At 69.9% G+C, this 57,091-nt stretch carries 41 protein-coding genes and 7 pseudogenes (2 of these 48 cut by a window edge); 24 read left to right on the forward strand and 24 right to left on the reverse strand.

Annotation, left to right across the window (positions count from 1 at the left end):
• The 3 genes and pseudogenes from ACHMXE_RS10675 to ACHMXE_RS10685 form a co-directional block, all read left to right on the forward strand.
• On the forward strand, positions 1–272 hold the 3' end of the coding sequence (locus tag ACHMXE_RS10675; protein ID WP_395345948.1) for a fumarylacetoacetate hydrolase family protein. 925 nt of this gene lie to the left of the window's left edge; the window shows 272 of its 1,197 coding nt (coding positions 926–1,197); the start codon falls outside the window, past its left edge; the stop codon is at positions 270–272.
• Positions 273–375: 103 nt separating this feature from the next.
• Positions 376–843 (forward strand): annotated as a pseudogene (locus tag ACHMXE_RS10680) (LacI family DNA-binding transcriptional regulator); the annotation flags it as partial.
• A gap of 130 nt (positions 844–973) precedes the next feature.
• Positions 974–1,366 (forward strand): substrate-binding domain-containing protein, encoded by a 393-nt coding sequence (locus ACHMXE_RS10685; protein ID WP_395347347.1) that lies wholly within the window; start codon positions 974–976, stop codon positions 1,364–1,366.
• Positions 1,367–1,397: 31 nt separating this feature from the next.
• Here ACHMXE_RS10685 and ACHMXE_RS10690 read toward each other — a convergent pair whose 3' ends face one another.
• From ACHMXE_RS10690 to fahA, 3 genes are read right to left on the reverse strand one after another with little or no spacing between them, the layout of a single operon-like run.
• Positions 1,398–1,946, reverse strand: a complete 549-nt coding sequence (locus tag ACHMXE_RS10690) for a cupin domain-containing protein (RefSeq protein ID WP_395345949.1) — start codon at positions 1,944–1,946, stop codon at positions 1,398–1,400.
• 6 nt (positions 1,947–1,952) lie between these two features.
• Positions 1,953–2,915 carry a tripartite tricarboxylate transporter substrate binding protein gene (locus tag ACHMXE_RS10695; RefSeq protein ID WP_395345950.1) on the reverse strand — a complete coding sequence of 321 codons (963 nt, stop codon included), beginning with the start codon at positions 2,913–2,915 and terminating at the stop codon, positions 1,953–1,955.
• Positions 2,916–2,960: 45 nt separating this feature from the next.
• On the reverse strand, positions 2,961–4,274 hold the full coding sequence (gene fahA / locus ACHMXE_RS10700) for a fumarylacetoacetase (protein WP_395345951.1): 1,314 nt from the start codon (positions 4,272–4,274) through the stop codon (positions 2,961–2,963).
• 138 nt (positions 4,275–4,412) lie between these two features.
• Between fahA and ACHMXE_RS10705 the strand changes: the two genes are divergently transcribed.
• The gene (locus tag ACHMXE_RS10705) at positions 4,413–5,066 is read left to right on the forward strand and encodes a TetR/AcrR family transcriptional regulator (RefSeq protein ID WP_203207520.1); all 654 of its coding nucleotides are present in this window, start codon (positions 4,413–4,415) and stop codon (positions 5,064–5,066) included.
• An 84-nt stretch (positions 5,067–5,150) separates the two neighbouring features.
• On the opposite strand, the gene ACHMXE_RS10710 is transcribed toward ACHMXE_RS10705, so the two are convergent.
• The 6 genes and pseudogenes from ACHMXE_RS10710 to ehuA all read right to left on the reverse strand — a co-directional run bounded on the left by ACHMXE_RS10710 (position 5,151) and on the right by ehuA (position 13,993).
• The gene (locus tag ACHMXE_RS10710; RefSeq protein WP_395345952.1) at positions 5,151–9,533 is read right to left on the reverse strand and encodes a hypothetical protein; all 4,383 of its coding nucleotides are present in this window, start codon (positions 9,531–9,533) and stop codon (positions 5,151–5,153) included.
• 412 nt (positions 9,534–9,945) lie between these two features.
• The gene (locus tag ACHMXE_RS10715; RefSeq protein ID WP_395345953.1) at positions 9,946–10,920 is read right to left on the reverse strand and encodes a DUF6282 family protein; all 975 of its coding nucleotides are present in this window, start codon (positions 10,918–10,920) and stop codon (positions 9,946–9,948) included.
• 239 nt (positions 10,921–11,159) lie between these two features.
• Positions 11,160–11,603, reverse strand: a pseudogene (locus tag ACHMXE_RS10720) (amino acid ABC transporter permease); the annotation flags it as partial.
• Entirely contained in the window at positions 11,600–12,265 is a 666-nt protein-coding gene (gene ehuC, locus ACHMXE_RS10725; RefSeq protein ID WP_395345954.1) for an ectoine/hydroxyectoine ABC transporter permease subunit EhuC, read from the reverse strand. The gene ehuC and the pseudogene ACHMXE_RS10720, both read right to left, overlap by 4 nt.
• Positions 12,266–12,277: 12 nt before the next feature.
• Positions 12,278–13,240 carry an ectoine/hydroxyectoine ABC transporter substrate-binding protein EhuB gene (ehuB, locus tag ACHMXE_RS10730; protein ID WP_395345955.1) on the reverse strand — a complete coding sequence of 321 codons (963 nt, stop codon included), beginning with the start codon at positions 13,238–13,240 and terminating at the stop codon, positions 12,278–12,280.
• Positions 13,125–13,993, reverse strand: a pseudogene (gene ehuA, locus ACHMXE_RS10735) (ectoine/hydroxyectoine ABC transporter ATP-binding protein EhuA). The gene ehuB and the pseudogene ehuA overlap by 116 nt, the downstream one beginning before the upstream one ends.
• Before the next feature lie 109 nt (positions 13,994–14,102).
• On the opposite strand from ehuA, the gene ACHMXE_RS10740 reads away from it, so the two are divergent.
• From ACHMXE_RS10740 to ACHMXE_RS10760, 5 genes are all read left to right on the forward strand, one after another.
• Positions 14,103–14,987 carry a LysR family transcriptional regulator gene (locus ACHMXE_RS10740; protein ID WP_395345956.1) on the forward strand — a complete coding sequence of 295 codons (885 nt, stop codon included), beginning with the start codon at positions 14,103–14,105 and terminating at the stop codon, positions 14,985–14,987.
• Positions 14,988–15,149: 162 nt separating this feature from the next.
• A complete protein-coding gene (locus ACHMXE_RS10745; protein WP_395345957.1) occupies positions 15,150–16,001 on the forward strand; it encodes a transporter substrate-binding domain-containing protein in 852 nt (283 codons plus the stop codon).
• Positions 16,002–16,013: 12 nt separating this feature from the next.
• On the forward strand, positions 16,014–16,694 hold the full coding sequence (locus tag ACHMXE_RS10750) for an amino acid ABC transporter permease (protein WP_395345958.1): 681 nt from the start codon (positions 16,014–16,016) through the stop codon (positions 16,692–16,694).
• On the forward strand, positions 16,684–17,346 hold the full coding sequence (locus ACHMXE_RS10755) for an amino acid ABC transporter permease (RefSeq protein WP_395345959.1): 663 nt from the start codon (positions 16,684–16,686) through the stop codon (positions 17,344–17,346). Before ACHMXE_RS10750 ends, ACHMXE_RS10755 begins: the two co-directional genes overlap by 11 nt.
• A gap of 48 nt (positions 17,347–17,394) precedes the next feature.
• Positions 17,395–18,354 (forward strand): agmatinase, encoded by a 960-nt coding sequence (locus ACHMXE_RS10760; protein ID WP_395345960.1) that lies wholly within the window; start codon positions 17,395–17,397, stop codon positions 18,352–18,354.
• A gap of 36 nt (positions 18,355–18,390) precedes the next feature.
• On the opposite strand, the pseudogene ACHMXE_RS10765 reads toward ACHMXE_RS10760, so the two are convergent.
• Positions 18,391–19,832: pseudogene (locus tag ACHMXE_RS10765) on the reverse strand (short-chain fatty acyl-CoA regulator family protein).
• 123 nt (positions 19,833–19,955) lie between these two features.
• On the opposite strand from ACHMXE_RS10765, the gene ACHMXE_RS10770 reads away from it, so the two are divergent.
• The 6 genes and pseudogenes from ACHMXE_RS10770 to ACHMXE_RS10795 all read left to right on the forward strand — a co-directional run bounded on the left by ACHMXE_RS10770 (position 19,956) and on the right by ACHMXE_RS10795 (position 27,387).
• Positions 19,956–20,351, forward strand: a complete 396-nt coding sequence (locus ACHMXE_RS10770) for an acyl-CoA thioesterase (RefSeq protein WP_395345961.1) — start codon at positions 19,956–19,958, stop codon at positions 20,349–20,351.
• Between the two features lie 14 nt (positions 20,352–20,365).
• Positions 20,366–21,523 carry a 2-methylcitrate synthase gene (gene prpC, locus ACHMXE_RS10775; RefSeq protein ID WP_203207517.1) on the forward strand — a complete coding sequence of 386 codons (1,158 nt, stop codon included), beginning with the start codon at positions 20,366–20,368 and terminating at the stop codon, positions 21,521–21,523.
• 120 nt (positions 21,524–21,643) lie between these two features.
• Positions 21,644–22,624, forward strand: a complete 981-nt coding sequence (locus ACHMXE_RS10780; protein WP_395345962.1) for a tripartite tricarboxylate transporter substrate binding protein — start codon at positions 21,644–21,646, stop codon at positions 22,622–22,624.
• Positions 22,625–22,679: 55 nt separating this feature from the next.
• A complete protein-coding gene (gene acnD / locus ACHMXE_RS10785; protein ID WP_395345963.1) occupies positions 22,680–25,304 on the forward strand; it encodes a Fe/S-dependent 2-methylisocitrate dehydratase AcnD in 2,625 nt (874 codons plus the stop codon).
• 13 nt (positions 25,305–25,317) lie between these two features.
• A pseudogene (gene prpF / locus ACHMXE_RS10790) lies at positions 25,318–26,512 on the forward strand (2-methylaconitate cis-trans isomerase PrpF).
• 14 nt (positions 26,513–26,526) lie between these two features.
• Entirely contained in the window at positions 26,527–27,387 is an 861-nt protein-coding gene (locus tag ACHMXE_RS10795; protein ID WP_209544257.1) for an isocitrate lyase/PEP mutase family protein, read from the forward strand.
• On the opposite strand, the gene ACHMXE_RS10800 is transcribed toward ACHMXE_RS10795, so the two are convergent.
• On the reverse strand, positions 27,378–28,832 hold the full coding sequence (locus ACHMXE_RS10800; protein ID WP_395345964.1) for a PLP-dependent aminotransferase family protein: 1,455 nt from the start codon (positions 28,830–28,832) through the stop codon (positions 27,378–27,380). The two genes, ACHMXE_RS10795 and ACHMXE_RS10800, sit on opposite strands and share 10 nt — an antisense overlap.
• A gap of 84 nt (positions 28,833–28,916) precedes the next feature.
• Here ACHMXE_RS10800 and ACHMXE_RS10805 point away from each other — a divergent pair, with 84 nt between their 5' ends.
• Positions 28,917–29,540 carry an FMN-binding negative transcriptional regulator gene (locus tag ACHMXE_RS10805; RefSeq protein WP_209544253.1) on the forward strand — a complete coding sequence of 208 codons (624 nt, stop codon included), beginning with the start codon at positions 28,917–28,919 and terminating at the stop codon, positions 29,538–29,540.
• Positions 29,541–29,558: 18 nt separating this feature from the next.
• Here ACHMXE_RS10805 and ACHMXE_RS10810 read toward each other — a convergent pair whose 3' ends face one another.
• Positions 29,559–30,914: an LLM class flavin-dependent oxidoreductase gene (locus ACHMXE_RS10810; RefSeq protein WP_395345965.1), complete on the reverse strand. Its 1,356-nt coding sequence runs from the start codon at positions 30,912–30,914 to the stop codon at positions 29,559–29,561.
• A 207-nt stretch (positions 30,915–31,121) separates the two neighbouring features.
• Between ACHMXE_RS10810 and ACHMXE_RS10815 the strand changes: the two genes are divergently transcribed.
• Genes ACHMXE_RS10815 through ACHMXE_RS10825 form a run of 3 tightly spaced genes read left to right on the forward strand, consistent with a single transcriptional unit; the run spans position 31,122 to position 33,456 of the window.
• Positions 31,122–32,219 (forward strand): putative FMN-dependent luciferase-like monooxygenase, encoded by a 1,098-nt coding sequence (locus ACHMXE_RS10815; RefSeq protein ID WP_395345966.1) that lies wholly within the window; start codon positions 31,122–31,124, stop codon positions 32,217–32,219.
• Positions 32,216–32,848: a CMD domain protein gene (locus tag ACHMXE_RS10820; protein WP_395345967.1), complete on the forward strand. Its 633-nt coding sequence runs from the start codon at positions 32,216–32,218 to the stop codon at positions 32,846–32,848. Before ACHMXE_RS10815 ends, ACHMXE_RS10820 begins: the two co-directional genes overlap by 4 nt.
• 5 nt (positions 32,849–32,853) lie before the next feature.
• Positions 32,854–33,456 (forward strand): alkylhydroperoxidase domain protein, encoded by a 603-nt coding sequence (locus tag ACHMXE_RS10825; RefSeq protein ID WP_395345968.1) that lies wholly within the window; start codon positions 32,854–32,856, stop codon positions 33,454–33,456.
• A gap of 3 nt (positions 33,457–33,459) precedes the next feature.
• Here the strand turns inward: ACHMXE_RS10825 and ACHMXE_RS10830 are convergent, their stop codons facing one another.
• A complete protein-coding gene (locus ACHMXE_RS10830; protein ID WP_203207506.1) occupies positions 33,460–34,401 on the reverse strand; it encodes a CysB family HTH-type transcriptional regulator in 942 nt (313 codons plus the stop codon).
• Positions 34,402–34,686: 285 nt separating this feature from the next.
• On the opposite strand from ACHMXE_RS10830, the pseudogene ACHMXE_RS10835 reads away from it, so the two are divergent.
• Positions 34,687–35,505, forward strand: a pseudogene (locus ACHMXE_RS10835) (SidA/IucD/PvdA family monooxygenase); the annotation flags it as partial.
• An 813-nt stretch (positions 35,506–36,318) separates the two neighbouring features.
• Here ACHMXE_RS10835 and ACHMXE_RS10840 read toward each other — a convergent pair.
• Positions 36,319–37,338, reverse strand: coding sequence for a tripartite tricarboxylate transporter substrate binding protein (locus tag ACHMXE_RS10840; RefSeq protein WP_395345969.1), 1,020 nt, complete (start codon positions 37,336–37,338; stop codon positions 36,319–36,321).
• A 189-nt stretch (positions 37,339–37,527) separates the two neighbouring features.
• Between ACHMXE_RS10840 and ACHMXE_RS10845 the strand changes: the two genes are divergently transcribed.
• From ACHMXE_RS10845 to ACHMXE_RS10860, 4 genes are all read left to right on the forward strand, one after another.
• Complete coding sequence (locus ACHMXE_RS10845; RefSeq protein ID WP_395345970.1) at positions 37,528–39,780, forward strand: rhodanese-like domain-containing protein; 2,253 nt, start codon at positions 37,528–37,530, stop codon at positions 39,778–39,780.
• Positions 39,777–40,760 carry an ABC transporter permease gene (locus ACHMXE_RS10850; RefSeq protein ID WP_395345971.1) on the forward strand — a complete coding sequence of 328 codons (984 nt, stop codon included), beginning with the start codon at positions 39,777–39,779 and terminating at the stop codon, positions 40,758–40,760. Before ACHMXE_RS10845 ends, ACHMXE_RS10850 begins: the two co-directional genes overlap by 4 nt.
• A 152-nt stretch (positions 40,761–40,912) precedes the next feature.
• Positions 40,913–41,782: an ABC transporter permease gene (locus tag ACHMXE_RS10855; RefSeq protein ID WP_395345972.1), complete on the forward strand. Its 870-nt coding sequence runs from the start codon at positions 40,913–40,915 to the stop codon at positions 41,780–41,782.
• A gap of 1 nt (position 41,783) precedes the next feature.
• On the forward strand, positions 41,784–43,496 hold the full coding sequence (locus ACHMXE_RS10860; RefSeq protein WP_395345973.1) for an ATP-binding cassette domain-containing protein: 1,713 nt from the start codon (positions 41,784–41,786) through the stop codon (positions 43,494–43,496).
• A 161-nt stretch (positions 43,497–43,657) separates the two neighbouring features.
• On the opposite strand, the pseudogene ACHMXE_RS10865 reads toward ACHMXE_RS10860, so the two are convergent.
• From ACHMXE_RS10865 to ACHMXE_RS10910, 10 genes and pseudogenes are all read right to left on the reverse strand, one after another.
• A pseudogene (locus tag ACHMXE_RS10865) lies at positions 43,658–44,790 on the reverse strand (IS481 family transposase).
• A 632-nt stretch (positions 44,791–45,422) separates the two neighbouring features.
• A complete protein-coding gene (locus tag ACHMXE_RS10870; protein WP_395345974.1) occupies positions 45,423–47,030 on the reverse strand; it encodes an ABC transporter substrate-binding protein in 1,608 nt (535 codons plus the stop codon).
• Positions 47,031–47,070: 40 nt separating this feature from the next.
• Entirely contained in the window at positions 47,071–48,789 is a 1,719-nt protein-coding gene (locus ACHMXE_RS10875) for a hydantoinase B/oxoprolinase family protein (protein WP_203207500.1), read from the reverse strand.
• A complete protein-coding gene (locus ACHMXE_RS10880; protein WP_395345975.1) occupies positions 48,786–50,525 on the reverse strand; it encodes a hydantoinase B/oxoprolinase family protein in 1,740 nt (579 codons plus the stop codon). Before ACHMXE_RS10880 ends, ACHMXE_RS10875 begins: the two co-directional genes overlap by 4 nt.
• A complete protein-coding gene (locus ACHMXE_RS10885) occupies positions 50,522–52,681 on the reverse strand; it encodes a hydantoinase/oxoprolinase family protein (protein ID WP_395345976.1) in 2,160 nt (719 codons plus the stop codon). The genes ACHMXE_RS10880 and ACHMXE_RS10885 overlap by 4 nt, the downstream gene beginning before the upstream one ends.
• 38 nt (positions 52,682–52,719) lie before the next feature.
• The gene (gene metC / locus ACHMXE_RS10890) at positions 52,720–53,988 is read right to left on the reverse strand and encodes a cystathionine beta-lyase (protein WP_395345977.1); all 1,269 of its coding nucleotides are present in this window, start codon (positions 53,986–53,988) and stop codon (positions 52,720–52,722) included.
• Positions 53,989–54,049: 61 nt separating this feature from the next.
• Positions 54,050–54,685: a cysteine dioxygenase gene (locus ACHMXE_RS10895; RefSeq protein ID WP_395345978.1), complete on the reverse strand. Its 636-nt coding sequence runs from the start codon at positions 54,683–54,685 to the stop codon at positions 54,050–54,052.
• Positions 54,686–54,701: 16 nt separating this feature from the next.
• Positions 54,702–55,571, reverse strand: a complete 870-nt coding sequence (locus tag ACHMXE_RS10900; RefSeq protein WP_395345979.1) for an amino acid ABC transporter ATP-binding protein — start codon at positions 55,569–55,571, stop codon at positions 54,702–54,704.
• Positions 55,558–56,394, reverse strand: coding sequence for an amino acid ABC transporter permease (locus tag ACHMXE_RS10905; RefSeq protein ID WP_395345980.1), 837 nt, complete (start codon positions 56,392–56,394; stop codon positions 55,558–55,560). The genes ACHMXE_RS10900 and ACHMXE_RS10905 overlap by 14 nt, the downstream gene beginning before the upstream one ends.
• On the reverse strand, positions 56,384–57,091 hold the 3' portion of the coding sequence (locus ACHMXE_RS10910; RefSeq protein ID WP_395345981.1) for an amino acid ABC transporter permease. 39 nt of this gene lie beyond the right edge of the window; the window shows 708 of its 747 coding nt (coding positions 40–747); the start codon falls outside the window, past its right edge; the stop codon is at positions 56,384–56,386. The genes ACHMXE_RS10905 and ACHMXE_RS10910 overlap by 11 nt, the downstream gene beginning before the upstream one ends.

A 57,091-nucleotide genomic window follows, 5' to 3' on the forward strand; every position in this document is an offset into this window, starting at 1 on the left:
GCGATCCGCTCGAGCTGGTGCGCCACGCCATGGGCGCGCACCACCAGTACCCCGACGGCATCCTGCTGTTCTGCGGCACCATGTTCGCGCCGATCCAGGACCGTGACGCGCCCGGCGCCGGCTTCACCCACCACGAGGGCGACCGCGTGGCGATCCGCGCCGAGCGGCTGGGCACGCTGTTCAACCGCGTCGGCCGCAGCGACCGCATTGCGCCATGGACCTTCGGCATCGGCGCGCTGATGCGCAACCTCGCCGCGCGCGGGCGGCTTTGAGCGCGGCGGTGGCCGGGCGCGCTTGGCGGCAGAATCCGGGCCACCCATGACAGAACCCGAAAAAAGACAGGGCCGCCGCCGCTTCGGCACCAACTCCGTCACCATGGCCGACGTGGCCCAGGTGGCGGGCGTGTCGGCACAGACCGTGTCGCGCGTGCTGCGCGACCCCGAGGGCTGCACGCCGCAGACGCGCGAGCGCGTGGAGGCGGCGATCCGCAGCACCCGCTACGTGCAGAACCTCGCGGCCAGCCACCTGGCCTCGAACCGCAGCATGACGGTGGCCGCCGTGATCCCGCAGATCGCGGCCTCGGTCTTCGCCGAGACGCTGCAGGGCCTGTCGAACGTGCTGCTGCAGGCCGGCTACCAGGTGATCATCGGCCACACCGACTACAGCCACGAGCGCGAGGAGGCCGTGGTGCGCAGCCTGCTGGGCCGCCGCCCCGACGCCTTCTTCCTCGTCGGTACGCGCCACACCGACGCGGTGCGCGAGATGCTCGCGCGCGCCGCCATTCCCGTGGTCGAGAGCTGGGCCTGGACGCGCAAGCCGATCGACCAGCTCGTCGGCTTCTCGAACCAGGAGGCGCTGGCCGCGGCCGTGGCCTATGCGCAGCGCCGCGGCTACCGCCATCCCACCTTCGTGGGCGCCCGCGCGCCCCGGCGACGACCGCGCGCGCGAGCGCCTGGACGGCTACACCACCGGCATGGCGCGCCACTATCCCGGCCAGGCGCCGCGCAGCCTGGTGGTGGAGAACCTGCCCTACACCATGGGCAGCGGCAGCACCCTGCTCGAGGCCGCGCGCGCGCGTTTCCCCGACAGCGACCTGCTGCTGTTCTCGAGCGACCTGCTGGCCTCGGGCGCGCTGCTGGCCTGCCAGCGGCTGGGCATCGCGGTGCCGAAGCAGCTCGCGATCATGGGCTTCGGCGACTACGAGATCGCGCGCGAGCTCAACCCCGGCCTCACGACCATCGCGGTGCCGACCGTGCGCATGGGCGAGGAGGCCGCGCGCATGCTGGTGCAGCGGCTGCGCAGCGAGACGCCGGCGGCGCGCAAGCGCGATCTGGGTTTCGAGCTGATCGAGCGCGGGAGCGCCTGAGCGCCTGAGCGCCTGAGCGCTGAAGCGGCGGCTAGCGCGGGCTCGGGGTCGCATCCACCAGCACGAAGGCCACCTTGGCCGGCTTGCCCGAACGGTTGGCCCAGGAATGCGCGGTGCCGCGCTGGATCAGCACGTCACCCTGCCGCATCACGGTTTCGCCCTGTTCCATGATGGCGACGACCTCGCCCTCGAGCACCAGGGCGTAGTCGACCGTGTCGGTCTGGTGCATGCCGGGATGCTGTCCTTGCTGCACGTCGCGGTGGGCATCGGGATACATCGAGCGGAAGGTGGCGTCCATGAGGCGGCGCAGCTCCTCGGGGTCCTGCGGCTCGGCCGGCCATTCGATGATCCGGAACACGGTGCCGCCGTGCGGCGGCAGCACGCCCTGGTGGCCGACGATCGAATCGGGAACGCCGAAATCGTCGCCCGGCTTCGTGCGCCAGAGGTTGGTGATCCGGTAGCCGGGGCGCTCCGGCACGGTCTTCTGCGCGGGCGACGCGCCATCGGCGGCGATGACGGAGCGTCCCTGCGGGTCGAAGCCCGTGACGATGCGGCGGATCGGTGGTGAAGCGTGCGACATGGTGGTTCAGTTCTTCTCGATCTTCAGTTCGGGAACCAGGGCGGCATTGGCCCGGTAGGTCTCTTCGATGCGCGCCTTGAAGGCCGGTGCGCCCAGGTAGCGGGGCACCTGGGACAGCATCCTCGCGCTGCCGACGAATCCGGCCGAGCCGGCGACCTGCTCGCACAGGCGCTCCAGCCGCGCGATCACCGGCGCGGGCGTGCCGCTCGGCACGAACAGGCCGTTGAGCCCCGGCGTGATGGCCGGCGGCCCGCCCAGCTCCGGGATCGCCGGAACCTCGGGATAGGCCGGATGCCGGCGGTCGGAGAGCACGGCCAGTACGCGCAGGTTCTTCCCGGCCAGCGAAGCGATCGCGGGCGCGCTGAAATCCACCGTGCCCGCGAGCGCATCGTTCAGCAGCGGAGCGTCGCCCCGGTAGGCCACGGCATTGAAGCGAAGGCCGAGCGAGCGCTCGACCGCGGCCATCGACAGGTGCGGCACGCTGCCCAGGCCCGCGTGGCCATAGGACAGGCCACCGGGCCTGGCGCGCGCTGCGTCGGCCAGTTCGGCGAAGGACCGGATCGGCGAGTTCTTCGGCACCGCGATGGCGAAGACGTTCTCGAACACCTGGCAGACCGGTTCGATCTGGCTGTTCCTGAAGGGCATCTTCGCGTTGAGGAAGGGCGAGTTGGTCATCGGCGAGGCGGGGGAGAAGGCGACGGTGTAGCCATCGGGGTTCGCCCGCGACAGGTAGGCGAAGCCGACGACGCCGCCCGCGCCCTCGCGCGTGCCCACGACCCAGGGCTGCGAGGTGTCCCGGGCCGCTTCGGCCGCGAAAGCCCTCGCCATGGCATCGACGGCGCCGCCGGCGGCATAGGGCACGACCACCTCGACCGCGCGCGAAGGGAAGTTCGGCGACTGGGCCCCGGCGGGGGCCCACGGCAGGGTGCAAAGGAGCGCCAGCAAGGCGGTGGAACGTCCGGATTTCATGCGTGATGACCTCGTGAAGTGAAGCGCGAAGAACGACACCGGCGTTCAGCCCGGCGTCACCACCCTGCCAGCGCAGTCGCCGAACCCGATCGGCACCGCGCCTTCGGCCACGCATCGCGCGCGCAGGACGACCTCGTCGCCGTCCTCGAGGTAGCGGCGGCTTTCGCCATTGGGCAGGGCCAGCGGTTGCGTTCCGCCCTGCGTGATCTCGAGCAGGCAGCCCAGCTCGCCGGGACGGGGGCCCGACACGGTGCCCGATCCGATCAGGTCGCCGGTCTCCGCCACGCAGCCATTGCTGGTCTGGTGGGTCAGCATCTGCGCGAGCGTCCAGTACTGGTCGCGAAAGCATGGCGAGGAGACGAGCACCGGCGCCTGACCGTCTTCGCGCATCCGCCGCGTCGAGAGCAGCACCTGCATGCGGATGTCGAGGCCGCCTTGCAGCTGGTCGCGCTCCGACAGCAGATAGGGCAGCACGGGACCCGCGTCGCAGGCGCGCGGCGCGGCCGGCGTGCGGAACGGCGCCAGCGCCTCGAGGCTCACGACCCAGGGCGACAGGGTGCTCAGCGTGCTCTTCGCGAGGAACGGCCCCAGCGGCCGTGACTCCCAGGCCTGCAGGTCGCGCGCGGACCAGTCGTTGAGCAGGCTCAGGCCGAAGAGGGCGTCCGCGGCCCGGTCGATCGAGAGCGGGCGGCCCAGTGCGTTGCCTTGGCCGACATAGGCGCCGATCTCGCACTCGAAGTCGACCTTGCCCGATGGCGCGTGGATGGGCAGCGCCTGTCCCGGCGGGACCTGCTGGCCCATCGGCCTGGGAAACGGGGTTCCGCTGATCGCCAGGCTCGATGCGCGGCCATGGTAGGCAACGGGCAGCGAATGGAAGTTGGACAGCAGCGGCTCGAGCGGCCGGCTCATGCGTCCGGTGTTCGTCGCGTGGTGGATCGAGGTGAAGAAGTCGGAGAAATTCCGCACCCGAACCGGCAGCCGCATCCGCGCGGACGATGCCGCCACCAGGCAGGCCGCGGTACGCGCGGTGTCCGCCGCGCCTTCGCGCAGCAGCCTGGACAGGGCAAGCCGGAGCGCCGACGCATCGGCCGCGGGCGCGGCCATCAGGGCAAGGAGCGAGTCCGCGCGGCAGGCCTCGGCCATCCTCGTGCCGAGTCCGTCGATCAGACCGGTGTTGGACAGTTGTCTTAGATCGAGCACCTGCTCCCCGATGGCCACGCCCAGGCGGGGACGCTCATTGTCGGCCGTCGAGAAGCAGCCGAACGGCAGGTTCTGCAAGGGGAAGTCGGTGTCTCCGGGCGCCGATCGCGCTACCCAGCTGCGCAGATCGGCGCGATGCGTTTCGTTGATGTCGTGCATGGTCCTTCCTGAATTGGTCAACTGTACTAATTCATAAAGAGCGGCACGCATGGGGCAAACCCTTGTGCGGACTGGGAGGGCCCGCCGCCGCGTCGGATAAAGTAGGACGGATGCCCGAAACACCCTGGAGACGAGCCGATGAGCCGCAGTGACGCGCCCGAGAAGATCCTCAATGCGGCGGAGGAACTGTTCGCCGCCAAGGGCTACCACGGCGTCTCCCTGCGGCAGATCGCCGATGCCGCGGGCATCGTGGTCTCGCTGGTGCAGTACCACTACAAGACGAAGGAAGACCTGTTCGGCGCCGTGCTCGGCCGGCGCATCTCGGTGATCAATCACGAGCGGCTCGCGCGGCTCGATCGGCTCGAGCATCCGGAGTCCGGCGCGGCGAAGCCCTCGCTCGAGGACGTGCTGCGTGCCTTCGTCGAACCGACGGTGCTGTTCTCGCGGGACACGGCGCGCGGCGGTCCCCAGTACGCGCAGCTGATCGGGCAGATCATCAACGACCCGCAGCCTCATGCGCGGCAGGCGTCGCGCGAGTATGCGGACCCGATCGCGCGGCAGACGATCCGGGTGCTCGCGACCGTGCTGCCCGAGATGGATCCCCACACGCTCGCGTGGTGCTACCTGTTCGCGGTCGGCTCGATGGTCGCCGCGATCTCGCCGACGGGGCGCATCCGGACCCTCGCGAAGGAGCGGCCCGACAGCCCCGACACGCACTACATCATCGAGCGGCTCGCGAAGTTCCTGCGGGGCGGGTTCGAGGCCGTGAGGGACGACCGGTCGCTGCGCTGAGCGGCGCCGGCACCATGAAAAAAAGCGGGCCGTCGCCGGCCCGCTCTTCTTCGTCGAGTCCGCGGCGCAAGCCGCGGTGTTCGATCAGCCCAGCAGGCCGTGCAGGATGTTGGCGACCGGGGTCACCACGTTGCCCACCGTGTGTTCGACCTGGCTGGTGATCGGGGTCACCACGTCGGTGACCACCGAGCCCACCGAGTGATCGACGTTCTCGACCACGTTGGACACGGTCTCGACCACCGGCGCCGCCGCCGCGGTCGCGCCGGCCAGGATGTCGGTCACCGGAGCCAGGGCACCGGAACCGGCGCTGGTCAGGGTGTCCACCACCGGAGCGAGGGTGTCGCTCAGGCCGCTGGCGATCTCGGTCACCGGCTGCAGGATGTTGGCCACCGGGCCGTCGCCACCCAGCGCGCCGAGCAGGCTGCCGACGAGGCCGTCGTTGCCGAGCAGGCCGCCCACCAGGCCGTCGTTGCCCAGGAGGTTGCCGACCAGGCCATCGTTGCCGAGCAGGCCACCGACGAGGCCGTCGCTGCCGAGCAGCCCACCGACCAGGCCGCCTTCGCCGCCGCCGAGCACGCCACCCAGCAGGCCGTCATCGCCCAGCACGCCGCCGAGCAGACCGCCGTCACCGCCGAGCACGCCGCCCAGCAGGCCGTCATCGCCCAGCACGCCGCCGAGCAGGCCGCCGTCACCGCCGAGCACGCCGCCCAGCAGGCCGTCGTCGCCCAGGATGCCGCCGAGCAGGCCACCTTCGCCGCCGAGCACGCCACCCAGCAGGCCATCGTCGCCCAGGATGCCGCCGAGCAGGCCGCCTTCGCCGCCGAGTACGCCGCCCACGAGGCCATCGTCGCCCAGGATGCCGCCGAGCAGACCGCCTTCGCCACCGAGCACGCCGCCCACGAGGCCGTCGTCACCCAGGATGCCGCCGAGCAGGCCGCCTTCGCCACCGAGCACGCCGCCCAGCAGGCCGTCGTCGCCCAGGATGCTGCCGAGCAGGCCGCCTTCGCCGCCGCCGAGCACGCCGCCCAGAAGGCCATCGTCACCCAGGAGGCCGCCGCTGCCGAACAGGAAGCCGCCGTTGCCGCCGAGCGCACCGCCGAGCAGGCCGTCGTCGCCGAGGAGGCCGCCGAGCAGACCGCCTTCGCCACCCAACAGACCGCCGAACAGGCCGCCGCCGGCAGGCGCATCGGCCGCGACCATCAGGCTGGCCGAGGCGCCGGCATCGGCACCACCACCGAGCAGGCCACCCAGCAGACCGCCGAGAAGGCCGTCGTCGCCGAGGACGCCGCCAAGCAGGCCGCCTTCGCCACCGAGGACGCCGCCCAGGAGGCCATCGTCACCGAGGATGCCGCCGAGCAGGCCGTCATCGCCGAGCACGCCACCCAGGAGGCCGCCGTCGCCGCCGAGCACACCGCCCAGCAGGCCGTCGTCTCCAAGGACACCGCCCAGAAGGCCACCGTCGCCGCCGAGCAGACCACCCAGCAGGCCGTCGTCACCAAGGACACCACCCAGGAGGCCGCCGTCGCCACCCAGCAGACCGCCGAGGAGGCCGTCATCGCCAAGGACGCCGCCGAGCAGGCCGCCGTCGCCGCCAAGCAAACCGCCCAGCAGGCCGTCGTCACCCAGCACGCCGCCCAGAAGACCACCGTCACCGCCGAGCAGACCGCCCAGCAGGCCGTCATCACCCAGCACGCCACCGAGGAGACCACCGTCGCCGCCGAGCAGACCGCCCAGCAGACCGTCGTCACCCAGCACGCCACCGAGGAGGCCGCCGTCGCCGCCAAGCAGACCGCCCAGCAGACCGTCGTCGCCCAAGACACCGCCGAGCAGACCACCGTCGCCGCCGAGCACGCCGCCCAGCAGGCCGTCGTCACCCAGCACGCCACCCAGCAGGCCATCGCCGCCGATCAGATTCGCCACGCCATCGGTCAGGAAGTCGACCTGCGTGCCCACCGCGCCCAGCAGCGCGTCGGTGGTTCCCGCCCCCAGCAGCTGGTCGGTCAGCGGGCTCAGCAGGCCGCCCACGCCGTCGGTGACCTGACCCACGAGGTCGTCCACCGGATCCAGCACGTTCGGGTCGTTCGGCGTGAAGCTGTCGCCGAGCACCGGGCCCAGCAGGCCGCTCACGGTGTCGGTCAGGCTGTCGGTCAGGCCGACCACCGGAGCGAGCACGTCGCCCAGGCCGAGCTCGCCGAGCAGGCCGTCGTTGAGGCCTTCGACCAGGCCACCGACGATGCTGTCGGTCGGGTCGAGCAGTTGCGCACCCGTGCCGCCGCCGCCGCCGCCGATGCCGTCGAGCAGGCCGCCCAGCAAGCCACCGACCAGTCCGTCTTCGCCGAGCAGGCCGCCCACGAGGCCGTCGCCACCCAGCAGGCCGCCGACCAGGCCGTCGTCGCCGAGCAGGCTCGGGACCAGACCGTCTTCGCCGAGCACGCCGCCGAGGATGCCGCCTTCGCCGAGCAGGCCACCCACCAGGCCATCGTCGCCCAGCAGGCCACCGACCAGGCCGTCGTCGCCGAGCAGACCGCCCACGAGGCCGTCGCCGCCGATCAGGCCACCGAGCAGTCCGTCGTCGGCCAGCACGCCGCCGAGCAGGCCGTCGTCACCGAGCAGGCCGCCGACCAAGCCCTCATCGCCCAGCAGGCCACCGAGCAGACCATCGTCGCTCAGCAGGCCGCCCAGGGGACCGCCGGCACCGAGGATGCCGTCTTCGCCGAGCACGCCACCCAGCAGTCCGTCCTCGCCGAGCAGACCGCCGACGAGGCCGTCGTCACCGAGCACGCCGCCGAGCAGGCCGTCTTCACCGCCGAGCAGGCCACCGAGCGGGCCGTCGGCCAGCAGGTTGCCGACCACGCCATCCGGGCCCAGCAGGCTGCCGACCAGACCATCGGGTCCGAGCAGGCCGCCGCTCAGGCCCTCGCTGCCGAGCAGGTTGCCCAGCAGGCCGTCGTCGCCGAGCAGGCCGCCCACGAGACCGTCTTCACCGAGCAGGCCGCCGATGGCGCCGTCGTCGCCCAGCAGGCCACCGAGCAGGCCGTCTTCGCCGAGCGCCGGGCCCAGCAGGCCGCCGAGCAGGCCGTCCTCGCCGCCCAGGCCGCCGAGCAGGCCACCGTCACCGAGCAGGGTGTCGAGCAGGCTGCCGACCGCGGTGCCTTCGCCGATCACGCCGCCGAGCAGGCCGTCGTCGCCCAGCAGGCCGCCGACCAGACCGTCCTCGCCGAGCAGGCCGCCCAGCAGGCTGTGTTCGCCGAGCAGGCCGTCGAGCACCTGGCCGACCACGCCGTCGTCGCCCAGCAGGCCATCGACCAGGCCATCGACGCCCAGGCCGGTGGTCACGCCGCCCAGCAGGCCGTCGCTGCCCAGCACGTTCTCGAGGATGTTGTTCAGTGCGTCGGTCAGGTAATCGACCTGGGCGTTGACCGTGTCGATGATCGCGCCGGTGGTGCCGCCGCCCAGCAGGCCGTCGACCACGGGCGACAGCACGCCGCCGAGATTGGTCGTGACATGGTCGACCACGTTGTCCACGGGATCGAATTCGTTGGGATCGTTGGGCGTGAACTCGTTGCCGGCGATCGGCGCGAGCACGTCGTCGATCACGTCGGTGACGCTGTTGACGATGGGCTTCACGGTCTGCAGCGCGCCGCCCAGGCCCAGGGTGTTGTCCACGGCATCGACCACATGGCCGACGGCGCTGTCGCCCGGATCCAGCAGGTGGTCGGCATCGGCGTCCGCATCGGCGTCAGCGTCGGCATCTGCGTCGGCATCCGCATCGGCATCGGCGTCTGCATCCGCGTCGGCATCTGCATCTGCATCTGCATCTGCATCTGCATCCGCGTCCGCGTCCGCGTCCGCGTCCGCATCGGCGTCCGCATCGGCATCACCGTCCGCATCGGCATCCGCATCCGCGTCCGCGTCGGCATCCGCGTCGGAATCGCCGACACCGGGAATGAAGAAGGGAACGCTCGAATCGCCGCCGCCGCCACCCAGGGCCGCGGCCAGCGCGATGCCGCCCAGCGCGCCGAGTGCGAACTCGCCGATGCCGAGGCCACCGCCGGTGGCGAGCTTCTTGGTGACGGCCAGCGCCGCCGCATCGGCGTCGGCATCGGGCGGGGTGACCGCGAGGTCGCCCGAGGCCACGTCGACATTCACCTGCTCGAGGCCGCCCGGGAGCTTGGTCGACGTCACGGTGGCATCGGTGCCGCCCGCGAAGACGCCGGCCAGCGGCGCCTTGTTGGTGGCCGAGCCGGGGAACAGCACATTGGCCTGGCCGCCATCGGGAACGATCACGCGGTCGCCGGCGATCAGCGACTGGTTGCCGTTCACCGGGATGCTCACACCGTCGCGTACCACGGTCGTGCCGGGCGTCGCATTCGATAGCGATCCGATGCTGGCGGGCGCCGAGGGCGGCACCGCCGCGGTCGCGCCCATCGGGGCGATCGGCGAGGCGGTGGCTTGAGCGAGCACCACGGGCGCCCCACCGTTTGCGGTGGTGCCGAGGGGCGTCGGAGTCGATGATTCTGTTGTAGTCATGGCGGCCTCTGTGACAAAGATATGGCCTACAGGGGCAACATGCGTGCCGCCTCCGCGCCGCCGCCATGGCGGGCCTCTGTTACGGCACCGCGACCGCCTTATCTCGTTGATTCAAAAGGCTTTTTTCTTTTGGGGTAACACGCGGCGGGAACATCCGTAACACCGCATTTCGCCGCGCGTTACGTAACGTGCGGCGTTTTTTCCGCGGAACGTCGAGCGGGTTTGGGGGGATGCAACGGCGCAGGCGCATGTCCCGAAAAGCCGTCGGACGGCGCCTGCGCGAGACCGTCTGGACATCTGGCGTCCACCTGACGACGGCCGGAAAACTCGGTCCGGGTTTGCTCGATCGTCAAGCGGCGAACGAGGAAATGCCCAATGCGGCGTGACCGTTCGAGGAGAACATCGACATGAAATCCGAGAGGCTCATGGAATCGCGCAAGAGCTTTCCGAGCTCCAAGGCGTAGATCACGGTGCCGGCTGGAAATGCGTCGCTGTTCACCTGTCCGAAATCCGTGGAAAGCAGCACCCTGCCTGGACCGGTGGCACGGATCGAATCGGCAAACCTGTTCAGGTCCACCCCGTCTTGTGTGTGGATGGCAAAACAATGCTCCACGTAGACCCCGTCGTACTGAACGAGCGAGCAGAGTTGCTCGTCCGTCAGGCCAACGGCCGGATAGTGCGGGTGCGTGACGATGATCTTCTTGACACCCAATGAAATGGCCAGCGGCACCAGCTCCATGATCTCCGCCGCGCAAAGATGACCCGTCGCCAGCACGCAGCCGTGCCGGGCAATGGTGCCCAGCACCGCCAGGAGCCCGGGTGTGGGACGCAGGTCTTCGGTGAACGCAACGACGAGTTCACGTCCGCCAAGATCATCCGTCGAGAGCGCGGAGGGCTGTGACCCGCAGCAGCCCGACCAATTCGGATCGAATCCGAAGCCGTGGGTCTTGACGTGGGAGACGGAGTCCACGGTCGGCATCCACACGACGATCGGTGCGTTGTCCGGCTGCGCGTTCCGGACCTCCGCCTTGTTGCCTGAAACCGCCCCTGATATGGCGGCCGGGTTGAGTCCTCCGACGTAGCTGTTGAGAACAACGCCACCGTAGAACCTCACTCCATGGCGAGCGCGTGCGAGTGACGCCAGTGGCGTGGTGGAGAAGGTGTGGTTCTTCAGTACCAGTACGGCGCCGAACGGACGAGCAGCCTCTGCAAGCGATTGGACGTCGTAACGACGGGCAACGAGCTCGGGGCCGACATGGTAGTGGGTCTCGACGACGCCCGCGTGCGCCAGGAGTTCATGGGCGTGGCTGTAGGAATCAAACATGAGTCGCTCCTTGTCAGGAGAGTTTTCTTGACGGGGATATCCTGTACTCGAGGTACCGAATCGCAATCGCGCTCGAGATGCTGATCGCGAGATAGAAGACGCCGACCAATGTCATCGGTTCGACGTAGCGATAACTCTCGTTCGAGAAGACACGTGCCTCCCCCCATCAGATCGAGCACGGCGATTGCCGAGAGCAAGGCGCTTTCCTTGAACATCAGGATCAGATAATTTCCCAAGGCGGGAATCATCGGCGGTATGGCTTGCGGCAAGACCACTTCCGTCCACTGCCGGTACATCGGGTAGTTGAGAGCCCGGGCCGCCTCCCATTGCCCGCGGCTCACCCCGTCGATTCCAGCCCGGTAGACCTCCGCCATGTAGCAGCCGACGTGCAGGCCGAGAACGAGCACGCCGCAAACGACTGCATCGAGGCGGAGTCCGACTTCAGGCAGTACATAGAACGCAAAGAAGAGTTGAATCAACAGCGGCGTACGTCGCGTGGCTTCCATGAACCCATGAGCGAGTTTGCGCACGGGATAAGAAGGCATGCGCGAGGCAACCGCCAAGGCAAGGCCCACGCACAGCGCCAGGATCGTGGCCAGGAAGGTCACCTGTCCCGTCACGGCAAGACCCCGCAGAAGCCTCGGCACCACCTCGGCGGCGGTTTGTGGATCCCAGAGCATCATCCGCGCGTCCCTTCGAAGCCCTTGCTGGCCCAGATCTCGGCGCGTCTGAAGCCGTGGATGATCAAGGACGACAGCAAGAAGTAGATGACCAGGAGAATGCCGAAGGCCTGGAGCGGGCTTCCGGTTTCCTGCCGGTAGATCTGTCCCAGGAAGGTGAGGTCGGCGATGGTCACGAGCGAAACCAGCGGCGTGATCTTCAAGAGATCGACCATGAGGTTGCACATGGGAGGAAGCATTCGCGGAAACGCGTCGGGCAGAACGACGTTCACCATCGTCTGCGTGCGGCTCATGTTCAGCGCCCGCGCCGCCTCCCGCAGCCCGCGGGGCACGGCCAGGATGGAGCTCCTCACCACCTCGGAACCGTAGCAGCCGACGTTCAAGCCGATGGCCAGTATGGCGACGGTCATCGCGCCGATCTCGACTCCCATGAAAGGCAAGACGAAATACAGCCAGAACAGTTGCACATAGCACGAGGTGCCACGCACCGCTTCCACGATAGCCGTGACCGGCCAATTGACGAGGCGAGATTCCGAGAGCTTGCACAACCCTGCGGCGAACGCCACCAGCCATGCAACGAGGCCGGCGCCCAAGGTGATCTGGACAGTCACGAAGGTCGCTTGCGCGAACTTCCCAACGATATCGATGGCGCTTTGTGGCTCCATGCCGCCAGCTCCCTAGTTGGCCCCGCCACACAGGTCCGCGCGCTTGGCCATCCTGGCCAGCTTCGGATCGAACCCGTACTTCGAAACGATCTTGTCGTACTCGCCAGACTGCTTGAGCGCCTCCAGCTTCCTATCCACCAGATCACGCAGTTCCCGCTGATCGTTTCTGAACGCGATGCCCGAGCACTTGGCCGGTTCGCCTGCAACCGGCCGGACCTCGAATCGGTCTGTCACGCCCATGGCCTCGGCAGCGGAACGCAGTGCCAGGTCGGGCGCGGCGTAGACATCGATCCGACCGTCCAGGAGCATCTTGATTCCGCTTTGATGATCGGGCGCGATCGTGATGCGGCTTCTCGGAACGCCGAGTTCGGTGGCGCGCTTCTCGGCGGAGCAACCTCCGCAGACTCCATAGCGAATGTTGTCGTTGGCCGCCACATCCGAAAACGAGTTGAGAGCCTTCGGATTTCCCTTCGGCACGATGAATCCCTCGGCCGTGCATAGATCAGGCTCGGAGAACAACACCGCCTTGCATCGCATCGGATTGATGTACAAGCCAGTGGAGATGACGTCCACGCGGCCGGCCTGCAGACTCGGAATCATCGCGCCGAATTCCAGGACCTTCGGGTCGAGCTCCTTCACGCCGAAATCTTTCATGATTCGAAAGAGGAGATCGGGTGCTGCGCCACTGAGTGTTCCGCCAGCTTGAAAGTTGGTGTACGGCGGTTCGTGGGCAAGGCCCACGACGACCTTTTCCTTCACCTTGGGCTGTGCCTGTGCCGTCACCCACGACGGCGAGAAGGAGACGAGCGCCGTGAGCGCAAGAGCAATGAACTTCAGCATTTGAGCAACTCCATGAAAATTAGTCGACACGCTGTCCGGCGGCTGCGATCTTCTTGAGAAAGGACTTGGTACGGGGTTCGCGGGGCGCGTGGAAGAGTTGGTCCGGAGGACCCTGCTCGACGATCCTTCCGCCATCGAGAAGAGGACGCGGTCGGAGAACTCCCGCGCGAAGTTCATTTCATGGGTCACCATGAGCATCGTCATGCGGCTTTCCGATGAAATGTTCCGGAGCACCTGCAGGACTTCGTCCACCACCTCCGGATCGAGTGCCGACGTCACCTCGTCGAACAGCATGATTCGCGGCTCCATGGCGAGTGCGCGCGCGATCGCGACCCGCTGCTTCTGACCGCCCGAGAGCATGGACGGATAGCTGTCGGCCTTGGCTGCGAGGCCCACCCGATCGAGAAGCTCCCGAGCCACTCGATCCGCGCTCGTCTTGTCCAGGCCTTTCACAATCTGTTGAGGCCGGGAGACGTTCTGTCCCGCGGTCATGTGCGGGAACAGGTTGAAGTGCTGAAAGACCATCCCGATCGACGCGCGCATGCGCCCGAGGTGCCGCTCATCGGCAGGGACGAGCTGGCCGTTCCTCGGCATGTGCCACAGCGGCGCGCCGTCGATCCAGACATGGCCGCCTTCGATCTTCTCGAGCGTCATCAAGATGCGCAGGATCGTCGTCTTGCCCGAACCGCTGGGGCCGATCAGCGACAGCTTTTCACCCTCGTGAACGTCCAGATTCAGGTCGTCCAGTACCACCGACGTCCCGTATCGCTTCTCCACGCCTTCGAAGCGAATGAGCGGCTTGGCGGTCGAGTCGATCCGCGGCGAGGAATCAGCGGCAATGGATGCCGCGAACGAGGTTTCCCTCTCGGTGCGTCTACAGGTGTTCATCATGGTTTTGCCTCGGGCGAGGTGGGAATGGGCGGGACTCTAGTCATCGGCCTGTCGTTAGAAAAACGATTCTTTTGACGTGATGGTTCCGGAAAGTGATACTTTCTGAATGCCCTACCTTGACTTCAATGAACGAGATCTGCGCTCGCTGCGCATCTTTTGCGCCGTGGCGGAGGCAGGCGGCTTTGCTGCCGCCGAACACCGGCTGAATCTGTCGAAGGCCTCGATCAGTCGCCACGTCCGCGAGGTCGAGGAGCGCTTGGGCGTGCGGCTTTGCGAGCGCGGGCCAGGCGGCTTCAAACTCAGCGCAGCCGGGATCGTGGCGGTGGATCTCGCCTCCAACGCGCTCAAGTCGCTGGAGCGCATCCGCCCCGAGATCGACGCGGTGAGGGGCGTGCTGTCAGGTACCTTGTCGATCGGAATGACCGAGCACGTCATCACTCACGATCACTGCCGCATCCCCGAAGCACTGGCCACGCTGCGACGACGCGCGTCGGGCGTCCAGCCGGAGCTGACGGTAATGAACTTCGCCCAGTTGAACGATGCCTTGCGAGAGCGACGGGTCGAAGTGGCGATCCGGGGCATGTACAAGAAGGACCGGGTGTTCGACTACCAGAAGCTTTTCGTCGAGGTGCACCGCGTCTATGTCAGCAAGGAAGGCGCACGGGGACGCAGGCGCCTGCTCCCGCTCGTGTACCGCCCCCATCCCTTCGTGGAGCAGGCCATTGCGGAGCATGGCTTCGAGCGCGGGCCCGACGTCGGTGGACTGGAGGCTATCGGCGTGTTGGTGGCGACGGGCAACTATGCCGGGTTGCTTCCCGAACACTACGCGAAGCTGGTGGCGAAGCGACATTCGCTCGTCGCATTGACCTCGGGGCCCGTATTCGAGAACACGATCTGCGCGATCACCGAAGCCTCTCGTCCACTCACACAACGCGCGAAACTGTTTCTCGAGGTGTTGCGGGGACTCCATGCCGGAGCCACGGACGCCTGAACCGGCCATCGAAGGTCCGATTCGATCCAGCGGATCGAGCCCGTTCACCCGCTCAAGGTATCGATTCTCGAAACCTTGATATCAAAAGAATCATTTTTCATCGCGCTGAACGATCGATAGATTCCGCTCCAGACCCAATCACCCCCACCTGGAGCTGGCACCATGATCGATTCGATCCGAAGAAATTCTTTGAAGACCCTGGCCGTGGCCACGGTGCTGGCCTGCATGTCCACCGCCGCGCTGGCCGAAGGCGGAAGCCTCGCCGAAATCAAGGCACGCGGCCAACTGACGGTCGGAACGGAAGCGGCGTATGAACCGTATGAATTCGTCGAGAACGGCGTCGTGGTGGGCTATGGCCGCGATGTGCTGGACTACATGGCGGCCAAGTTGGGCGTCAAGCTGGTTCAGCTCAATCTGCCGTTTCAGGGGCTGCTGCCGGGCTTGATGTCGCGCCGCTTCGACTTCGTCGCGACGAGCGTAGGCATCACGGAAGAGCGTGCGAAGCGCTTCGCCTTCAGCCGTCCGATCGGCATCGTCCGTTCGATGCTCGTGGTGAGCAACACCAGCAAGGGCGTGAATCGCCCGGAAGACCTGGCGGGCAAGATCGTCGGCACGCAGATGGGATCGCAGGCACAACCGGTGGCCCAGGAATTCGATCGGCAGCTCAAGGAGAAGCATGGCAAGGGCTATGCCGAGCTGAAGCTGCTCCAGGCGTATCCCGACGTCAGCGTCGCACTCGGCAACGGCACGCTCGACGTAGGCGTCTTACCCTCGAACGTCCTCGGCGTGCAGATGCGCCGCCAGCCGAACGCCTTCAGGTCGGTCGGTGAGATCGGCTCGCCCCGATTGCTGGCCTGGGTCGCCAACCCCAAGGACGAGGAGATCCGCGGCTTTATCAACACCACGCTGGAAGAGATGCGCGCGAACGGAAAGCTCGGCGAACTGCAGAAGAAGTGGTTCGGAGAAACCTTGACGCTGCCGACATCCGACTACCTGCCCAAGGGCGCGCTGTAAGCGAGCCGCTCGATGATCGACTGGCTGACCGCGGGCGGCGCGCTGCGCCCGCTCTATGACGGCGTGCTCCAGGGTGCGGGCGTCACGCTTTTGTGCAGCACCCTCGCTTTTGCCGCAGGCGTCGCCATCGGCCTTGCGCTGCTCGTGCTCCGTGTCGGGGGTGGCGCCGTCGCCCGATGGGCGGTGGCAACCTACGTGAGCGCCATCCGCGGCACGCCGCTGCTGATTCAGCTGCTCATCGCCTACTACGTCATTCCGGGCCTGCTCGACGTGACCATCTCGCCGATCGCGGCCGGCATCCTGGCCTTGGCGTTGAACACGGCCGCGTATGGCAGCGAGATCATGCGGGCCGCGCTGTCGACCATTCCACGCGGCCAGACCGCCGCGGCCCAGGCCCTGGGCATGCAGCCCTGGCACGTCTGGATGCAGGTCTTGCTGCCGCAGATGCTGCATCGCTCGATCCCGCCGCTGACGAACGAGTTCACGGTACTGCTCAAGGCGTCCTCGCTGCTTTCGATCATCGCGGTCAACGACCTGGCAACGGTCGCGCGCAACGCCACCTTGCAGAGCGACCTGCCGCTGCAGGTGTTCGCCGCGACCGCGGTGGTCTATTTCCTCATGCTGCTGTGCGCCTCATCGTTGTCTCGCGGCATCGAGCGGCGCTTCGCCAGGATGCTTCCCAATGTCCATTGACTTCGGCATCGTTCGAGAATCGGCTCCCGCCCTCTGGCAGGGGCTGAAGGTGACGGCCCAGGTCAGCGGCGCCGGCATCCCGCTGGGCATTGCACTGGGTGTCGTCGCCGCCTACATGGCGGATTCGGGCCACCGAGCCCTGCGCGCCGTGGCGCTCGGCTACGTCGAGCTGGTGCGCAACATCCCGTTTCTGATCCTGGTGTACCTGTCGTTCTTCGGACTGCCGAAGCTCGGCCTGCTGGCCTCCGCCTTCTACATCGCGATCGGCACGACGGCCTTCTACACCGGCGGCTATTTCTGCGAAATCCTTCGGGCCGCTTTGCGCAGTGTTCCGGCGGGGCAGCTTCGAGCGGCGAAAGCGCTGGGCATGAGCACCTGGCATGTACAGCGGCTCATCGTGGTGCCGCAGATCTTCGGCTTCCTGCTTCCGCCGACGGTGAGTCTCACGATCATGATGTTCAAGGACTCCGCCGTCTTCTCGGTGATGAGTCTTCCGGAGCTGACCTACCAAAGCAACCTGAAGACCGCCGACACCTTCGCGTACCTGGAAGTGCTCGGTACCACGGCGCTGATCTATTGGGGCTGCAGCGTCCTCATGGAAACGCTCGGCCATGCGATGGAAGCGCGAGTGCGCCGCTGGAGCCATCGCTGACACGCGTCCCGAATTGCAACAACACACCGACTCACCCTGGAGATACCGATGGAAAAACTGACCGTTCCCCCGCGCACCGGACACGCGACCCTGCTCTATTCCGAGCTGGTGACGGACCTGGACGACCTGAAGGCCGACATCGCCGTGATCGGCATGCCCTTCGGCTCGGCCTATGGCGCGCGGTCCTTCACCAACGACCAGACGAATGCACCTCAGGCCATTCGCGATGTCACCGACCGGATCGTTCGCGCGCCCGGCCACTTCGACTTCGACATCGACGGGCCCTTGCTGCAAGGACGCTCCGACATCCGCTTCGTGGACTGCGGCGACGTGATCCCCGACCTCGGCAAGCCCGGCGACCACTATCGGCGCGTGGAACTGGCGGTGCGCCAGATCCTCAAGGGCGGAGGCCTTCCGATCGTGCTCGGCGGCGACCACGGCATCACCACGCCGGTGCTGCGCGCCTACAGCGAGAGCGGGCCGATCACGCTGGTGCACGTGGATGCGCACCTGGACTGGCGCGACGACGTCAACGGCGTCAAGGACGGGTTGTCCAGCCCGATCCGCCGGGCATCGGAAATGAAGCACGTGGTGCGCATCGTGCAGATCGGATTGCGCGCGCAAGGCAGCGGTCGCCCCGAGGACTACGAGACCGCGCGCCGCTACGGGGCCGAGCTCATCAGCGCCTACGAATTGCACGACATCGGCATCGACGCCGTGCTGGCGCGCATTCCCGACGGCGGCAACTACTACCTGTCGATCGACGCCGACGGCATGGACCCGACGATCATGCCCGCCGTCGATGGACCGGCCCCCGGGGGCATGGACTTCCTGCAGGCGCGAAAGTTGATCCATGGCCTCGTCAGGAAGGGTCGCGTCGTGGGCATGGACATCGTGGAGATCCAGCCCTCCAAGGACAACGCAAGCAAGCTGACGCTGGTCACGGCCGGTCGTCTCATCGTGAATCTCATCGGCTCGACCATCAAGGCCGGCTATTTCGACAAGTGACCCGGGGCACGACGATCGCGGCGCACGCGATCGTCGCTAGCGCTCGAACCCATAGGGCGCGAACCGGCTCTGGTTCTCGTCCACGTCCAGCGCCTCGCCGATGAACGGAAAGGCGCGCTGCGGGCAGCGCTCGCGCTCGCAGACCTTGCAGCCCATGCCGATCGGCGTGGCGGCCTCGGGGTCCTGCAGGTCGAGCCCCTTGGCATACACCAGCCGCGGCGCATGGCGGATGTCGCAGCCCAGCCCGATCGAGAAGGTCTTGCGCGGCGAACCATAGCCGCGCTGCCCGCGCGAGACCGAGCGCGCGATCCACAGGTAGCGCCGCCCGTCGGGCATCGCGCGCGAGCTGCGGCAGGATGCGCTCGGGCTGCGCGAAGGCCTCGTACACGTTCCACAGCGGGCAGGTGCCGCCGGTGCGGCTGAAGTGGAAGTGCGTGGCCGACTGGCGCTTGGAGATGTTGCCGGCCTTGTCCACGCGCACGAAGAAGAAGGGCACGCCGGGCGCGCCCACCCGTTGCAGCGTGCTGAGCCGGTGGCACACGGTCTCGAAGCCGACGCCGAAGCGCTGGCCGAGCAGGTCGATGTCGTAGCGCAGCGATTCCGCGGCCTCGAGGAAGGCGCCGTAGGGCAGCAGCAGGGCGCCCGCGAAGTAGTTGGCCAGGCCGATGCGCGCGAGCTTGCGCGAGGCCGGGTCCTCGGTGAAGGGCGGCGCGTCGACCAGCGCGTCGATCGCCGCGCCGAGCTCGAGCAGCGCGAGCTGGGTGCCGAGCTGAAAGGCCTGCTGGCCCGGCTCGAGCGCCGGCGACAGCCGCAGGCTGCGCTGCGCGGCGTCGTAGCGGCGCTTGCTGACCTCGGTGTCGTCGGTCAGCAGCACGCGCACGCCGTGGCGTTGGCGCAGCCGCTCGACCAGCCATTCGGCGAGATGGCCGCCGTGGTCGCGCGCGCCCGGCGCGGCCTGCGCCTGCTGCGCCTCGCGCGCCAGCGCCTCGGCCGCGCGGTCGAGGGTGTCGAAGTGGTTCTGGTGCGCGAAGAAAGAAGTCGCGCACCACCTCGAAGGGCATGGCGCGCGGCGCGGCCAGGCCCGATCGCTCGTCGCCCAGGCGCAGCGCCATGGTCTCGAGCTGCTCCATCGCCTCGAGGTTGCGGCGGTGCAGCGCCAGCAGCGCGCGGCCCAGCGCGGGCATCTGCGCCGCCACCTCCTGCAGTTCGGGCAGCGCCACCGGCTCGGCGGCATCGGCCAGCGCCTCGCGCATGCCGGCGACCAGCCGCGCCTCCTCGTCCTCGGAGAACTGCTGGATGTCGACGCCGAGCGCGCGGCTGATCTTGAGCAGCACCGCCACCGTCAGCGGCCGCTGGTTCTGCTCGAGCTGGTTGAGGTAGCTGGGCGACAGCTCCAGCGCGTTGGCCAGCGCCACCTGCGACAGGCCGCGCTCCGCGCGCAGGCTGCGCAGGCGCACGCCCATGAATGTCTTCTTCATCGTTTCGCCTTCGCTGCGAATGCGGGGAAATTCGCAAAATTTGCAAATTGGAGGATTGGGGTTCGCAAGAATTCGCCTTTTCAGTCCTTCTGCAAACCGCATTCTCTGCGTAGATTGCGAAGCATGACAACACCCGCCGGAACGACCGAACTGCGCGAACTGGTGCTGCCGGTGCATGCCAACCACCGCGGCACGCTGTTCGCCGGGCAGGGCCTGCAACTGATGACCAAGGCCGCCTTCCTAACCGCGCGCGGCCTGGCGCAGCGCGAGGTAGTGATGGCCGGCGTGACCGGCGTCGACTTCCTCGCGCCGGTGCCGGTGGGCCACCAGCTGCTGCTGCGCGGCTGGGTCAGCCGCATCGGCCGCAGCTCGATGACCGTGTGCGTGACCGGCCTGGCCGATTTGCCGGGCGCGCCGGCCGAAGAAGTCCTCAAGGGCGTGTTCGAGATGGTGGCGGTCGACGCCGCCGGTCGTCCCGCCGCCATCGATCGCGCCTACCTCGACGAACAAACCGCATGAACGCAACCAACCCCATGACCGAAACCACCGCACCCGCGGGCTTCCGCCCCAAGAAATCCGTTGCCCTCTCGGGCGTGACCGCGGGCAACACCGCGCTGTGCACCGTGGGCCGCACCGGCAACGACCTGCACTACCGCGGCTACGACATCCTCGACATCGCCGAGGTCTGCGAGTTCGAGGAGATCGCGCACCTGCTGGTGCACGGCAAGCTGCCCACGCGCGCCGAGCTCAAGGCCTACAAGGCGCGGCTCAAGGCGCTGCGCGGCCTGCCCGCGAGCGTGAAGGAAGCGCTCGAGAGCCTGCCGGCCGGCGCCCACCCGATGGACGTGATGCGCACCGGCGTGTCGGCGCTGGGCTGCGTGCTGCCCGAGAAGGACGACCACAACCTGCCGGGCGCGCGCGACATCGCCGACCGCCTGATGGCCTCGCTCGGCTCGATGCTGCTGTACTGGTACCACTGGAGCACGCAGGGCAAGCGCATCGACGTGGAGACCGACGACGACTCGATCGGCGGCCACTTCCTGCACCTGCTGCATGGCCGGAAGCCCTCCGAGGCCTGGGTGCGCGCGATGCACACCTCGCTCAATCTCTACGCCGAGCACGAGTTCAACGCCAGCACCTTCACCGCGCGCGTGATCGCGGGCACCGGCAGCGACATGCACTCGGCCATCGCCGGCGCGATCGGCGCGCTGCGCGGCCCCAAGCATGGCGGCGCCAACGAGGTCGCGTTCGAGATCCAGAAGCGCTACGACAGCCCGGCCGAGGCCGAGGCCGACATCCGCCGCCGCGTGGAGGCCAGGGAAGTCGTGATCGGCTTCGGCCACCCGGTCTACACCGTGAGCGACCCGCGCAACGTGGTGATCAAGGGCGTGGCCCGGCGGCTGTCCGAAGAGGCCGGCTCGACCAAGATGTACGACATCGCCGAGCGGCTCGAGTCGGTGATGTGGGAGGTCAAGAAGATGTTCCCCAACCTCGACTGGTTCAGCGCCGTGAGCTACCACATGATGGGCGTGCCGACCGCCATGTTCACGCCGCTGTTCGTGATCGCGCGCACCAGCGGCTGGGCCGCGCACGTCATCGAGCAGCGCGTGGACAACAAGATCATCCGCCCGAGCGCGAACTACACCGGTCCCGAGGACCTGGCGTTCGTGCCGATCGAGGCGCGCGCCTGAGGCCGGAGGCAGGGGCGCGGTGAAGTCCTTCCAGGTCGATGTCGCTCGGAGCACACTCCGCGGTGCCGCCCCGCGGGGCGGCGCGCTCCCACATCGAACGACAACACTGGAGACAAGACCATGACGCTGAATCGCCGCGCCTTCTCGGCCGCCGCCCTGGCGGGCCTGACCCTGCCCGCCGCCACCCTCCGGGCCCAGGAGGCCTTCCCGGCCAAGCCTTTGCGCATCGTCTGCCCCTTCGCACCGGGCGGCGGCTCCGACTTCATCGCGCGCGTGGCGGCCAACGTGCTGACCCAGCAGCTGGGCCAGTCGGTGGTGGTGGACAACCGGCCCGGTGCCGGCGGCACCATCGGCACCGAGTACGCGCTGCACACGCCGCCCGACGGCTACACGCTGCTGCTGATCGCGGGCAGCTACACCGTCAATCCCTCGCTCTACAAGCTGCGCTTCGATCCGGTGGCCGAGATGACGCCGGTGATCCAGCTCTCCAAGGGCGCCTACGTGCTGTGCGTCAATCCGTCGAAGGTGCCCGCGAAGAACCTGCAGGAACTGCTGGCCTTCGCGCGCCGGAACCCCGGCAAGCTCACCTTCGCCTCGGCCGGCAACGGCAGCCACCTGCACATCGTGAGCGAGTACCTGTTCGGCATGGCGAAGGTCAAGGCCACGCACGTGCCGTACCGCGGCACCGGGCCGGCCGTCACCGACCTGGTGGCGGGCAACGTCGACATGCTGATCGCGGGCACCGAGGCGCTGATGCCGCACGTGCAGTCGGGCCGGCTGCGCGCCTTCGCCGTCACCACGGCCAAGCGGCTGCAGGCCTATCCCGACATTCCCTCGATCGCCGAGAGCGGCGGCCTGCCCGAATACGACGTGGTGGCCTGGCATGGCCTGATCGCGCCCCGGGGCGTGCCGCCGTCGGTGCTCGCCAAGCTCAACGGCGCGCTCGACGCCGGTCTCAAGGCGGCCGAACTGGTCGCGAAGCTCGATCCCACCGGCGTGTCGCCGGCCGGCGGCAGCGCCGAGCAGTTCGGCGCGCTGATCGGCACCGAGATCCCGCGCTATGCCAAGGTCGTGAAGGACAACGACATCCGCTCCGAATGAACCCCGCGCGGCCCCTCGCAGCGGGGCCGCATCGCTTTCCTGCCCGCTTCCCACGATGACTTCAAGCCACAGAAAAAAACTCCCCGGCACGGCGCTCGACTACATCGACGCGCGCGCCGCCATCGAAGCGCTGCGCCCCGGCGCCTGGGACACGCTGTCCTACACCGCGCGCGTGCATGCCGAGAACCTCGTGCGCCGCTGCGATCCCGCGATCCTCGACGACTGCCTGCTGCAGATCGCCGAGCGCCGGCGCGATCGCGACTTCCCGTGGTTTCCGGTGCGCGTGGTCTGCCACGACATCCTGGGCCAGACCGCGCTGGTCGATCTCGCGGGCCTGCGCGATGCGATCGCGGCCGAGGGCGGCGATCCGGCGCAGGTGAATCCGGTGGTGCCGGTCCAATTGATCGTCGACCACTCGCTGGCCGTGGAGTGCGGCGGCTTCGATCCGCGGGCCTTCGAGAAGAACCGCGAGATCGAGGACCGGCGCAACGAGGACCGCTTCCATTTCATCGAGTGGACGAAGCGCGCCTTCGCCAACATGGAGGTGATCCCCGCGGGGAACGGGATCATGCATCAGATCAACCTCGAGAAGATGTCGCCCGTGGTCTACGTGCAGGACGGCCTGGCCTTCCCCGACACCTGCGTGGGCACCGACAGCCACACGCCGCACGTCGACGCGCTGGGCGTGATCGCGGTCGGCGTGGGCGGGCTCGAGGCCGAGAACGTGATGCTCGGCCGCGCCTCGTGGATGCGGCTGCCCGAGATCGTCGGCGTGGCGCTCACGGGCCGCCGCCAGCCGGGCATCACCGCCACCGACATCGTGCTGGCGCTGACCGAGTTCCTGCGCAAGGAGAAGGTGGTCGGCGCCTACCTCGAGTTTTACGGCGAGGGCGCGCGCAGCCTCACCATCGGCGACCGCGCGACCATTTCCAACATGTGCCCCGAGTACGGCGCCACCGCCGCGCTGTTCCACATCGACGAACAGACGCTGGCCTACCTGCGGCTCACCGGCCGCGAGGACGCGCAGGTCGCGCTGGTCGAGACCTATGCGAAGACCGCGGGCTTCTGGGCCGACGCGCTGGCATCCGCCACCTACGAGCGCGTGCTGAGCTTCGACCTCTCCAGCGTGGTGCGCAACATGGCGGGCCCGTCGAACCCGCACCGCCGCCTGCCGACCTCGCAGCTGGCCGAGCGCGAGATCGCCATCGGCCTGCACGAGGCGCGCCAGCAGGAGGCCGCGGGCCTGATGCCCGACGGCGCCGTGATCATCGCGGCCATCACCTCGTGCACCAACACCTCGAACCCGCGCAACGTGATCGCGGCCGGGCTGCTGGCGCGCAACGCCAACCGGCTGGGCCTGGTGCGCAAGCCCTGGGTCAAGTCCTCGCTGGCACCGGGCTCGAAGGCCGTCGAGCTCTACCTGCGCGACGCCGGCCTGCTCGCCGAACTCGAGCAGCTGGGCTTCGGCATCGTCGCCTTCGCCTGCACCACCTGCAACGGCATGTCGGGCGCGCTCGATCCGAAGATCCAGCAGGAGATCGTCGCGCGCGACCTCTACGCCACCGCCGTGCTCTCGGGCAACCGCAACTTCGACGGCCGCATCCACCCCTATGCCAAGCAGGCCTTCCTGGCCTCGCCGCCGCTGGTGGTGGCCTATGCGATCGCGGGCACCATGCGTTTCGACATCGAGCGCGACATCCTCGACGTGGTCGACGGCAAGGAGATCCGCCTGGCCGACCTCTGGCCCGCCGACGAGGAGATCGACGCGATCGTCGCCGCCTCGGTGCGGCCCGAGATGTTCCGCCAGGTCTACGAGCCGATGTTCGCGATCCATGCCGACCACGGCGAGAAGGCCAGCCCGCAGTACGACTGGCGTCCGCAGTCCACCTACATCCGCCGTCCGCCCTACTGGGACAGCGAGGGCGTCGGCGCGCTCGCGGCCAATCCGCGCACCCTGCGCGGCATGCGGCCGCTGGCCCTCTTGCCCGACAACATCACGACCGACCACCTGTCGCCGTCGAACGCGATCCTGCGCGACAGCGCCGCCGGCGAGTACCTCGCGAAGATGGGCCTGCCGGAAGAGGACTTCAATTCCTACGCCACCCACCGCGGCGACCACCTGACGGCCATGCGCGCCACCTTCGCCAACCCGCAGCTCGTCAACGAGATGGCGGTGGTCGACGGCGTGCCGAAGAAGGGTTCGCTCGCGCGCATCGAGCCCGAGGGCCGCGTGGTGCGCATGTGGGAGGCGATCGAGACCTACCTGAACCGCCGCCAGCCGCTGATCATCGTGGCCGGTGCCGACTACGGCCAGGGCTCCTCGCGCGACTGGGCCGCCAAGGGCGTGCGCCTGGCCGGCGTCGAGACGGTGGTGGCCGAGGGCTTCGAGCGCATCCACCGCACCAACCTGCTCGGCATGGGCGTGCTGCCGCTCGAGTTCAAGCCCGGCACCACGCGGCTCACGCTGGGGCTGGACGGCACCGAGACCTACGACGTGGCCGGCGAACCCGCCCCGCGCGCCGACCTCGCGCTGATCGTGCATCGCCGCGATGGCGAGGCGCTGCGCGTGCCGGTCACCTGCCGCCTCGACACTGCCGAGGAAGTGTCCATTTACGAGGCCGGCGGCGTGCTGCAGCGTTTTGCGCAAGACTTCCTGGCCGCGAGCACCGCGGCTGCTTGAGAAACCCATCGCCATGGCATCCATTCCCCAGATCAAGATTCCCGCCGTCTACATGCGCGGCGGCACCAGCAAGGGCGTGTTCTTCCGCCTGCACGACCTGCCGCCGGCCGCGCAACAGCCGGGCCCGGCGCGCGACGCGCTGCTGCTGCGCGTGATCGGCAGCCCCGACCCCTATGCCAAGCAGATCGACGGCATGGGCGGCGCCACCTCGTCGACCTCGAAGACCGTGATCCTCTCGCGCTCGACGCGGCCCGACCACGACGTCGATTACCTGTTCGGCCAGATCTCCATCGACAGCGCTTTCGTCGACTGGTCGGGCAACTGCGGCAACCTGTCGGCCGCCGTGGGTCCGTTCGCGATCGCGCAGGGCCTGGTCGATCCGGCCCGCGTGCCGCCCGACGGCGTGTGCACCGTGCGCATCTGGCAGGCCAACATCGGCAAGACCATCGTGGCCCATGTGCCGATCTCGCTCGGCCAGGTGCAGGAGACCGGCGACTTCGAGCTCGACGGCGTGACCTTCGCGGCGGCCGAGGTGCCGCTGGAGTTCATCGATCCGGCCGACGAGGGGGAGGGCGATGGCGGCGGCGCGATGTTCCCCACCGGCAAGCTCGTCGACGACCTTGAGGTGCCCGGCGTCGGCACCTTCAAGGCCACGCTGATCAACGCGGGCATTCCCACCATCTTCGTCAACGCCGCCGACATCGGCTACAGCGGCACCGAGCTGCAGGATGCGATCAACGGCGACCCTAAGGCACTCGCGATGTTCGAGACCATCCGTGCGCACGGCGCCGTGAAGATGGGCCTGATCCAGGACATCGCCGAGGCCGCGAAGCGCCAGCACACGCCCAAGGTCGCATTCGTCGCGCCGCCGAAGGACTACGTCGCGTCCAGCGGCAAGCCGGTGCGCGCCGCCGACGTCGACCTGCTGGTGCGCGCACTGTCGATGGGCAAGCTGCACCACGCCATGATGGGCACGGCCGCGGTCGCCATCGGCACCGCGGCCGCGATCCCCGGCACGCTGGTGAACCTCGCGGCCGGCGGCGGCGAACGCCAGGCGGTGCGCTTCGGCCATCCCTCTGGCACCTTGCGCGTCGGCGCCGAGGGCGCGCGCGGTCGACGGCCAATGGGTCGTGACCAAAGCCCTGATGAGCCGCAGCGCGCGCGTGTTGATGGAAGGCTGGGTGCGCGTGCCCGGCGACAGTTTCTGAGAACGGATCCCCTGATGTCCACCCGCAAGCAACTCAAATCCCTCGCCGAGGCCCGCCGCGGCCTGATCGTTCCGGGCGCCTTCAATGCGCTCTCCGCCCGCGTCGTGGAAGACCTCGGCTTTCAGGCCATCTACGTCACCGGCGCCGGCGTCACCAACATGTGGTTCGGCATGCCCGACCAGGGCTTCATGGGCCTGTCGGAGATCGCCGACCACACGGCGCGCATCCGCGATGCCGTGTCGGTGCCGCTGATCGTCGATGCCGACACCGGCTTCGGCAACGCGCTCAACGTGCGCCACACCGTGCGCACGCTCGAGCGCGCGGGCGCCGACTGCATCCAGTTCGAGGACCAGGTCGCGCCCAAGCGCTGCGGTCATTTCTCGGGCAAGGAGGTGATCTCGACCGAGGAGGCCGTGAGCAAGATCAAGGCGGCCGTCGATGCGCGCCGCGATCCCGACCTGCTGATCATGGCGCGCACCGACGCGGCCGCGATCCATGGCTTCGAGGCCGCGGTCGAGCGCGCGCAGCGCTTCGCCGAGGCCGGCGCCGACATCCTGTTCGTCGAGGCCGTGACCAGCGCCGAGGAGGTTCGCGCGCTGCCGAAGCGGTTGGACCGGCCGCAGCTCATGAACATGGTGATCGGCGGCAAGACGCCGATCTTCAACGCGACCGAACTCGGCGAGCTCGGCTACGGCATCGTGCTCTATGCCAATGCCGCGCTGCAGGGCGCGGTGGCCGGGATGCAGAAGGCGCTGACGGTGCTGCGCGACGAGAAGGAAGTGCGCGAATCCAGTGGCCTGGTCACGCCCTTCGCCGAGCGCCAGCGGCTCGTGGGCAAGCCCGAGTGGGACGCGCTGGAGCAGCGCTACACCTGAAGCATCGCGGCCAGCAGCCGCACGCCCTGGTCGATCTGCTCGACCGTGAGGCTCGCATAGCCGAGGATCAGGCCGCCGCAACGGTTGCCGGTGGCCTTGCCCGCGTAGAGCGGCGACACCGGATACACACCCACGCCACGCAGCCGCGCGGCGGCGACCAGCGCGGCTTCGTCGCGCGGCCGCAGCCAGGGCAGCCACAGCACCACGTGCAGCCCGGCCGCCGTGCCCGCGACCTGCGCCTCGGCCGGCAGATGGCGCGCGATCGCGTCGAGCAGCGCCGTGCGGCGGCGCTCGTTCTCGCGCCGCACGCGGCGCACGTGACGCTCGTAGGCGCCGCTGTCGATCAGCGCCGCCAGCACCCGCTGCTCGAGCAGCGGCGCATGGCGGTCGGCCATGCGCTTGGCCTGGCGGAACACCGGCACCAGCTCGGGCGGCAGTACCAGGTAGCCGAGCCGCATCTGCGGCGACAGCGCCTTCGAGAAGGTGCCCACATAGAGCACGCGCCCGTCGGCATCGACCGCGCGCAGCGCGTCGATCGGGCGCTGGCCGTAGCGGAACTCGCCGTCGTAGTCGTCTTCCACGATCCAGGCGCGCTGCTGCCGCGCCCATTGCAGCAGCTCGAGGCGCCGGCCGATGGCGAGCACGCCGCCGAGCGGGAACTGGTGCGAGGGCGTGACGTAGGCCAGGCGCGCGCGGCCGTCGCGCGGCAGCGCGGCCGTGTCCAGGCCCTGCGCATCGACAGGCACCGGCAGCAGCGCCGCTCCCGTGGCCTCGAAGCAGCGCCGCGCCATCAGGTAGCCGGGGTTCTCGAACACGAAGGCGTCGGCGGGATCGAGCAGCAGCCGCGCGCACAGGTCGATGCCCTGCTGCGAGCCCTGCACCACGACGATCTGTTCCGCGTCGCAGACCAGCCCGCGCGCGCGCCGCAGATAGCCCTGCAGCGCGCGCCTCAATCCTTCGTCGCCTTCGGGCGCGGCGTAGCTCAGGCTGCGCTGCTGGCGCAGCAGCTCGGCCTGGTAGGCGCGCCGCCAGGCCAGCGCGGGGAAGTCGCGCGAGGCGACCGCGCCATAGAGGAAGTCGATGTGCGCCGGCTCGCTCGGTGCGGTCGCTGGTGGCGCCATCGCGGCGATGCGGCGGCCGTAGGCCGACAGCGTGGGCGCGGGCCGGGCGCGGCGGGAGGCGGCCGCCGGCCGTGCCACGGCGGCAGACGGCGGGCTCGCCACGCGCGCCGTGCGTCCGGCCGACGTGAGCAGGTAGCCCTCGGCGGCGAGCTGCTCGTAGACCGCGGTCACCGTGGTGCGCGAGACACCGAGCTCGGCCGCCAAGGCCCGGGTCGACGGGGCAGGCGCGCCGGCGGGCAGGGTGCCGTCGGCGATCTGGTCGCGCAGCAGCGCGTAGATGCGGCGCCCCGCGCCCTGGCCCGGAGGAAGCGACAACTGGTCCATGCAAAAAGGTCCAAACTGGTTCTTCGCATTGTGCCGGTTCGAAGCGACAGTGAGGCACCCCACACGCTTTCAGAGCCACGCCCGATGTACATCCCCGCGCATTTCGCCGTCACCGATCCCGCCGCGCTGCAGCGCGTCATCCGCGAGCATCCGCTCGGCATGCTGGTCACGCACGGCCCCGCGGGGCTGGACGCCGATCACCTGCCCTTCGAGTTCGATCCCGAGGTCGGCACCCACGGCCTGCTCTCGGCCCACGTCGCGCGCGCCAACGACGTCTGGCAGCGCTGCCCGACCGGCACCGAGGTCATGGTGGTCTTTCGCGCCGCGCAGGCCTACATCTCGCCGAGCTGGTATCCGAGCAAGCACGAGCTGCACCGGCAGGTGCCGACCTGGAACTACGAGGTGGTGCATGCGCACGGCACGATCACCGTGCGCGACGACGAGCGCTTCGTGCGCGGCATCGTCGCGCGCCTCACGCGCCGCCACGAGGCGGCCGAGCCCAGGCCCTGGAAGATGGGCGACTCGGCGCCCGAATTCATCGACGGCCTGCTGGGCCACATCGTCGGCATCGAGATCGCGCTCACCTCGCTGGTCGGCAAGTCGAAGCTGAGCCAGAACAAGGAGACGCGCGACCGCGCGGGCGCGTCCGAGGCGCTGGCCGCGCGCGGCCATGCCGAGATCGCCGAGCGCATGCGTCCGATCGGCTGATCGGACGGTCGCGCGCAGCTATGCGGCGGCGCCCACCGCGGCCCGGCGCTGCCCATGCCGCGGCCGCTGCAGCCCCAGGTGCTCGCGCAAGGTACTCCCCTCGTACTCGGTGCGCACCAGGCCGCGCCGGCGCAGCTCGGGCAGCACCAGCTCGATGAAGTCCTGCAGGCCGCCCGGGAACCAGGGCGACATGATGTTGAAGCCGTCGGCGCCGCCTTCCTCGAACCACTGCTGCAGCTGGTCGGCGATGCTCTGCGGCGTGCCCACCACCTGCTGGTGGCCGCGCGCGCCCGCGATGCGCAGGTAGAGATCGCGGATGCTGAGGTTCTCGCGCCGCGCGAGGTCGAGCAGCAGGCGCTGCCGGCTCTTGGGGCCGTTGGTCTCGGGCAGCTCGGGCACGGGGCCGTCGACCGGCAGGCCCGAGAAGTCGAAGCCGCCGATCACGTTCGACAGCAGCGAGACACCGACCACCGGGTGCACGAGGTCCTGCAGCAGCGCGAACTTCTCTTCGGCCTCTTCCTGCGTGCGGCCGACCACCGGGAAGATGCCCGGCATGATCTTGATCGACTCGGGCTCGCGGTCGTAGGCCTGGGCGCGGTCCTTGATGTCGCGGTAGAAGCTCTTCGCCTCGTCGAAGGTCTGGTGCGCGACGAAGATCACCTCGGCCGTGCGCGCCGCGAGGTCGCGGCCGGCCTCCGAGGCGCCGGCCTGCACCACCACCGGCCGGCCCTGCGGCGAACGCGAGACGTTGAGCGGCCCGCGCACCGAGAAATGCTTGCCCTTGTGATGCAGCACGTGCAGCTTGTCCGCGTGGAAGTACTGGCCGCTGTCCTTGTCGCGCACGAAGCTGTCGTCCTCCCAGCTGTCCCACAGGCCGGTCACCACGTCGTGGAATTCGGCCGCGCGCTCGTAGCGCAGCGCATGCTCGAAGTGCTCGTCGCGGTTGAAGTTCTGCGCCTCGCCGGTGCCGCTCGAGGTCACGAGGTTCCAGCCCGAGCGCCCGCCGCTGATCTGGTCGAGCGAGGCGAACTTGCGCGCCACGTTGAAGGGCTCGTTGAAGCTGGTCGACACGGTGGCGATCAGGCCGATGCGTTCGGTGACCGCGGCCAGCGCCGACAGCAGGGTCAGCGGCTCGAAGTGGTCGCTGCGCGCGGTGCGCGAGAGCGAGGCGAGTTCGCTGCTGCGCACGCCCACCGAGTCGGCCAGGAAGACGGCATCGAACTTCGCGGCCTCGGCCAGCTTCGCGAGTTCGACGTAGTGGCGGAAGTTGCTGCCCGCGTCGGCCTGGGCCTGTGGATGGCGCCAGGCGGCGATGTGGTGGCCGGTCTGCATGAGAAAGGCGCCCAGCTTGATCTGGCGGGAGGAAGTGGCCATGGGAACTCGTGGTCGGAGGGTGTGCGCGAAAGTGCGGCGGCAGGTTAAGTCGGTGCCCGCTCGCGCGGAAAGAAGGGATTCGCACTTCCTTAGGCGCGCACTGCATTTGGCAAAGGAAAGCTCGATCGCGCAGCCTCGGTTTGCGCATATGCATGCGACTTTTTCTTCGCAGCCGGCGCACGTCGAGGCCGCCACAATTTCCGCTTCATGCCCGAGCCTTCGCACGCACCCTCCGCACAACGACCGACGGTGCGCAAGCGCCTCGGCTTCTTCAGCCGGCTGCTCGACGACGCCCCCGCGGCCGAGCGCTATCGCCTGGTGGCCGCGCAGATCGCGCATGCCGAGGCCTTCGGCTTCGACTCGGCCTGGGTCGCGCAGCACCACTTCCACGAACACGAGGGCGGCCTGCCGTCGCCCTTCGTGTTTCTGGCCCACGTGGCCGCGCGCACGCGCCGCATCCGCCTGGGCACCGGCATCGTGACCCTGCCGCTCGAGAACGCGCTGCGCGTGGCCGAGGACGCCATCGTGCTGGACCTGCTCGCGGGCGGCCGGCTCGAGCTCGGCGTGGGCACGGGCGGCACGCCCGAGGCCTTCGCCGCCTTCGGCCTCGATGCGGCCGAGCGGCCGGCGCTGTTCGCGCGGCAGCTCGCCGCCGTGCGCGCGGCCTGGGCCGGCCGGCCGCTCGCGGGCGGCGACACGCTGTATCCCGCGGGCGCGCAACTGCTGGGCCGGATCTGGCAGGCGACTTTCTCCGTCAGTGGCGGCACGCGCGCGGGCCAGGCCGGCGACGGCCTGATGCTCTCGCGCACCCAGCCGCGCACGCTCGAAGCACCCGATGCGACGCTGGCCGAGCTGCAGGACCCGATCGTCGATGCCTACCTGGCCGCGCTGCCCGCCGGCGCCACGCCGCGCATCGTGGGATCGCGCAGCGTCTTCGTGGCCGACACGCGCGTCGAGGCGCTGCGTCTGGCCGAGATCGGCCTGCGCCGCTCGGCCGCGCGCTTCGCGGCCTCGGGCGGCGGTGGCCTCGCGGACCGCGCGGGCCCCGAGGCCACGCTCGAACAACTGATCGCGGCCTACGACGTGCACGTGGGCACGCCCGAGGACGTGATCGCCTCGCTCTCCGCCGACAGCACGCTCGCGCGCGTCACCGACCTCGTGTGCCAGGTGCACTCGGTCGATCCGCCGCATGCGGCGATCCTGCGCTCGATCGAACTCGTCGCCACCGAGGTCGCGCCGGCGCTCGGCTGGCAGCGGGACACGGCTGCGGCACCCACCGACCTTCCTTCCCTCCAGACCTCATGACCGCCACCACCCCTCCCGTCGCCGACGTGATCGACCAGCTGGTCGGCATCGCGCCCGGCGATCCGCTCGACCGCCTGCGCGCGCAGCGCGAACAGGCGCGCCTCAACGCGCAGCAGAGCTACCTCGCGCTGTTCGCGCCCACGCCGCCCGTGCCCGAAGGGTTCGACATCGCGGACCGCTTCGCCATCGCGGCCTTCGTGACCGCGCTGCACGAGCAGCCCGAGGTCGCGCGCTTCTATGCGCAGCGCCTGGCCGCGCAGCGCGCCCGCGCGGGCCTGGCCGAGGCGGTCGCGGACGAAGCGAAACGCGCCGCCGCCAAGGGCCCGTACGGCCGCTATCCCGCGGGCCCGCTGAGCGCCGAGGATAAGGAAGGCCCTTCCTACGCGGTCGCCGATTCGAACCGCGAAGCGCTGGGCCCGCGCCTGTCGGCCGCGCTCGTGCACGCACAGCTTCTGGTGTTCCATCCGCGCGATGCGAGCCCCACCGCGCTGCAGGCCTTGCTCGATGCCGGCTGGTCGTCCACCGGCATCGTGACCCTGTCGCAGCTCGTGGCCTTCCTCGCGTTCCAGGTCCGCGTCGTCGCGGGCCTGCGCACGCTGGCGCGCCATCCCATCACTTCCGTCGACTGAACGCCATGGCCACCGAATCGACCCTGAGCTATCCGGACAACGCGCACCCCACGCGCTTCACGCAGGCGCAGCTCGAATGGCTGCCCTGGCTCGAGCCGCTGCCCGAAGCCGAGCTCACCGAGCGCCATTTCGCGGGCCTGGTCGATGCCTCGCGCGCCAAGTCGCCGTACTTCCGGCTGCTCGCGCGCGATCCCGACATCCTCGGCGCGCGCACGCGCACCGACAAGGACATCTTCTACAACCCCGAGGCCGGCCTGCCGCGCGCCGAGCGCGAACTGGCCGCGGCCGCGGCCTCGCGCCACAACGGCTGCATCTACTGCGCCTCGGTGCATGCGCGCTTCGCCACGCATTTCTCGCAGCGTGCGGACGACGTGCAGCGGCTGCTCGACGAGGGCACGACGGCCGCGCTCGGCGAGCGCTGGGATGCGATCGTCGCGGCTTCGGTGGCGCTGTCGTCCACGCCGTCGAACTTCGGCACCGAGCACATCGAGGCATTGCGCGCGCAGGGCCTGGACGACCTCGCGATTGCCGACGTGATCCACGGCGCCGCTTTCTTCAACTGGGCGAACCGGTTGATGCTCTCGCTGGGCGAGCCGCAACAACCCTGACGTTCAGCCGCCGTCGTCGGGCGGCGCCTCCGCGCTGGCGCGCGCGATCGCCTCGCGCGCCATGCCGGGCGCGAAGGCATCGATGAAGGCGTGGATGTAGCCGCGCAGATGCCCGCCGCGGCGCACCGCGAGCTGGGTGCGGTTCTCGCCGAACAGGTGGCCGGCTTCCAGCGCGCGCAGGCGCCGGTCGCGCACCGCGTCGTAGGCCAGGTCGGCGACGATGCCCACGCCCACGCCCAGTTCCACATAGGTCTTGATCACGTCCGCATCCATCGCGGCCAGCACGATGTCGGGCGAGAGGCCATGGCGCGCGAAGGCCTCGTCGATGCGCGAGCGGCCCGTGAGGCCGCTGTCGTAGGTGATGAGCGGATGGCGCGCGAGCTTCTCGATGGTGAGCGGCGTCTCGGTCAGCAGCGGATGGCCCGCGGGCGCCACCACCAGGTGCGTCCAGCAGCGACACGAGATGGCCGCGAGCTGCGGATGGTTCTGCGGCAACTCGGTGGCGATGCCCACGTCGACCTCGCCGTCGAGCAGCATCTGCGCGATCTGGCGCGGCGTGCCCTGGTGCAGGTGCAGTCGCACGCCGGGAAAGCGCAGGCGGAACTCCTGCACCGCGGCCGGCAGCGCATAGCGCGCCTGCGAATGCGTGGCCGCGATCGACAGCAGGCCTTCTTCGCGCGCCAGGAAATCCTGGCCGGCCTGGCGCAGGTTCAGGCTGTCGTCGAGCACGCGCTCGATGATCGGCAGCAGGTGGTCGCCGGGCGAGGTGAGGCCGGTGAGCCGCTTGCCCGAGCGCTTGAACAGCAGGATGCCGAGCTCGTTCTCGAGGTCGCGGATCTGCCGGCTCACGCCGGACTGCGAGGCCTCGAGCACCACGGCGGCTTCGCTGAGGTTGAAGCCGCAGCGCACGGTCTCGCGCACGGATCGCAGTTGCTGGAAGTTCATGGCGACGGGAAGAGGCTTGTCTCTGGCTGGGGCATGCGCCTTCCGGGCGCGCACTCGGTGGGAGTGCATGCAGGCTATCGCGCGGCGGGGTCTCGCGGCAAAGAACAAAAACGGATCAACGTATGCGGAATACGTGCTTCGCGAAGGCCGCGCTCTCTTGAAGAATGAGGGCTCTTGCCTTCGAGGGTGAGTGTCTCCTGGTCGCTACGGCGACGCAGTTTCAACGGGCCCCTCGGGGCCCGTTTTTTTCGCGGCATCCACCGCGCCACTCCTGTCGATCACCTCATGAGCAACGACCCCTCCACGTCCCTCGAACCGAACGACCCGCGCGACCGCTTCGCCCACGAGGCCCTGCGCCTGCTCGGCCCCGCGCCCGCCAACTGGGTGCCGCGCCACGATGGCATCGACCACGACGTGCTCGTCGTCGGCGGCGGCCAGAGCGGTGCCGCGCTCTCGTTCGCGCTGCGCCGCGCGGGCATCGCCGAAGTCAGCGTGATCGATGCCGCGCCCGATGCGCAGCGCGCGGGCGTGTGGCTCACGCGCGCGCGCATGCACAAGCTGCGCACGCTCAAGAACCTGGTCGGCCCCGAGGGCCCGGTGAGCGCGCTGGGCTTCCAGGCCTGGTATGAATCGCGCCATGGCCTCGAGCCCTATGCGGCGCTCGACCGCATTCCGCGCACCGACTGGGCCGCCTACCTCGACTGGTTCCGCCACATCACCGCCACCGGGGTGCGTTACGGCACGCGGCTGGTCGGCTTCGAGGCGGCCGGGCAGGGCGCGGTGCCGCACTTCCGCGTGCGGCTCGAGGTCGACGGCCAGGAGCGCATCGAGACCGCGCGCAAGCTGATCTTCGCCAACGGCGTGGCCGGCAGCGGCGCGCCCTTCGTGCCCGAACTGCTCGCGAACGCGGTGGCCAGCGGGCTCGCGGCCCACACCGGCCATGCGATCGATTTCGCGGCGCTAGCAGGCAAGCGCGTGGCCGTGATCGGCGCCGCGGCCTCGGCCTTCGACGCGGCCGCGGTGGCGCTCGAGCATGGCGCGGCCGCCGTCCATCTGTTCGCGCGCCGCGACCATCTCGCGGCCACGCCGGTGGCGCGCGTGCGTGGCTATCCGGGCCTGTACGACAACTACTTCGCGCTGCCCGATGCCACGCGCTGGCATCATGCGGCGCGCTACCGGCGCCTGGGCACCACGCCGCCGCCCGACTCGGTGCAGCGCGTGCTGGCCTTTCCCAACTTCCACCTGCACCTGGGCGCGCCGTGGCGCGGCGTCACGCAGAACGGCAACCAGCTCGTGGCCCACGTGCACGACGAGCATTTCCACTTCGACTTCGCGATCGCCGGCACCGGCTACAGCCACGAGTTGAGCGAACGCCCCGAGCTGACCGGCATCGCCGACCTGGTGCTGCGCTGGCGCGATCGCTTCGAGGCGCCAGCGAACGAGCGCGACGACGAGCTCGCGGCCGCGCCCTACCTGGGCACGGGCCTCGAGCTGGTCGAGAAGACGGCGGGCACGGCGCCGTGGCTGCGCGACATCCATGTCTACAACCCGGGAGGCTTCGCGAGCACCGGCCTGCCGCTGGGCGACGTGCCCGGCATGCGCGGCTACGTGCCGGCCATCGTGCGCCGCATCAGCGAGGACCTGCTGCTGGCCGACCTGCCGCTGCACGAGGCACGCACGCGCGCCGAGGTGCCACCGGACTTCGGGCCGGAGTTCGTATGCGGGCGCGCTGTGGCAGGGCGAGGCGCGGCTGCAGGCGGCCTGAGAAAACGGGAGCGGAACTCCGGACGCAGAGGACGCGAAGGTTCCGCGAAGGACACAAAAGGAAGCCAGAAGAAGAAATTTCGAATTTCTTTTTTCGCGCTCTTCGCGAATCCTTCGCGTCCTCTGCGTCCGGCTGTCCGTTTTTTATTTATTTCAGCGCAGCGAGATCCCCGCCGTCTGAATGGTCTTCGCATAGCGGATGCGCTCCGCCGCCAGCGTGCGCCCCAGGTCGGCCGGCGAGCCGCCGGTCACCTTGAAGCCCATGTCCTCGAGCTTGGCGCGCGTTTCGGGCGCGGCGATCACGGCCTGGATGTCGCGGTTGATCTTCGCGACCACGGCCGGCGGCGTGCCGGCCGGCGCGAAATAGCCCTGCCAGCTCTCGACCGCGAAGCCCGGCAGCCCGGCCTCGGCCATGGTCGGCACCTCGGGCAGCGCGCCCGAGCGGTAGTCGGTGGTGACCGCGAGCGCGCGCAGCTTGCCGGCGCGCACGTGGTCGGTCACGGCGGCCAGCGTGATCAAGGTGGCGTCGACGTGGCCCGCGAGCACGTCGAGCGTGGCCGGCCCGCCGCCCGAGTAGGGGATGTAGTTGACCTGCGCGCCGGTCTCCTGGCCGATCATCTCGTGCGCCACGTGGGCGATGCCGCCGTTGCCCGGCAGGCCCAGGCTGATCGAGTGCGGCCGCGCCTTGGCGCGCGCGAGGTAGGCGCGGAAGTCGCCGATGCCGGTCTTCGGATTGACCACCAGGATCTGCGGATTGACCACCGCCTTGATCACCGGCGTGAAGGCCTTCTGGCCGTCGTAGGGCAGGCGGTCGAACAGGATGCCGTTGAGCGTCAGGCCCTCGCCCTGCTGCAGCAGCGTATAGCCGTCGGCCGGCGACTTGGCCACGCGCGCGGCGCCAATGGTGCCGCTGGCGCCGCCGAGGTTCTCGACCACCACCGACTGGCCCCAGCGCTCGGTCAGGCGCTCGGCGATCAGGCGGGTGAGCTTGTCGGCGCTGCCGCCGGCGGCCACCGGCACCACGATGTGGACCGGCTTCGAGGGGAAACCGGCCGCCTCGTCGGTGGCGGCGCGGGCGGACGCCGTGAGGGCGGCGAGCAGGACGGGAGCGGCCAAGGTGGCGCGCAGCAGGGCGCGGCGCGCGCCGCGGGTCGGGGAGGGCAGGGAGGTCATTGGGTGTCTCGTTCGAGGATGTGCCGACCGTAGGCGCGGGCGCGCGCGCGTCCAACGAAGCAAACCGGATATGCGTAGAAGAAAAACTTCGTTCGGCCGGCCCGGTCCGCCGCATACCCTGCCCACACCGCGGCCCCGTGCCGTGCTTCCGTCTTCCCGGTCTTCCCCGCATTCCCCTCGAAAGTCCCCATGAGCCTCTCCGAACTCCCCGTCGAAACCTCGGGCAACGACCTCGCGAGCGAGCGTGCGCGCGCCATCGACGCCTTTCTCGCGCAGGGGCGCGGCCTGCTGGCCGCCGGCCCCGGCGAGGGCCACGCCCGGCTGCAGCCCGTGGCCGACGCGCTGATCGCGCTGGGCCGGCGCGCCGACCTGTTCCCGGCCGCCCATTTCCCGATCGATGCCGAGCGCCCCGCGCAGGTCTACCGGCTGGCCGAGGACGCCGATGGCGGCTTCGCGCTCTACCTCTCCGCGGGCCTGGCCGGCAAGGCCCAGCCGCCGCACGACCACACGACCTGGGCGATCATCGCGGGCGTCGAAGGCAACGAGCGCAACGTGCTCTACCGCCGCGAGAAGACCGCCGATCCCGCGCGCGACGACCTCGTGCAGACGCGCGTGGTCGACGTGGCCGCGGGCAGCGCGGTGGTGCTGACGCCGACCGACGTCCACACCATCGAGCTGGTCGACGGCCTCGACGGCCGGCACCTGCACTTCTACGGCCGCGCGCTCGAGCGGCTCGAGCATCGCGTGGTGTTCGAAGGCACGGCCGGCGGCAGCTACCGCCAGTTCGGGCCGCCGCGCAACGTCCGCCATCCGGCGATCGCGCCAGCGGCGCTCAAGGCCGCGCTGTCCGATGGCGAGGAGATCGCGCTGCTCGACGTGCGCGAGACCGGCGTCTTCGTGCGCAGCCACATCCTGCTGGCCGCCTCGGCGCCGCTGTGGCGGCTGGAGCTCTTGATCGACCGCCTGGTGCCGCGCCGCGACACCCGCATCGTGCTGACCGACGCCGACGAGTCGCTGGCCCACCAGGCGGCAGGCAAGCTGGTGCGCCTGGGCTGGCGCAACGTGTCGGTGCTGGCCGGCGGCACCGCGGGCTGGGCCGCGGCGGGCTACGAGCTGTTCAGCGGCAGCAACGTGCCGAGCAAGGCTTTCGGCGAGGTCATCGAGCACCGCAAGCACACGCCGTGGATCTCGGTCGACGAGCTGCATCAGCGCGTGGAACGCGGCGACGACATCGTGGTGGTCGACAGCCGCACGCCCGAGGAGTTCGCCGACTTCAGCCTGCCGTTCGCCCACAGCCTGCCGGGCGCCGAGCTGGTCTACCGCATCCATGAATTCGCGCCGCGTCCCGAGACGCTGGTGGTGGTGAACTGTGCCGGCCGCACGCGCAGCATCGTCGGCGCGCAGACGCTGATCGACGCGGGCATCCCGAACCCCGTGGTCTCGCTCAAGGACGGCACCATGGCCTGGTTGCTGGCCGGGCGCACGCTGTCGCACGGCCGCAGCGCGCCGCTGCCCGAGCCCGAGGCCGCCGGCCTCGAGCAGGCGCGCGCGCGCGCCGAGGACGTGGCCCGGCGCGCCGGCGTGCGCCGCATCGACGCCGCGGGCCTGGCACGGCTCGAGGCCGAGGCCGGCGAACGCTCGCTCTACCGCTTCGACGTGCGCACGCGCCAGGAATACGAGGCCGGCCATCTCGAGGGCTGGCGCTGGGCGCCCGGCGGCCAGCTGGTGCAGGCCACCGACGAGTACGTCGGCGTGCGCCGCGCGCGCATCGTGCTGGCCGACTGGGACGGCGTGCGCGCGCTGACCACCGCGGCCTGGCTCGCGCAGCTCGGCGGCCACGAGGTCTTCGTGCATGCACCGGCGCCGCTGCCGGTGCTGGTGCTCGGCCCCGAGCCCGTGAAGCTGCTGCCGCTGCATGCGCGCGCGCCGCGCATCGCGGTGCGGGAACTCGCATCGGCGCTGGACGCCGGCAGCGTCGCGGTGTTCGACATCGAGCGCCGCGCCGCCTACGAGCGCCGCCATGTCGCGGGCGCGCGCTTCGCGGTGCCCGACCGGCTCGAGGAATTCATCGCCGGCCTGCCCGCCGCGCAGCGCGTGGTGCTGGTCTCGTCCGACGGCGTGCTGGCCGGCGCGGTCGCGGCCGAACTCATCGCGCGCCTGGCCCGCGACGGCAGCGCGCGCGAGGTGCTCGCGCTCTCGGGCGGCACCCAGGCCTGGGTCGCGGCCGGCCTGCCCGCCGGCCAGGGCGGCGAGGGCGTGCTGACCGGCGACGACGACCACTGGTACAGCCCCTACGCGCATGCCGACCTGGCGGCGCGCAATGCCGGCTTCCAGCAGTACCTCGACTGGGAGATCGGCCTCGTGGCCCAGCTCGAGCGCGAAGGCGACGTGGGCATCCGGCTGGTCGCGCCCGCCACGGCCGACGCGGCGGTGGCGCCATGAACCTGCGAAGCGCCGGCCGAACCCTGGTGCGCACGGCCTGGCAGGCCGTACCGACCGTGATCGGCGTCATCCTGCTGAACTTCGTGCTGATGCAGCTGATCCCGGGCGACGCCGCCGACGTGGTGGCGGCCGAATCGGGCTCGGCCACGGCCGAGAGCATGGCGCAGCTGCGCGCCCACTTCGGCCTCGACCTGCCGGTGCTGCAGCAGCTCGGCAGCTACCTCTACAACCTCTCGCACGGCAGCCTCGGCGTTTCGCCGCGCTACAACATGCCGGTGGTGGCGCTGATCGGCGCGCGGCTGGGCAACACGCTGCTCTTGATGCTCACCGCGCTGGGCTTCGCGCTCGCCATCGGCATCGCGCTGGGCACCATCATGGCCACGCGCGTGGGCCGCTGGCAGGACCGCACGCTCTCGGTGCTGGCGCTGCTGCTGTACTCCACGCCGGGCTTCTGGCTCGGGCTGATGGCGATCGTGCTGTTCTCGGTGCACCTGGGCTGGCTGCCCACCGGCGGCAGCGAGACCATCGGCGCGGGCTACACCGGGCTGAAGCGCGCGGTCGACGTGGCGCGCCACCTGGTGCTGCCGGCGCTCGCGCTCGCGGGCTTCTACATCGCCATCTTCTCGCGGCTCACGCGCGCGGCCATGCTCGAGGTGTCGCGCCAGGACTTCGTGCGCACCGCCGAGGCCAAGGGCCTGCATCCGTGGACCGTCACGATGCGCCACGTTCTGCGCAACGCGCTGATCCCGGTCACCACCGTGGCCGGCATGCACCTGGGCACCCTGCTCGGCGGCGCGGTGGTGGTCGAGACCGTCTTCAGCTGGCCCGGTCTCGGCCGGCTGGCCTTCGACTCGGTGGCCGGGCGCGACTACACGGTGCTGCTCGGCGTGCTGCTGATGTCCTCGCTGCTGGTGATCGTGGCCAACATGCTGGTCGACCTGCTGCACGCGCTGCTCGACCCGCGCATCCAGGTGCGCTGAGTTCCGCGCGCGCACCGCTTCACGCTCTTCTCGTTCCTCACCGATGTCCACTCCCTTCCTGCTCGACTCCAACCTCGCGCAAGCGCCCGCGCCGGCAACGGCGCCCCGCCGCGCGGAACCGCCCGCGCCGCCGACGCCGGCCGCTTCCGTCGTTGTCGCCGCCGTCGACGCCCGCCCGGTCTCGGCGCGCCCGCGCCGCGCTGCGCGCCTTCGTGCGCAACCCCTCCGCCGTGGCGGGCGTGGTGCTGCTGCTGGCCATGCTGGTGCTGGCCCTGCTCGCGCCGTTGCTCTATCCGGGCGATCCGCTCGACATGGTCGCGCAGCCGCTGCTGTGGCCCGGCCAGGACGCGGCCTATCCGCTGGGCAGCGATTCGCTCGGGCGCGACGTCGCCGCCGGCATTGCGCACGGTGCGCGCATCTCGCTCGCGGTGGGCGTGGTCGCGGCCGTGCTGAGCCTCGCGATCGGCATCCTCGTGGGCGCCACCGCGGGCTACTTCGGCGGCCGCATCGACGACGTGCTGGTGCGCATCACCGAGCTGTTCCAGACCATGCCCTCGTTCCTGTTCGTGATCGTGGTGGTGGCGATCGGCCAGCCCTCGGTGCCGGTGATCGTGTTCGCGATCGGCCTGGCCTCCTGGCCCGTGATCGCGCGGCTGGTGCGCGCCGAGTTCCGCGCGCTGCGCGAGACCGAGTTCGTGCTCGCCGCGCGCAGCCAGGGCTTCGGTCATGCGCGCATCATCTTCCAGGAGATGCTGCCGAACGCGCTGCCGCCGGTCATCGTCACCACCTCGGTGCTGGTGGCCAGCGCGATCCTGATCGAGTCGGCGCTGTCCTTCCTCGGCATGGGCGACCCCAATGCGGTGTCGTGGGGCAGCATGATCGGCCAGGGCCGCGAGTTGTTGCGCACCGCCTGGTACCTCACGGCGCTGCCGGGGGCGGCCATCGTCTTCACCGTGCTGGCGCTCAACCTCGTGGGCGACGGCCTCAACGATGCCTTCAACCCGCGTTTGAGGGGCCGTTGAGATGACGCTCGAACAAGTGACGATCGCGCCGCCGCTGCTGGACGTGCGCGGCCTCGATGTCTTCTTCCACGGCTCGAACGGCCCGATCCAGGCCGTGCGCGGGCTGGACCTGACCTTGCAGCGCGGCGAGACGCTGGCGCTGGTCGGCGAATCGGGCTGCGGCAAGTCGACCACCGCGCTGGCGCTGCTGCGCCTGCTCGCGCCCGGCACCGCGCTGCGCGGCAGCATCCATTTCGACGGGCGCGACATCCTGCGCGCTGTCGCCGGCCGCGCTGCGCGAGGTGCGCGGGCGCGAGATCGCGATGATCTTCCAGGAGCCGATGACCTCGCTGAACCCGGTGCACACCATCGGCGCGCAGATCAGGAGACGCTGCGCCGCCACGAGAAGCTCTCGGCCGCCGCGGCGCGCCGGCGTGCCATCGAGCTGCTCGACCTGGTGCGCATTCCCGAACCGCAGCGGCGCATCGACGACCATCCGCACAACCTCTCGGGCGGCCAGCGCCAGCGCGTGATGATCGCGATGGCCGTGGCCTGCAAGCCGCGCCTGCTGGTGGCCGACGAGCCCACCACCGCGCTCGACGTGACCATCCAGGCGCAGATCCTCGAACTGCTCGACGGCCTGCGCCGCGAGCTCGACATGGCGCTGCTGCTGATCACCCACGACCTGGGCCTGGTGGCCCAATGGGCCGATCGCGTGGCCGTGATGTATGGCGGCGAGAAGGTCGAGGAGGCGCCGACCTCGAAGCTCTTCGCCGCTCCTTCGCATGCCTACACCCGCGGCCTGCTCGGCGCCTCGCTGCATGCCGGCAGCGCGCTGCACTACGCCGATGCGCGCCTGCCCGAGATCCAGACCCGGCTCGATCCCGCGACCGGCGTGCGCGACTTCGCGCTGCATGTGCCGCAGCCGAACACGAAGGTGCGTGCCTTGCCCGTGCGCGCCGCGGCGGGCGAGCCGCTGCTGTCGGTGCAGGACCTGCGCACCGACTACCCGACGCGTGGCGGCGGCGTGCTGCATGCCGTCGACGGTGTGTCCTTCGACATCCGCGCGGGCGAGACCGTGGGCCTGGTCGGCGAATCGGGCTGCGGCAAGTCCACGCTCTCGCGCACGCTGTTGCGGCTGGTGGACCCGGCGGGCGGGCGCATCGTGTTCGACGGCACCGACATCGCTTCGCTGTCCGAGAAAGCACTCAAGCCCTGGCGGCGGCGCGTGCAGATGGTGTTCCAGGATCCCTATGCGTCGCTGAACCCGCGGCGCAGCGTGTTCGACATCCTCGAGTCGGTGCTCAAGGTGCACGGCGTGGACGACCGCGCCGAGCGGCGCAACCGCATCGCCGCCATCCTCGAGCGCGTGGGCCTGCCGGCCGACGCGGCACGGCGCTTTCCCAACGAGTTCTCGGGCGGGCAGCGCCAGGCGCATCGGCATCGCGCGAGCGCTCGTGCTGCGGCCGTCGCTGGTGGTGCTCGACGAGCCGGTGTCGGCGCTCGACGTGTCGGTGCAGGCGCAGATCCTGAACCTGCTGGTGGAGCTGAAGGAGGACTTCGGGCTGTCCTACCTGTTCATCTCGCACGATCTGTCGGTGGTGCGGTACATCGCGGATCGGGTGATGGTGATGAACAAGGGGAAGATCGTGGAGACGGGGGGGTATCAGGATATTTGGGATCGGCCGCAGCATGCGTATACGCGGAGCTTGATTGCTGCTGTGCCTGGGGCTGAGCAGAGGAAGGCTGCTTAGTTTCTTGGGTGTTTTGTCTTTCTTGAGGGCGTAGGCCGGGTCCCGCCCCGGCGGGCGGCTCACTTTCTTTGTCTCGCTGTATGGACCGGAGACATGGGTGACACATGTGCGAGGACATGGTGGACACATTCTGCATGGTGGTTCAGGCCTCGCGCAGGTCGATCTCGCGCAGCTTGTGGTGCACGAAGTAGACGTCATAGCAGCCCTGTCTGCCGGGCTGCTCGCGCAGCGCGATCTCGTGGTCCTTGAGTGCTGCAGACACCTTGAAGCGCTTGCTCTTGAAGCGCACCTCCCCCCAGCCAGCCGACCTTCACCACCGTGTCGTTCGGGCCGTACTCGAGCGGCGGCAGCGTTCTCGGATAGGCCCTCTCGCTAGCGCGATACCGGCTCGCCGGGGTGTTCATGCCCAGCGCCTGGTGCGGGCGCTCATGGTTGTAGACATGCCTCCAGCGATCGAACTGCTGCTGCGCCTGCGCCAGATCCTGGAAGCTGCGCCCGGCCAGCAACTCCGCCTTCAGGCTGCGATGGAAGCGCTCGTCCTTGCCATTGGTCTGCGGGTGATAGGGGCTGCTGAAGCTCACCCGCACGCCCAGGCGGATCAGCCACAGCGCGAGTTCGCTGAGTTGGCCCGGCTCGCGCGGACTGCCCCCAGGGCGCGCCGTTGTCCGCATTGATTCGCACCGGCAAGCCGTAGCGGGAGAAGACATCCTGCAGTTGCTCCTTCACGCTGGCCGTTTGCTGACGGGCACAGGCGCGCAGGGCCAGGTTGTAGCGGGAATGGTCGTCCAGCAGCGTCAGCGGGTGGCAGCGCCCTGCTGCGGTGGACACGTAGCCCTTGAAGTCGATCTGCCAAAGGCTGTTGGGCGCCTCGTGCTCGAAGCGCTGCCAAGCGGTGGCCGCACTGCTGGCCTGGGCGCTGATGAGGCCGTGGCGCTTGAGGATGGAGTTGACGGTGCTCGGAGCCACGCAACCCTGTCCGAGGTCACTCAGTCGCCGTGCGAGCTTGCGTGCGCCCCAGGCGGGGTGCTGCTGGCGCAGCGAGACGATGGATTGTTGAAGCTCGGGCGAGGTCTCGCCAGGACTGTGGTGCGGGCGTCGACTGGCATCGCCCAGGCCGGCGGCACCCAACGTGGCGCTGCGTGCGAGCCATTTGTAGCCGGTCTGCGGGCTGATGCCGAAGCGCCGACACAGCTCGCGCCGGTTGGCACCTTCCTGGCGTGCCAGGGCAACGAACTCTTCTCTCAGGCTCATGGTGTCTCGGGTGCTCCAGGGCATGGTCGTCTTCCGATCGGGCGATATACCCAATGGTGTCCACCATGTCCTCGCACACCTGTCCACCATGTGCCCGGTCCATACATCTCGCCAAAGAAAGTAAGCAAAGAAAGGCGACCCCACTGTCTGCGACCCTCCGCTTCGCTACGGGCAACCTGCGGTGCTCGCGTTTCGCGGGGTCTCGCAGAACTCGCTTCGCTCAAACAGCTGCGAGCCCTGATCCGCGAAACGCTGCGCTCCTCGGCGCAGCCAGAGGGGAGTGGTTCGGGCCATCGCTGCGCTCGGCCGCGCATACCCAACGGGCCTTCGCGTTGCTCGGCCTCAGTGAAAGATCCAGGGCCTGAACATTCGCTACACACCACACAAGGACGCGCCACGGCGCGTTGACCCTAGTCCCCTCTGGCTGTGCCGAGGAGCGCAGGAGAAAGCGGGATAAGGGCCGCAGCTGTCTGAGCGCAACGCAGTGGAGCGAGTTCTGCGGACCCCGCTTCTCCGAGCACCGCAGGTTGCCCGTAGCGAAGCGGAGGGACACAGACAGCGGGGTCGCCTTCTCTTTGGTTACTTTCTCTTGGCGAGACAAGAGAAAGTGACTCGCCCGCCGGGGCGAGACCCGGCCAACAGCCTAAAAAAAAGAACTATTTCTTAGCCTCGTCAACGTAGACATCAGCCAAATTCGACTCCACCCTATCCGCAGTCAACGAATGGTCATGCACCCGCTGATTCGCAATGGTGATGAACACAGGCTGATAGAGATTCAAATCCGGCACATCCCGCGCCACCGTATCCTGAAACTCCCTGAACAGCTTCAACCGCCGCGCAGGATCGTTCTCCACCGCCGCATCCTCGAGCAGCTTGTCCACCACCGGACTCTGATAGTGCGTGCCATTCGAGAACGGCACGCCCTTGATGAAGTTCTTCGACCAGTACAACCGCTGCACCCCCACGGTCGGATCGAACAAATTGCTCGCCCCGTTGTGCGTGAACGCGAAATCTCGGTCCGTGTAGATGCGCTTGATGAAGGCGCTCGGGTCCTGCGCCCGCACCGTCACCGCGATGCCGATGCGCGCCAGGGTCGAGCGCAGGTAGTCGGCCAGGCGCGGACCGTCGGCGCCGATCGGGTTGAAGTCCAGCGGCACGCTGAAGCGCACGCCGCCGGCCTTGCGCGGATAACCGGCCTCGTCCAGTAGGGCGTTGGCCTTCTTGAGGTCGAAGGCATAGGGCGAGGGCGCGGGATCGTGGAAGGCCTTGAGGCCGGGCGCGATCGGCGAATAGCTGACCTGGCCGTAGCCGTAGTTCACCACCTTCACGATCACGCCGCGGTCGACGGCATGGGCCACGGCCTGGCGCACCTTCTCGTTCTTGAAGTACTCGTTGTCGAGGTTGAACTCGAGCCGGGTCACGTTCGACGAGTAGCTGTTGCCCTTCGTCTCGAAGCGCAGCGCGGGCACCTTCTTGAGCCGCTCGAGATCCGCGAGCGGCACCGGCGTGCGATAGCCGAGGTCGACGGTGCCGGTCTCGAAGGCCACGGCGGCTGCCGCCGGGTCGGTCACGAAACGCACGATCAGCTGGTCGATGAAGGGCTTGGGCTTGTCCCAGTACTCGGGATTGCGCTCGTACACGATGTGGCTGCCACGCACCCACTCCTTGAACCTGAACGGGCCGGTGCCGATCGGCGCGTTGTTGTTCGGATTGTTCGCGGGGTCGGTGCCCTCGTAGACATGCTTGGGCACGATCGGCGTCTCGGTCGCGACCAGCGCGCGGATCAGGTAGGGCGCGGGCTTCGACAGCCGCAGGATCGCGGTGTACTTGTCGGGCGTGTCGATGGCCGTGAGGTTGGCAAAAGTGTTGCGGCCGCGCGGATGGATCTTCTTCAGCAGCTCGATCGAGTAGGCGACGTCGGCCGAGGTGAAGTCCTTGCCGTCGTGCCACTTCACGCCCTGGCGCAGCGTGAAGGTGTAGGTCAGGCCGTCGGGGCTGATGACCCACTTGGTCGCCAGCTGCGGCTGCGGATTGACGTCGTAGTCGTACTTGAGCAGGCCCTCGGTGACCTTGGCGCTGACGCTGAGGATCGGCGTGGCGACATTGCCGATGGTGACGAGCGCGGTCGGCTCGCTGGTCGACAGCAGGGTCAGGGTGCCGCTGTGGTTGGGCGGCGCGGCCTGCGTGGCGGCGGCGAGGCCGGCGGCGAGCAGCAGCGCGACGGTGGCGCGGCGGAGGTGCGGGGGGCGGAGCAGGGAAGACATGGTGGGAGGAGCGAGAACGGAAAGAAGAAGAGGAAAGAAATCAGGCAACGGCGGCATCGGTCGCGGGAACCGGCGCGGCCGTCACCAGCCCTTCGCGCAGGTCGCGCGCGATGGCGGCTTCGGCACGCTGTGCGGCATCGCCGAGGCCACCGCCGCCGGGCGTCTCGACCACCAGCTTGTCGCCGGCCGGAATGAGCTGGCGCCCCTTGGCGCGCAGCGCCCGGCCCGAGGCCAGCCGCAGCCGGCCCGGCGCGCCGTCGCTGCCGCCGAGCGCGCCGCGCGCCGGATGATCGACACGGTCGAAGGCGGCGGCGATCAGGAAGGCCGCGTCGGGCTGTGCATGGCGCACCTCGATCACCTGGCCCAGGCCGCCGCGCACCGTGCCGGCACCGCCCGAGTCGACGCGGAACTCCTTGCGCTCGAACAGCAGCGGCGCCTGGGTCTCGAGGATCTCGAGCGAGACGTTGCGCACGCCGCTCGGGTAGGCGGTGACCGAGAGGCCGTCCTTGCCGGGCCGCGCGCCGGTGCCGCCGGTGCTGAAGCTGATCACGTTGAAGCGCGGGCCGCGGCGCACCGCCTCGGCATCGGCCGGCGCGGTGCCGGCCAGCACCTCGCCGCCCACGAGCTGCAGGTTCCACAGCGACGACGAGCCCTCGGCCGGCACGCGGTCGGGCCGGGCCTGGCGCAGCGCGCCGAAGACGGCGTCGGGCAGCAGCTGGCCGATGACGTGGCGCGCGGTCACGGCCGCGGGATGCAGCGCATGCAGGATGCAGCCCTCGGGCGCGGCGACGCGGATCGGCGCGAGCGAGCCCGCGTTGTTGGGCACGTCGGCGCCCACCAGGCAGCGGATGCCGAAGGAGGTGTAGGCGTCGGTGTAGGCCTTGGGCACGTTGATGCCGCGCGCCACCGTGCCCGAGGTGCCGGCGAAGTCCACGTCGATGCCGTCGTCGCCGATGGTCACGGCCACCTGCAGCGTGATCGGCGCGTCGTAGCCGTCGGCCACCAGCGTGTGGTGCCAGGTGCCGCGCGGCCATTCGGCCAGCGCCTCGCGCATGGCCTGCGCCGAGCGCGCGATGACGAAGTCGCCGAGCGCCTCGAGGTCGGCCAGGCCGAACTCGCGCAGCAGGGTGCGCAGCCGCCGGCCGCCGACCTCGTTGCAGGCCACCAGCGCGAACAGGTCGCCCTCGACCTGCTCGGGATCGCGCACGTTGGCGCGGATGATGGCGTGCACCGCCGGGTCGACCGTGCCGCGGCGCACGAAGCGCAGGATCGGCAGGAACAGGCCCTCGTGATAGATCTCCAGCCCGTCGGGACTCGAGCCGATGCCGCCGATGTCTACCACGTGCAGCGTGGAGGCGAACAGCGCGACCGCGCGTCGCGCCTCGCCCTCGCCATGGAACACCGGCGTGACCATGGTCATGTCGAACAGGTGGCCGGTGCCCTTCCACGGGTCGTTGGTGAGGAACACGTCGCCGTCTTCCATGGTCTCGATCGGAAAGCGGCGCAGGAAGTGCTTGACCGACTCGGCCATCGAGTTGACGTGGCCCGGCGTGCCGGTCACGGCCTGCGCGATCATGCGGCCGTCGGGCAGGAACACGCCGGCCGACAGGTCGCCGGCTTCGCGCGTGGAGGTGCCGAAGGCGGTGCGGATCAGCGTCTGGGCCTGCTCCTCGACCACCGAGAGCAGGCGGTTCCAGGCGAGCTGGTGGCGGATCAGTTGGCGGCCGGCGGGGGCCGCGGGCTTGGGTGTGGAACTCATGCGTGGTGGTCCGAAAGTTCGGGGGCGAAGGAAGACGAAGAAGAAGGAAGGGAAGCCGCGGCTGCATGGCTGATCAGCCCGGCTTCGAGGTCGCGCGCGATCAGCGCCGGATCGCGCTCCGAGGGATCGCCGAGGCCGGCACCGCCGGGCGTCTCGACCACCAGCACCTCGCCGGCCGGCACGAGCTGGCGCCCCTTGCCGCGCAAGGTCGTGCCCGCATGCTTGAGCCGCGCGGTGCCCGGCGCGCCGTCGCCGCCGCCGAGCGCGCCGCGCGCCGGAAAGCGCACGCGGTCCCAGGTGGCCGACAGCACCATCGGGTCGCCATCGGCGTTCTCGACCTCGATCACCTGGCCCAGCCCACCGCGCGAGCTGCCCGCGCCGCCCGAATCGGGCCGGTATTCCTTGCGCCGGAACAGCAGCGGCGCCTGGGTCTCGAGGATCTCGAGCGAGACGTTGCGCACGCCGCTCGGGTAGGCGGTGGCCGAGAGGCCGTCCTTGCCGGGCCTTGCGCCGGTGCCGCCGGTGCTGAAGCTCACGATGTTGAAGCGGCGCGCGCGCCGCAGCGCGTTGTTGGGCCCGCCCTCGATCGGCTGGCCGCCGTACAGGCGGATGTTCCACAGCGACGAGGCGCCCTCGGCCGGCACCCGGTCGGGCCGGGCCTGGCGCAGCGCGCCGAACACCAGGTCGGGCAGCATCTGGCCGATGGCCGCGCGCGTGGCAACGGCCGCCGGCGGCAGCGCATGGACGATCGAGCCCTCGGGCGCGACCACGCGGATCGGTGCCAGCGAGCCCGAGTTGTTCGGCACGTCCGCGCCGATCAGGCAGCGGATGCCGAAGGAGGTGTAGGCGTCGGTGTAGGCCTTGGGCACGTTGATGCCGCGCGCCACCGTGCCCGAGGTGCCCGCGAAGTCGACCAGGATGCCGTCGTCGGAGATCGTGACCGCCGCATGCAGCTCGACCGGCGTGTCGTAGCCGTCCACGGTCATGTGGTTGCGCCAGGTGCCGCGCGGCCAGTCGGCCAGCGCGGCGCGCATGGCCTGGGCCGAGCGCTCGATCACGTAGTCGCCCTGCGCCCGCAGGTCGTCCAGGCCGAACTCGCGCAGCAGCCGCTGCAGTCGCGTCGCGCCCACCGCGTTGCAGGCCACCAGCGCATGCAGGTCGCCCTCGACCTGCTCGGGCTCGCGCACGTTGGCGCGCACGATGGCCAGCACCGACTCGTCGAGCACGCCGTCGCTCGCGAAGCGCAGCGGCGGCAGGAACAGGCCCTCGTGGTAGATCTCGAGCGCATCGGGGCCGGCATTCACGCCGCCGATGTCGACCACGTGCACGGTCGAGGCGAACAGCGCCACCAGCCGGCCGCCGTGGAACACCGGCGTGACCATCACCACGTCGAACAGGTGGCCCGTGCCCTTCCACGGATCGTTGGTGACGAACACGTCGCCGTCGCGCATGGTGGGGGCCGGAAAGGCGCGCAGGAAATGCAGCACCGAGTCGGCCATCGAGTTGACGTGGCCCGGCGTGCCGGTCACGGCCTGCGCCACCATGCGGCCGTCGGGCAGGAACACGCCGGCCGACAGGTCGCCGGCCTCGCGCGTCGGCGTGCCGAAGGCGGTGCGGATCAGCGCCTGCGCCTGCTCCTCGACCACGGCGAGCAGGCGGCTCCACACGAGCTGCTGGCGCAGCGCCTGGCGCCCATTGGCGGTGCTGGCGGTGTTGGCCGCGCTGGCAGCACTCATGCCGCCACCGCCGCCGCGTGCGCTTCCTCCTCGTGCCGCACGGCGGTGGTGTCGTCGAGCACCAGCGCGCCGAGCCGGCTCACGCGTGCCTCGAAGCCCGCGATCAGCTGCGTGGTGGTCTCGTCCTCGACGACCAGCGCCGGGCCCTCGACCCACAGGCCGGGCCGCAGCGCGGCGCGCTCGTACACCGGCACCGCCTGCCAGCGGCCGGTCTCGGCGTCGTAGAGCTCGCGCGTGGCCGAAGCCGTGGCGCGGCCCTCGTCGGCCAAGAGCCCGTCGGCCTCGGGCGCGGCACGGCCGCCGGCTTCCACCGCGACCGACCAGCTCACGGCCTCGGCCGCGATGTGCGGCAGGCTGCGGCCGTAGAGCGCGGCATAGCGCGCCTCGAAGCGCTGGTGCAGCGCGGCGCTGGCGGCCGCGTCGAACGCGCCCTCGGGCAGCTCGACCGGAATCTCGTGGCCCTGGCCCGCGTAGCGCATGAACACCACGCGCTGGCGCACCAGCGGCGCGCCGGGCGCGGCGCGCAGCACCACGTCGTCGGCGGTGGCGGTGAGCTCGTCGAGCAGCCGGCCCACGGCCGCATGGTCGATGCGGTCGAGCCGCTGGTGCAGGCTGCGCACCGTCTGGTAGGCCACCGGCGCCCAGAGGAAGCCCAGCGCCGAGCCCACGCCGGCCGAGTTCGGGATCACCAGCCGCGCGATGCCGAGCTTGCGCGCCAGCAGTGCTGCATGCAGCGGCGCCGCGCCGCCGAAGGCGATCAGCGTGCTCTCCTCGGCCACCTTGCCGAGTTCCGAGGCATGCACGCGCGCCGCGTTGGCCATGTTCTCGGTCACGATCTCGACCACCGCCTGCGCGGCCGCCTCGACCTCGAGCCCGGTCTGCGCCGCCACGCCCTGCAGCAGCGCGGCGCGCGCGCGCTGCGGATCGAGCCGCACCTTGCCGACCGCGAAGCGCGCCGGGTCGATCGCGCCGAGCGCGGCATGCGCGTCGGTCACGGTCGGCTGCTCGCCGCCCAGGCCGTAGGCGGCCGGGCCGGGCGAGGAGCCCGCGCTGTCGGGGCCGACCTGCACCACGCCCAGGTGGTTGACGCGCGCGATCGAGCCGCCCCCCGCGCCGATCTCCACCATCTCGATCACCGGGATGCGGATCGGCAGGCCCGAGCCCTTGAGGTGCCGGTGCACGCGGCCGAATTCGAAGCTGCGGCTCAGCTGCGGCTGGTAGTCGTCGATGAAGCAGATCTTGGCCGTGGTGCCGCCCATGTCGAACGAGAGCGCGCGCGTGGCGCCGATCTGCTCGGCCACCTGGCGCGCGAGCACCGCGCCGCCCGCGGGGCCGGACTCGACCAGCCGCACCGGCTCGTCGATGCCGGCCTGCAGCGTGGTGATGGCGCCGCCCGAGGTCATGAGGAAGGGCTCGGCCTTCAGGCCGCGTTCGCGCGCGCCTTCCTGCAGCCGGCGCAGGTAGCCGGCCACCTGCGGCTGCACGTAGGCATTGGCGCTGACGGTCGAGAGCCGCTCGTACTCGCGGATCTCGGGGCAGACGTCGGAGGCCAGCGACACCCACAGCTGCGGCGCATGCTCGCGCAGCAGTTCGCGCACGCGGCGCTCATGGACGGGGTTCGCATAGCCGTGCAGGAAGCACACGGCCACGCTCTCGATGCCGTCGGCCACGAGCTGGCGCGCGAGCACGGCCACCTGGGCCTCGTCGAGCGGCGTGACCACGCGGCCGGCCGCGTCGGTGCGCTCGACCACGCCGTGGCGCCAGTGGCGCGGCACCAGCGGCGCCGGCTTGTCGAGGAACACGTCGTACTGCGCGAAGCGGTCCTCCAGCCCGATCTCGACCAGGTCGCGGAAGCCGTGCGTGGTCAGCAGTGCGGTGGGTGCGCCCTTGCGCTCGATCAGCGCATTGGTGGCCAGCGTGGTGCCGAGGATCAGCAGGTCGACGTCGGCCCAGGCCGCGCCGGCCTGCTGCAGCACTTCCGCCACGCCGTCGAACACGGCCTGTTCGGGCGCGGCCGGCGTGGTGAGCACTTTCACGGTGTGCTTGCGCTCGCCGCGCAGCAGCACGATGTCGGTGAAGGTGCCGCCGACGTCGACCGCCACGCGCACGCGGGGGTCGATGACGGGGACGGTGGAAGAGGAAGAGTGCGAGGACATGGGGACGGTACGGGAAAAACGGGAGAGGAAGGAAAGGCTCAGAGCAGGTGCGCGCCTGCGCTCAATTCACGGAACGGCGCCGCGGCGGGTGCCGGCGCGGGTGCGGGAGCGGTTGCTGTCGGCGTCGCCTTCGCCAAGGCCCGCGCCAGATCGGCCAGCAGGTCGCCCGGGTCCTCGAGGCCGACATGCAGCCGCACCACCGGCGCGTTGCCCTGCCATTGGCGGTGCTCGCGCAGCCGCTCGGGCTGGGCCGCGAGCGCCAGGCTCTCGTAGCCGCCCCACGAGGCGCCGATGCCGAACAGCGTGAGCGCGTCGACAAAGGCATCGGCCTCGGCGGCGGTGGCATCGCGGAACGCGAAGGACACCAGGCCGCTCGCGCCGCTGAAGTCGCGCCGCCACAGCGCATGGCCCGGGTCCTCCGGCAGCGCCGGGTAATACACGCGGCCGACCTGCGGCTGCTGCTGCAGGAAGCGCGCGACCTCGGTGGCATTGCGCTGGTGCTGCGCCAGCCGCACCGGCAACGTGCGCAGGCCGCGCAGCGCCAGGTAGGCGTCGTCGGCACCGATGGTCAGGCCCAGCGCCTCGTGCGCGCTCAGCAGCTTCGCGGCCAGCGCGGGGCTGTCGACCACCACGATGCCCTGCATCAGGTCGGAATGGCCCGAGATGTACTTGGTGGCGGCCTGGATCGAGATGTTGGCGCCGAGCGCTAGCGGCTTGTAGAACCAGCCGCCGCTCCAGGTGTTGTCGGTGGCCACGGTCACGCCGCGCTCGCGCGCGATCTTGCTGAGCGCGGGCAGGTCGAGCACCTCGTAGAGCAGCGAGGTCGGCGACTCGAGGTACAGCAGCCGCGTGTTGGGCCGCAGCAGGCTCGCGAGGTCGTCGTGCGCGGGCGAGAAGTACTCGACCGTGATGTTCAGCCGCTTGAGCAGCGTGCTGTCGACGCGCCGCAGCGGCGCATACACGCCGTCGGCCACCAGCGCATGGTCGCCGGGCGACAGCAGCGCGAGCAGCACCAGCGTGATCGCCGACAGGCCCGAAGGCGTGAGGAAGGCGCGGTGCCCGCCCTCGAGCGCGGTCACCGCATCCTCGAGCGCGCGGTGCGTGTCGAGGCCATGGCGGCCGTAGGAGGCCACGCGCTCGCCCGCGGCGCGGCGGTGGTGATGATCGGCATGGGCGGCAGTGTTCTCGAAGCGCACGGTGCTCGTGCGCACCACGGGCACGTTGACCGGGCCCGAGCCGGCGCGCAGTTGCGGCGCGCCCGCATGCAGCAGCCGCGTCGCGTCGTGCAAGCCGTTGCCCGCGCTCATCGGAGTACCTTCGTGCTTCGCACTGCGGTGCGAGCTTGCTTGGGGCGGCCCGGCGCGGCGCTCATGCCACCGCCTTGCTCGGCTGCAGCTGCGTCGCGTTGTAGTTGACGATCGCGCCGGTCTCGAGGTTCACGCCGATGCGGCGCGACAGCGTCTCGAGCGGCTGGCCGTAGAGATGGAAATGCAGCGTCGGCCGATCGCCGATCACGTGGATGCTGTGCAGGTCCTCGGGCAGGAAGGCGATCGAGGTGCCGGGCTGCACCGTGACCTCGCGTTCGAGTTCGAGCCGCGCCTGCGCGGGATCGCTGCCGTCGTCGGTGCGGCGGTAGACGCGGTTCTCCTCCTGGCCCTCGACCGCCACGATGGTGGCCCAGGTCGTGTGGTTGTGCGGGATCGAGGTCTTGCCGGGGTTGATCGAGTTCAGGTAGAGCGCCACGTCGTCGTCGCCGTCCCCGGGGTTGAGCCGGTAGCGCGTGGAGGCGCCCACGCCCTCGCTCGCGGCCGGTGGCGGGAAGTCCTCGCGCGTGAACAGGGCGGCGTGGGCCGCGAGCTTCTCGAGCCGCGCCGTGATGCGCGCGAGCACCGCGCGGTCGAGTGGCTGGGCGGTGGCGATGGCGCGGATGTCGGCCAGGGCCTGGTCGACGGCGATGCGGCGCTGCGCCGCGATGGCGGTCGTGTCGTTCTGGGAAGTGGTCATGGGGAGCCTCGGTGGGTCAGAGGGCGAAGCGCAGCCGGTCGAAGGGCGGCGTTTCGGGGAAGGGGGCGGGCCGGCGCGCGGGCACGCTGTCGTCCGACGGGTCGCGCGCGCCGTCGCCGAGCGCGCGATGCAGGAACGCGCGTGTGCGATCGCTCGCGGGCGCGCGGAAGACGCGCGCGGGCGGGCCGTGCTCGACGATCACGCCGGCCTCGGTGAAGTAGACGGTGTCGCTGATCTCCTCGGCGAAGCGCATCTCGTGCGTCACCAGCACGCAGGTCAGGCCCTCGCGCACCAGGTCGCGGATCACGGTCAGCACCTCGCCCACGGTCTCGGGGTCGAGCGCCGAGGTCACCTCGTCGAACAGCATCAGCTCGGGCCGCATCGCGAGCGCGCGCGCGATCGCCACGCGCTGCTGCTGGCCGCCCGAGAGCTCGCCCGGATAGGCCGCGGCCTTGTGCGAGAGCCGCACCTTGTCGAGCAGCTCGCGCGCCTCGCGCTCGGCGGCGGCGCGCTCGCGGCCGGCCACGCGCGTGGGGGCGATCACGAGGTTCTCGAGCACCGTGAGGTGCGGGAACAGGTTGTACTGCTGGAACACGAAGCCCACGCGCTTGCGCAGCGCGATGAACTCGGCCTCGGCGCGCAGCGCGTCCACGCGCGTGTCGCCGACGCGGATCTCGCCGCGCTGCGGGCGCAACAGACCGGTGATGCAGCGCAGGATGGTCGACTTGCCCGAGCCCGAGGGCCCGATGATCGATACCGCCTGGCCGCGCTGCACCTCGAGCGAGATGCCGCGCAGCACCGCGTTGGCGCCGAAGGCGAGCTCCACGTTGCGCAGGGCGACCAGGGGCGTGTTGGAAATGGAGGATGCGGTCTCAGTGGCGGGCATGGCGGCGTTCCAGCGCGCGCGTGGCGCGGGCGATCGGGTAGCAGTAGGCGAAGAACACGGCGAGCAGCGTGAAATAGACCAGCACCGTGAAGTCGGTGCGCGCCACCGTGTTGCTCGCGACCTGGGCCGCGTCGACCACGTCGTGCGCGCCGACCAGCGAGGACAGCGCGGTGCTCATCGTGATGCTCGCGTAGAGGTTCATCCACGGCGGCAGCATGCGGCGCAGGCACTGCGGCAGCACGATCAGCCGGAAGATCTCGCCGCGGCGGAAGGCCAGCGACTGCGCCGCCTCCCATTGCGCGCTCGGGATCGACTGGATCGCGCCGCGGAAGATCTCGGCCACCACCGCGCTGGTGGGCAGCGCGAGGCCCAGCACCACCTTGAGCCAGTCGGGGAAGGGCACGGTCCAGGCCACCAGCCGCAGCTCGAACGGAAACACGTAGGTGGTGAAATAGATCAGCACCAGCACCGGTGCGTTGCGGAAGAACTGCACGTACCAGCGCGTGGCCCCGCGCACCGGCGCGAACGGCGAGAACGACAGCGCGCCCACCAGCAGGCCCACGGCGGTGCCGATGGCCATCGCGAGCACGCTGATCTGGACGTTGGTGAGCAGGCCCAGCAGCAGCGTGGGCGACCATTGCCACAGGTGGCGCAGCGCGACGGGCGTGGTGCCGGTGGCGCTCCAGGCCGCGACCAGCAGCAGCACGGCGGCCAGCGCGGCGAGCCAGGGATGGCGGCGCGGATCGAGGTGCGCGACGAGGCTGGTACCGGCTTCGGCGCCGAGCGGGGGAGCGGCCGGTGCCGCGGCGATCTCACTGGCCATAGCCGGGCATCCGCCAGCGCGTCTCGAGCCAGCGCCCGGCCAGGCTCACGAGCCAGGTCAGCAGGCCGAAGTACAGCAGGATCAACAGCAGCAGCTCGAGCACGTTGTCGCGCTGCGTCCAGATCATGATCGACTCGTAGGTCACGTCGCCCACGGCGATGGCCGAGGCCACCGCGGTCATCTTCACCAGGTCGACCAGGTTGTTGACCAGCGAGGGCAGCGCGAAGCGCAGCGCCAGCGGCAGCTCGACGCGCCACAGCAGCTGGCGCTGCGAGAAGCCCAGCGAGCGCGCGGCCTCGAGCGTGACGCGCGGCACCGCCTCGATGCCCGCGCGCAGCGCCTCGGCATGGAACACGCCCTTGTGCAGCGCCACCACGATCACCACCCAAACGAAGGGCGTCAGCGGATTGCCGCCCAGGCCCTGGAGCTGCTGCGTGATCAGCATGTTGAGCACGAGGAAGGCGCAATAGAGCTGCACCAGCGTGGGCGTGTTGCGCGTGAGCTCCACGAAGGCGCGCGCCGGCAACGCGACCCAGCGCCGCGGCGAGGTCAGCGCGGCCGCGATCGCCACGCCGGCCGCGAGGCTGCAGGGCACGGTCAGCACGCAGAGCTCGAAGGTGACGAGCAGCCCGCGCAGGAAGGCCTGGCGCTCGCCCGCGTCGAGCACGAAGGCGTAGTTGAGGCCCAGGGTCTTGAG

It is taken from the genome of Variovorax sp. UC122_21, assembly GCF_044056785.1.
GTDB lineage: Bacteria > Pseudomonadota > Gammaproteobacteria > Burkholderiales > Burkholderiaceae_C > Variovorax.

What these genes read in the sequence shown, in the direction of transcription:
- ACHMXE_RS10760 (WP_395345960.1), top strand. Translation starts at nt 17,395, where the DNA reads ATGGAAAAACTGACCGTTCCCCCGCGCACCGGACACGCGACCCTGCTC.
- prpC (WP_203207517.1), top strand. Translation starts at nt 20,366, where the DNA reads ATGACCGAAACCACCGCACCCGCGGGCTTCCGCCCCAAGAAATCCGTT.
- ACHMXE_RS10885 (WP_395345976.1), bottom strand. Translation starts at nt 52,681, where the DNA reads ATGTCCTCGCACTCTTCCTCTTCCACCGTCCCCGTCATCGACCCCCGC.
- ACHMXE_RS10810 (WP_395345965.1), bottom strand. Translation starts at nt 30,914, where the DNA reads ATGGCCACTTCCTCCCGCCAGATCAAGCTGGGCGCCTTTCTCATGCAG.
- ACHMXE_RS10705 (WP_203207520.1), top strand. Translation starts at nt 4,413, where the DNA reads ATGAGCCGCAGTGACGCGCCCGAGAAGATCCTCAATGCGGCGGAGGAA.
- ACHMXE_RS10715 (WP_395345953.1), bottom strand. Translation starts at nt 10,920, where the DNA reads ATGTTTGATTCCTACAGCCACGCCCATGAACTCCTGGCGCACGCGGGC.
- ACHMXE_RS10685 (WP_395347347.1), top strand. Translation starts at nt 974, where the DNA reads ATGGCGCGCCACTATCCCGGCCAGGCGCCGCGCAGCCTGGTGGTGGAG.
- ACHMXE_RS10850 (WP_395345971.1), top strand. Translation starts at nt 39,777, where the DNA reads ATGAACCTGCGAAGCGCCGGCCGAACCCTGGTGCGCACGGCCTGGCAG.
- ACHMXE_RS10900 (WP_395345979.1), bottom strand. Translation starts at nt 55,571, where the DNA reads ATGCCCGCCACTGAGACCGCATCCTCCATTTCCAACACGCCCCTGGTC.
- ACHMXE_RS10805 (WP_209544253.1), top strand. Translation starts at nt 28,917, where the DNA reads ATGTACATCCCCGCGCATTTCGCCGTCACCGATCCCGCCGCGCTGCAG.
- ehuC (WP_395345954.1), bottom strand. Translation starts at nt 12,265, where the DNA reads ATGGAGCCACAAAGCGCCATCGATATCGTTGGGAAGTTCGCGCAAGCG.
- ACHMXE_RS10780 (WP_395345962.1), top strand. Translation starts at nt 21,644, where the DNA reads ATGACGCTGAATCGCCGCGCCTTCTCGGCCGCCGCCCTGGCGGGCCTG.
- ACHMXE_RS10875 (WP_203207500.1), bottom strand. Translation starts at nt 48,789, where the DNA reads ATGAGTTCCACACCCAAGCCCGCGGCCCCCGCCGGCCGCCAACTGATC.
- ACHMXE_RS10795 (WP_209544257.1), top strand. Translation starts at nt 26,527, where the DNA reads ATGTCCACCCGCAAGCAACTCAAATCCCTCGCCGAGGCCCGCCGCGGC.
- ACHMXE_RS10895 (WP_395345978.1), bottom strand. Translation starts at nt 54,685, where the DNA reads ATGACCACTTCCCAGAACGACACGACCGCCATCGCGGCGCAGCGCCGC.
- ACHMXE_RS10800 (WP_395345964.1), bottom strand. Translation starts at nt 28,832, where the DNA reads ATGGACCAGTTGTCGCTTCCTCCGGGCCAGGGCGCGGGGCGCCGCATC.
- ACHMXE_RS10870 (WP_395345974.1), bottom strand. Translation starts at nt 47,030, where the DNA reads ATGTCTTCCCTGCTCCGCCCCCCGCACCTCCGCCGCGCCACCGTCGCG.
- ehuB (WP_395345955.1), bottom strand. Translation starts at nt 13,240, where the DNA reads ATGGCGGAAGGATCGTCGAGCAGGGTCCTCCGGACCAACTCTTCCACG.
- ACHMXE_RS10825 (WP_395345968.1), top strand. Translation starts at nt 32,854, where the DNA reads ATGGCCACCGAATCGACCCTGAGCTATCCGGACAACGCGCACCCCACG.
- ACHMXE_RS10840 (WP_395345969.1), bottom strand. Translation starts at nt 37,338, where the DNA reads ATGACCTCCCTGCCCTCCCCGACCCGCGGCGCGCGCCGCGCCCTGCTG.
- ACHMXE_RS10845 (WP_395345970.1), top strand. Translation starts at nt 37,528, where the DNA reads ATGAGCCTCTCCGAACTCCCCGTCGAAACCTCGGGCAACGACCTCGCG.
- ACHMXE_RS10695 (WP_395345950.1), bottom strand. Translation starts at nt 2,915, where the DNA reads ATGAAATCCGGACGTTCCACCGCCTTGCTGGCGCTCCTTTGCACCCTG.
- ACHMXE_RS10820 (WP_395345967.1), top strand. Translation starts at nt 32,216, where the DNA reads ATGACCGCCACCACCCCTCCCGTCGCCGACGTGATCGACCAGCTGGTC.
- ACHMXE_RS10830 (WP_203207506.1), bottom strand. Translation starts at nt 34,401, where the DNA reads ATGAACTTCCAGCAACTGCGATCCGTGCGCGAGACCGTGCGCTGCGGC.
- ACHMXE_RS10740 (WP_395345956.1), top strand. Translation starts at nt 14,103, where the DNA reads ATGCCCTACCTTGACTTCAATGAACGAGATCTGCGCTCGCTGCGCATC.
- fahA (WP_395345951.1), bottom strand. Translation starts at nt 4,274, where the DNA reads ATGCACGACATCAACGAAACGCATCGCGCCGATCTGCGCAGCTGGGTA.
- ACHMXE_RS10880 (WP_395345975.1), bottom strand. Translation starts at nt 50,525, where the DNA reads ATGAGTGCTGCCAGCGCGGCCAACACCGCCAGCACCGCCAATGGGCGC.
- ACHMXE_RS10905 (WP_395345980.1), bottom strand. Translation starts at nt 56,394, where the DNA reads ATGGCCAGTGAGATCGCCGCGGCACCGGCCGCTCCCCCGCTCGGCGCC.
- metC (WP_395345977.1), bottom strand. Translation starts at nt 53,988, where the DNA reads ATGAGCGCGGGCAACGGCTTGCACGACGCGACGCGGCTGCTGCATGCG.
- ACHMXE_RS10750 (WP_395345958.1), top strand. Translation starts at nt 16,014, where the DNA reads ATGATCGACTGGCTGACCGCGGGCGGCGCGCTGCGCCCGCTCTATGAC.
- ACHMXE_RS10815 (WP_395345966.1), top strand. Translation starts at nt 31,122, where the DNA reads ATGCCCGAGCCTTCGCACGCACCCTCCGCACAACGACCGACGGTGCGC.
- ACHMXE_RS10745 (WP_395345957.1), top strand. Translation starts at nt 15,150, where the DNA reads ATGATCGATTCGATCCGAAGAAATTCTTTGAAGACCCTGGCCGTGGCC.
- ACHMXE_RS10860 (WP_395345973.1), top strand. Translation starts at nt 41,784, where the DNA reads ATGACGCTCGAACAAGTGACGATCGCGCCGCCGCTGCTGGACGTGCGC.
- acnD (WP_395345963.1), top strand. Translation starts at nt 22,680, where the DNA reads ATGACTTCAAGCCACAGAAAAAAACTCCCCGGCACGGCGCTCGACTAC.
- ACHMXE_RS10690 (WP_395345949.1), bottom strand. Translation starts at nt 1,946, where the DNA reads ATGTCGCACGCTTCACCACCGATCCGCCGCATCGTCACGGGCTTCGAC.
- ACHMXE_RS10755 (WP_395345959.1), top strand. Translation starts at nt 16,684, where the DNA reads ATGTCCATTGACTTCGGCATCGTTCGAGAATCGGCTCCCGCCCTCTGG.
- ACHMXE_RS10770 (WP_395345961.1), top strand. Translation starts at nt 19,956, where the DNA reads ATGACAACACCCGCCGGAACGACCGAACTGCGCGAACTGGTGCTGCCG.